The organism is Bifidobacterium catenulatum PV20-2 (assembly GCF_000800455.1).
Lineage (GTDB): Bacteria > Actinomycetota > Actinomycetes > Actinomycetales > Bifidobacteriaceae > Bifidobacterium > Bifidobacterium kashiwanohense_A.
On sequence record NZ_CP007456.1, the window covers coordinates 1,148,454 to 1,206,124 of the forward strand.

The 57,671-nt window shown below is 56.3% G+C and carries 54 protein-coding genes and 2 tRNA genes (1 of these 56 only partly in view); 31 read left to right on the forward strand and 25 right to left on the reverse strand.

Annotation, left to right across the window (positions count from 1 at the left end; translation table 11 throughout):
- From AH68_RS05075 to AH68_RS05095, 5 genes are all read left to right on the forward strand, one after another.
- Positions 1-183, forward strand: the 3' end of a protein-coding gene (locus AH68_RS05075) for a hypothetical protein (protein WP_039198209.1). It extends 309 nt beyond the left edge of the window; only the last 183 of its 492 coding nucleotides appear in the window; its start codon lies off the left edge, out of view; the stop codon is at positions 181-183.
- Between the two features lie 32 nt (positions 184-215).
- On the forward strand, positions 216-605 hold the full coding sequence (locus tag AH68_RS05080; protein WP_039198211.1) for a hypothetical protein: 390 nt from the start codon (positions 216-218) through the stop codon (positions 603-605).
- A 93-nt stretch (positions 606-698) separates the two neighbouring features.
- Complete coding sequence (locus AH68_RS05085) at positions 699-926, forward strand: histidine kinase (protein WP_236682462.1); 228 nt, start codon at positions 699-701, stop codon at positions 924-926.
- A gap of 25 nt (positions 927-951) precedes the next feature.
- Complete coding sequence (locus tag AH68_RS05090; RefSeq protein WP_039198215.1) at positions 952-1,752, forward strand: N-acetylmuramoyl-L-alanine amidase; 801 nt, start codon at positions 952-954, stop codon at positions 1,750-1,752.
- Positions 1,753-1,770: 18 nt separating this feature from the next.
- Positions 1,771-2,052 (forward strand): hypothetical protein, encoded by a 282-nt coding sequence (locus tag AH68_RS05095; protein ID WP_081995878.1) that lies wholly within the window; start codon positions 1,771-1,773, stop codon positions 2,050-2,052.
- Between the two features lie 141 nt (positions 2,053-2,193).
- Here the strand turns inward: AH68_RS05095 and AH68_RS05100 are convergent, their stop codons facing one another.
- The 3 genes from AH68_RS05100 to AH68_RS05110 all read right to left on the reverse strand — a co-directional run bounded on the left by AH68_RS05100 (position 2,194) and on the right by AH68_RS05110 (position 4,434).
- Complete coding sequence (locus AH68_RS05100) at positions 2,194-2,478, reverse strand: hypothetical protein (RefSeq protein WP_039198217.1); 285 nt, start codon at positions 2,476-2,478, stop codon at positions 2,194-2,196.
- Positions 2,468-3,826 (reverse strand): tyrosine-type recombinase/integrase, encoded by a 1,359-nt coding sequence (locus AH68_RS10285; protein WP_039198219.1) that lies wholly within the window; start codon positions 3,824-3,826, stop codon positions 2,468-2,470. Before AH68_RS10285 ends, AH68_RS05100 begins: the two co-directional genes overlap by 11 nt.
- Positions 3,827-4,056: 230 nt before the next feature.
- A complete protein-coding gene (locus AH68_RS05110; protein ID WP_173405846.1) occupies positions 4,057-4,434 on the reverse strand; it encodes a transcriptional regulator in 378 nt (125 codons plus the stop codon).
- 175 nt (positions 4,435-4,609) lie between these two features.
- On the opposite strand from AH68_RS05110, the gene AH68_RS05115 reads away from it, so the two are divergent.
- Positions 4,610-5,221 carry a M23 family metallopeptidase gene (locus AH68_RS05115; protein WP_039198224.1) on the forward strand — a complete coding sequence of 204 codons (612 nt, stop codon included), beginning with the start codon at positions 4,610-4,612 and terminating at the stop codon, positions 5,219-5,221.
- A gap of 113 nt (positions 5,222-5,334) precedes the next feature.
- Positions 5,335-7,146, forward strand: coding sequence for an AMP-dependent synthetase/ligase (locus AH68_RS05120; RefSeq protein WP_039198226.1), 1,812 nt, complete (start codon positions 5,335-5,337; stop codon positions 7,144-7,146).
- A 139-nt stretch (positions 7,147-7,285) separates the two neighbouring features.
- On the opposite strand, the gene AH68_RS05125 is transcribed toward AH68_RS05120, so the two are convergent.
- Both AH68_RS05125 and AH68_RS05130 read right to left on the reverse strand, forming a co-directional pair.
- The gene (locus AH68_RS05125) at positions 7,286-8,818 is read right to left on the reverse strand and encodes a type 1 periplasmic-binding domain-containing protein (RefSeq protein ID WP_039198228.1); all 1,533 of its coding nucleotides are present in this window, start codon (positions 8,816-8,818) and stop codon (positions 7,286-7,288) included.
- Between the two features lie 156 nt (positions 8,819-8,974).
- Positions 8,975-10,195 carry an NADP-dependent isocitrate dehydrogenase gene (locus AH68_RS05130; RefSeq protein WP_003834925.1) on the reverse strand — a complete coding sequence of 407 codons (1,221 nt, stop codon included), beginning with the start codon at positions 10,193-10,195 and terminating at the stop codon, positions 8,975-8,977.
- 146 nt (positions 10,196-10,341) lie between these two features.
- Between AH68_RS05130 and AH68_RS05135 the strand changes: the two genes are divergently transcribed.
- A complete protein-coding gene (locus AH68_RS05135; protein WP_033501244.1) occupies positions 10,342-11,460 on the forward strand; it encodes a GuaB3 family IMP dehydrogenase-related protein in 1,119 nt (372 codons plus the stop codon).
- 148 nt (positions 11,461-11,608) lie between these two features.
- Positions 11,609-12,199 (forward strand): 3'-5' exonuclease, encoded by a 591-nt coding sequence (locus tag AH68_RS05140; protein ID WP_039198231.1) that lies wholly within the window; start codon positions 11,609-11,611, stop codon positions 12,197-12,199.
- 68 nt (positions 12,200-12,267) lie between these two features.
- Here the strand turns inward: AH68_RS05140 and AH68_RS05145 are convergent, their stop codons facing one another.
- Complete coding sequence (locus AH68_RS05145; RefSeq protein WP_039198233.1) at positions 12,268-13,800, reverse strand: dicarboxylate/amino acid:cation symporter; 1,533 nt, start codon at positions 13,798-13,800, stop codon at positions 12,268-12,270.
- Between the two features lie 297 nt (positions 13,801-14,097).
- Here AH68_RS05145 and glmU point away from each other — a divergent pair, with 297 nt between their 5' ends.
- The 6 genes from glmU (at position 14,098) to AH68_RS05175 (ending at position 19,780) form a co-directional block, all read left to right on the forward strand.
- Positions 14,098-15,480 carry a bifunctional UDP-N-acetylglucosamine diphosphorylase/glucosamine-1-phosphate N-acetyltransferase GlmU gene (gene glmU / locus AH68_RS05150; RefSeq protein ID WP_039198235.1) on the forward strand — a complete coding sequence of 461 codons (1,383 nt, stop codon included), beginning with the start codon at positions 14,098-14,100 and terminating at the stop codon, positions 15,478-15,480.
- 2 nt (positions 15,481-15,482) lie between these two features.
- Entirely contained in the window at positions 15,483-15,890 is a 408-nt protein-coding gene (rsfS, locus tag AH68_RS05155; RefSeq protein WP_144245707.1) for a ribosome silencing factor, read from the forward strand.
- A gap of 106 nt (positions 15,891-15,996) precedes the next feature.
- Positions 15,997-16,728 (forward strand): histidine phosphatase family protein, encoded by a 732-nt coding sequence (locus AH68_RS05160; RefSeq protein ID WP_039198239.1) that lies wholly within the window; start codon positions 15,997-15,999, stop codon positions 16,726-16,728.
- 102 nt (positions 16,729-16,830) lie between these two features.
- On the forward strand, positions 16,831-17,946 hold the full coding sequence (locus tag AH68_RS05165; protein WP_039198241.1) for a hypothetical protein: 1,116 nt from the start codon (positions 16,831-16,833) through the stop codon (positions 17,944-17,946).
- Positions 17,947-18,083: 137 nt separating this feature from the next.
- Positions 18,084-18,156, forward strand: a tRNA-Ala gene (locus tag AH68_RS05170).
- A gap of 361 nt (positions 18,157-18,517) precedes the next feature.
- A complete protein-coding gene (locus AH68_RS05175; protein WP_052189164.1) occupies positions 18,518-19,780 on the forward strand; it encodes a Fic family protein in 1,263 nt (420 codons plus the stop codon).
- Positions 19,781-19,826: 46 nt separating this feature from the next.
- On the opposite strand, the gene AH68_RS05180 is transcribed toward AH68_RS05175, so the two are convergent.
- Positions 19,827-20,072, reverse strand: coding sequence for a hypothetical protein (locus AH68_RS05180; RefSeq protein ID WP_039198243.1), 246 nt, complete (start codon positions 20,070-20,072; stop codon positions 19,827-19,829).
- A gap of 197 nt (positions 20,073-20,269) precedes the next feature.
- Here AH68_RS05180 and AH68_RS05185 point away from each other — a divergent pair, with 197 nt between their 5' ends.
- The 15 genes from AH68_RS05185 (at position 20,270) to AH68_RS05255 (ending at position 36,575) form a co-directional block, all read left to right on the forward strand.
- Positions 20,270-20,674 carry a pyridoxamine 5'-phosphate oxidase family protein gene (locus AH68_RS05185; RefSeq protein ID WP_039198245.1) on the forward strand — a complete coding sequence of 135 codons (405 nt, stop codon included), beginning with the start codon at positions 20,270-20,272 and terminating at the stop codon, positions 20,672-20,674.
- A gap of 315 nt (positions 20,675-20,989) precedes the next feature.
- Positions 20,990-22,669, forward strand: coding sequence for an isopeptide-forming domain-containing fimbrial protein (locus tag AH68_RS05190; RefSeq protein ID WP_039198247.1), 1,680 nt, complete (start codon positions 20,990-20,992; stop codon positions 22,667-22,669).
- Between the two features lie 108 nt (positions 22,670-22,777).
- Positions 22,778-23,698, forward strand: a complete 921-nt coding sequence (locus AH68_RS10290; RefSeq protein WP_236682463.1) for a class C sortase — start codon at positions 22,778-22,780, stop codon at positions 23,696-23,698.
- Complete coding sequence (locus AH68_RS05200) at positions 23,586-24,413, forward strand: histidine phosphatase family protein (protein ID WP_081995943.1); 828 nt, start codon at positions 23,586-23,588, stop codon at positions 24,411-24,413. Before AH68_RS10290 ends, AH68_RS05200 begins: the two co-directional genes overlap by 113 nt.
- A gap of 243 nt (positions 24,414-24,656) precedes the next feature.
- A complete protein-coding gene (locus tag AH68_RS05205; RefSeq protein ID WP_039198252.1) occupies positions 24,657-25,607 on the forward strand; it encodes a magnesium transporter CorA family protein in 951 nt (316 codons plus the stop codon).
- A gap of 20 nt (positions 25,608-25,627) precedes the next feature.
- Positions 25,628-26,485, forward strand: coding sequence for a transporter substrate-binding domain-containing protein (locus AH68_RS05210; RefSeq protein WP_039198259.1), 858 nt, complete (start codon positions 25,628-25,630; stop codon positions 26,483-26,485).
- A gap of 94 nt (positions 26,486-26,579) precedes the next feature.
- Complete coding sequence (gene leuS, locus AH68_RS05215) at positions 26,580-29,552, forward strand: leucine--tRNA ligase (RefSeq protein WP_039198261.1); 2,973 nt, start codon at positions 26,580-26,582, stop codon at positions 29,550-29,552.
- Between the two features lie 166 nt (positions 29,553-29,718).
- Entirely contained in the window at positions 29,719-30,495 is a 777-nt protein-coding gene (locus AH68_RS10880; RefSeq protein WP_173405848.1) for a ComEA family DNA-binding protein, read from the forward strand.
- Positions 30,492-32,234 carry a ComEC/Rec2 family competence protein gene (locus tag AH68_RS05225; protein ID WP_039198263.1) on the forward strand — a complete coding sequence of 581 codons (1,743 nt, stop codon included), beginning with the start codon at positions 30,492-30,494 and terminating at the stop codon, positions 32,232-32,234. Before AH68_RS10880 ends, AH68_RS05225 begins: the two co-directional genes overlap by 4 nt.
- A gap of 33 nt (positions 32,235-32,267) precedes the next feature.
- Positions 32,268-33,242 (forward strand): DNA polymerase III subunit delta, encoded by a 975-nt coding sequence (gene holA, locus AH68_RS05230; RefSeq protein ID WP_039198265.1) that lies wholly within the window; start codon positions 32,268-32,270, stop codon positions 33,240-33,242.
- Position 33,243: 1 nt separating this feature from the next.
- A complete protein-coding gene (gene tsaE / locus AH68_RS05235) occupies positions 33,244-33,867 on the forward strand; it encodes a tRNA (adenosine(37)-N6)-threonylcarbamoyltransferase complex ATPase subunit type 1 TsaE (protein ID WP_039198268.1) in 624 nt (207 codons plus the stop codon).
- 74 nt (positions 33,868-33,941) lie between these two features.
- Positions 33,942-34,751: a tRNA (adenosine(37)-N6)-threonylcarbamoyltransferase complex dimerization subunit type 1 TsaB gene (gene tsaB / locus AH68_RS05240; protein WP_039198270.1), complete on the forward strand. Its 810-nt coding sequence runs from the start codon at positions 33,942-33,944 to the stop codon at positions 34,749-34,751.
- A 10-nt stretch (positions 34,752-34,761) separates the two neighbouring features.
- Positions 34,762-35,292: a ribosomal protein S18-alanine N-acetyltransferase gene (gene rimI, locus AH68_RS05245; RefSeq protein WP_039198273.1), complete on the forward strand. Its 531-nt coding sequence runs from the start codon at positions 34,762-34,764 to the stop codon at positions 35,290-35,292.
- Between the two features lie 49 nt (positions 35,293-35,341).
- The gene (gene tsaD, locus AH68_RS05250; protein WP_039198274.1) at positions 35,342-36,385 is read left to right on the forward strand and encodes a tRNA (adenosine(37)-N6)-threonylcarbamoyltransferase complex transferase subunit TsaD; all 1,044 of its coding nucleotides are present in this window, start codon (positions 35,342-35,344) and stop codon (positions 36,383-36,385) included.
- A gap of 117 nt (positions 36,386-36,502) precedes the next feature.
- Positions 36,503-36,575: transfer RNA gene (locus AH68_RS05255), tRNA-Asn, on the forward strand.
- Here the strand turns inward: AH68_RS05255 and AH68_RS10295 are convergent.
- The 10 genes from AH68_RS10295 to AH68_RS10985 all read right to left on the reverse strand — a co-directional run bounded on the left by AH68_RS10295 (position 36,549) and on the right by AH68_RS10985 (position 44,116).
- Complete coding sequence (locus AH68_RS10295) at positions 36,549-36,689, reverse strand: hypothetical protein (protein ID WP_236682464.1); 141 nt, start codon at positions 36,687-36,689, stop codon at positions 36,549-36,551. The genes AH68_RS05255 and AH68_RS10295 overlap by 27 nt on opposite strands.
- A gap of 319 nt (positions 36,690-37,008) precedes the next feature.
- Positions 37,009-37,692 carry a response regulator transcription factor gene (locus tag AH68_RS05260; protein WP_012577401.1) on the reverse strand — a complete coding sequence of 228 codons (684 nt, stop codon included), beginning with the start codon at positions 37,690-37,692 and terminating at the stop codon, positions 37,009-37,011.
- Positions 37,685-38,974: a sensor histidine kinase gene (locus AH68_RS05265; RefSeq protein WP_039198283.1), complete on the reverse strand. Its 1,290-nt coding sequence runs from the start codon at positions 38,972-38,974 to the stop codon at positions 37,685-37,687. The genes AH68_RS05260 and AH68_RS05265 overlap by 8 nt, the downstream gene beginning before the upstream one ends.
- Before the next feature lie 123 nt (positions 38,975-39,097).
- Positions 39,098-39,448 carry a hypothetical protein gene (locus AH68_RS05270; protein ID WP_012577399.1) on the reverse strand — a complete coding sequence of 117 codons (351 nt, stop codon included), beginning with the start codon at positions 39,446-39,448 and terminating at the stop codon, positions 39,098-39,100.
- Positions 39,449-39,450: 2 nt separating this feature from the next.
- Complete coding sequence (locus AH68_RS05275) at positions 39,451-39,927, reverse strand: hypothetical protein (RefSeq protein WP_039198306.1); 477 nt, start codon at positions 39,925-39,927, stop codon at positions 39,451-39,453.
- Between the two features lie 66 nt (positions 39,928-39,993).
- Positions 39,994-40,845, reverse strand: a complete 852-nt coding sequence (locus AH68_RS05280) for an ABC-2 family transporter permease (protein WP_039198307.1) — start codon at positions 40,843-40,845, stop codon at positions 39,994-39,996.
- On the reverse strand, positions 40,842-41,795 hold the full coding sequence (locus tag AH68_RS05285; protein WP_236682350.1) for an ABC transporter permease: 954 nt from the start codon (positions 41,793-41,795) through the stop codon (positions 40,842-40,844). Before AH68_RS05285 ends, AH68_RS05280 begins: the two co-directional genes overlap by 4 nt.
- Positions 41,677-42,771, reverse strand: a complete 1,095-nt coding sequence (locus AH68_RS05290) for an ABC transporter ATP-binding protein (protein ID WP_039198308.1) — start codon at positions 42,769-42,771, stop codon at positions 41,677-41,679. Before AH68_RS05290 ends, AH68_RS05285 begins: the two co-directional genes overlap by 119 nt.
- Before the next feature lie 221 nt (positions 42,772-42,992).
- The gene (locus AH68_RS10300; protein ID WP_236682351.1) at positions 42,993-43,826 is read right to left on the reverse strand and encodes an IS3 family transposase; all 834 of its coding nucleotides are present in this window, start codon (positions 43,824-43,826) and stop codon (positions 42,993-42,995) included.
- A gap of 2 nt (positions 43,827-43,828) precedes the next feature.
- The gene (locus AH68_RS10985) at positions 43,829-44,116 is read right to left on the reverse strand and encodes a transposase (RefSeq protein ID WP_039198310.1); all 288 of its coding nucleotides are present in this window, start codon (positions 44,114-44,116) and stop codon (positions 43,829-43,831) included.
- Positions 44,117-44,210: 94 nt separating this feature from the next.
- Here AH68_RS10985 and AH68_RS05305 point away from each other — a divergent pair, with 94 nt between their 5' ends.
- Positions 44,211-44,795 carry a hypothetical protein gene (locus AH68_RS05305; protein ID WP_081995880.1) on the forward strand — a complete coding sequence of 195 codons (585 nt, stop codon included), beginning with the start codon at positions 44,211-44,213 and terminating at the stop codon, positions 44,793-44,795.
- 94 nt (positions 44,796-44,889) lie between these two features.
- On the opposite strand, the gene AH68_RS05310 is transcribed toward AH68_RS05305, so the two are convergent.
- From AH68_RS05310 to AH68_RS05345, 8 genes are read right to left on the reverse strand one after another with little or no spacing between them, the layout of a single operon-like run.
- Positions 44,890-45,657 (reverse strand): 4'-phosphopantetheinyl transferase family protein, encoded by a 768-nt coding sequence (locus AH68_RS05310; protein WP_136500273.1) that lies wholly within the window; start codon positions 45,655-45,657, stop codon positions 44,890-44,892.
- Positions 45,654-46,598 carry an ACP S-malonyltransferase gene (locus AH68_RS05315; protein WP_039198314.1) on the reverse strand — a complete coding sequence of 315 codons (945 nt, stop codon included), beginning with the start codon at positions 46,596-46,598 and terminating at the stop codon, positions 45,654-45,656. Before AH68_RS05315 ends, AH68_RS05310 begins: the two co-directional genes overlap by 4 nt.
- On the reverse strand, positions 46,595-49,414 hold the full coding sequence (locus tag AH68_RS10095; protein WP_052189165.1) for a beta-ketoacyl synthase N-terminal-like domain-containing protein: 2,820 nt from the start codon (positions 49,412-49,414) through the stop codon (positions 46,595-46,597). The genes AH68_RS05315 and AH68_RS10095 overlap by 4 nt, the downstream gene beginning before the upstream one ends.
- Positions 49,411-52,491: an AMP-binding protein gene (locus tag AH68_RS05325; RefSeq protein ID WP_039198316.1), complete on the reverse strand. Its 3,081-nt coding sequence runs from the start codon at positions 52,489-52,491 to the stop codon at positions 49,411-49,413. Before AH68_RS05325 ends, AH68_RS10095 begins: the two co-directional genes overlap by 4 nt.
- 51 nt (positions 52,492-52,542) lie before the next feature.
- Positions 52,543-53,007 (reverse strand): Zn-ribbon domain-containing OB-fold protein, encoded by a 465-nt coding sequence (locus AH68_RS05330; protein WP_039198318.1) that lies wholly within the window; start codon positions 53,005-53,007, stop codon positions 52,543-52,545.
- A 10-nt stretch (positions 53,008-53,017) separates the two neighbouring features.
- Entirely contained in the window at positions 53,018-54,214 is a 1,197-nt protein-coding gene (locus AH68_RS05335; protein WP_039198320.1) for a thiolase family protein, read from the reverse strand.
- A 54-nt stretch (positions 54,215-54,268) separates the two neighbouring features.
- Entirely contained in the window at positions 54,269-55,357 is a 1,089-nt protein-coding gene (locus AH68_RS05340) for a thiolase family protein (protein WP_158332983.1), read from the reverse strand.
- A gap of 17 nt (positions 55,358-55,374) precedes the next feature.
- Positions 55,375-57,645, reverse strand: coding sequence for an ABC transporter permease (locus AH68_RS05345; RefSeq protein ID WP_236682352.1), 2,271 nt, complete (start codon positions 57,643-57,645; stop codon positions 55,375-55,377).
- Positions 57,646-57,671 lie beyond the last annotated feature (26 nt).

A 57,671-nucleotide genomic window follows, 5' to 3' on the forward strand; every position in this document is an offset into this window, starting at 1 on the left:
TCGAGCGACGAGTTCACCGTCCCGCCGCAAGGGTGGATAAAAGTCACCCTGAGAGCGGCAATGCATGTTGGCGAGAAGCGCACGGTCGTAAACCTGTTCATCGGCACCAAGGCCGACTACGAGGCTTTGATGCGGCTCACCGGCCATAGGTTCCTCGCTGGCGACTTAATGCCGATCGCATAGACCTTTCCTATTTTCCGATTGGAGGAAGTAATGTGTTACAAAATTTTCTAGCTGGTTTCGGGGGTGTGGGCGGCGCGTGCGCCCTCATCACCTTGCTGCTCAGGATATGGCCGGGCGCTTTGGATACGTTGGCGACCGGCCTGTACGCGCACGTCAGGCCGGAACGCCTGCCATACGATTCGCCGCTCTCGCAGCATTTCGCGAAAACGCGAATGCTCGGTGAGCGCACCGAAAAATTCGACGACCGTATGGACGAACTCTGCCGTGACACGATCAAAAACACGATCATCAGCCTGATCTACGGCGACCAGTCGCACGACCATTCGGAGGCCGTCCGATACGAGTTGGCGAAGCTCGAGAAATTGGACGCTCAGTGTTGGGTCGTCAACGCCGCCGAAAAATACTTGGAGGACCGGCAATGACGCATCTCACGATCGCGGGCGGCGCATACCTACTACTGCTCGCGTTAGTCCTCGTGTTCAATCATGGCGCACACATCGGCGGGGGTGACGGCGATGACGGCTAGCATGCTCGCGTTGACGTCCATGGCCGTCATGTTCGTCGCGCTGCTGCTTACGGTGGCGTGGCTGCTGTGGCATGGCCATGACGTGCCGGTATGGCTCGAATGCGTCGTGACGCTGCTTCTGGGCGCGTTCACGCTCGTCTGCGTCGTCCTGCTCATGCTGCCGCTCCTGCGACTGCTGGAGATGGCCGTCATGATGTGGACGCTCATCTGCTCGTAAAACCATCAAAAAAGGAGGAAAACATATGAAATCATGGGAGAATCTGGAGGCGGATGAGGATCTCATTCTCTCCACGCACATGACCAAGGGCCGTCAGGGATGCAAGGTCGACAAGATCGTTTTGCATCATAATGGCGGGAACCTGACCGGCAAGGGCTGCTACGACGTGTGGCAGACCCGTGAGGCTTCCGCGCACTATCAGGTAGCGGCGGACGGCAGGATCACGCAGCTCGTCTGGGATACCGATACAGCTTGGCATTCGGGTGACTGGGATGCGAATCTCACGTCCATCGGCGTGGAGCATGCGGATATCTCGTCCGACCCGTGGCGGATCTCCGACGCGACGTTGGACAATGGCGCGCATCTGGTGGCCGCGCTCTGCAAGCGTTACGGCCTCGGACGTCCGCAGTGGGGCGTCAACGTGTTCCCGCACAGCCATTTCTCCGCGACCGCCTGCCCGGCATCCATCGCAGGAGACCAGCGCGGCGCCTACGTGGCCAAGGCGCAGGAATGGTATGACAGGATGACCGGCACGACAGTGCCGACGCCCGCCGTACAGCCGACGCAGTCCGCCACGGAATCGTCCGCAAACGTGTTGCAGGGCACGTATCGTGTGGCCGTGGACGGGCTCAACGTGCGCGACCGTCCGAGTGTTTCCGGCAATGTGGTCGCCACCTATTCCAACGGACAGACCGTCAATCTGGATCATTGGGGCACCGTCGCGGACGGCTACATCTGGGGCCGTTACACGGCCTACAGCGGAGCCGTGCGCTACGTCGCGCTGGCTCCCGCGGACAAGTCAACCTGGTATCTCGTCAAAGCCTGAAAGGAAAGGTGGAATTAAATGGCTGAGCATGCAGAAAAGAACACTCTGGAGACAACCATCGCCAATCTCACCGACGAGCGCGGGGCCGGCACCGACACTGTGCAGTCCGACAGCGCATACACTCCCGTTTTCAGCAAGCAGGTGCGTACCGTCGTCTACGTGTTGGGCCTGATCGCATCGTGCGTCGGCCTCGGCTTCATGACCTTCGGAGACGCGGCTGTCGGCGGTTACATTTCGACCGTGGCCGGCTTCATCGCCAGCGGTCTCGGTGTCGCCTACAATCCGCTGCGCAACGCCTGACAGTGGAAACTCAACATCGCGCCGGAAACTCAACCTCGAGTGTGGAAAAATTTGCGGAATTATAGTGTCCGTGGAATTTTTTACACCCGTTTTTTAACATGTGCCCCTCTCTCAGCATTGCTGGGGGAGGGGCTTTTCTTGTTATTGGATTAGTGTATCGATGTTGTCAAGCGTAATGTACTTAACCAGTAATTCACCCCATTTGTCGGCTATCTCTTTCGTGTATACGGATGCCCGATAGATTATTTTGCCGTTTTTGGTGAGCGACACGTCACAAGTGGCATGGTTTTTCACCACTGCGAAGTTGCTGTTGTCGGAACTGTCAATCCACGAAAGTTTGCCTTCCCGCGCTAAACGCCACGCATATTTTTTCAGCTGGGCCACGATGTATTCGCAGAACTGGTCTTCGGTTATTTCAGCCTTCATTGTCGCCTAGCTTATACGAGTCGAGTTGCAGCGGCTTGTTCATCGTTTCCATCGCGGCCAACCGTTCCTTCAATCCGGCGTGACGGTAGTGTTCCACCATTAAGCGGCTGGAATGTCCAACAATCTCTTCCACTAATCCATAATCCACACCCATACTCATGAGTATGGTCACGACCGTATGGCGTGTTTCGTGGCGGCTACGATGTTCCGCATTGGGTACGCCCGCGTTCTCCAAGAGTTGACGGAAGTTTTCAAGGTCTTCCTCCGGTTCGATGGGCGTTCCGTCATCATGCCGGAACAACAATCCATACGGGTTCGGTATGTCATCGGTCGCTTCGAGATACGCTTCGAGCGTTTGAGCCAATGCCGGGATGATCGGCACTTTCCTGCCGCGCTTCGATTTCGGAGGGGTGAGACACCAGCGGCCTGTCAGTTCGATCATGTCGAAGCCGTCTGGAATGCGCCACCGCCATTGAGGACATGCTGCACCACGTCTGAACCCGCATGGGTAGACGCCATGCTTGTCTGGATTGCCGCATCCATGCTCTTTCTTCAGTTCTTCCAGTTTCCAGTTGACGGTGTATTCGCCGTATGGCACGCCGTTCATTTGGCCTAGTTCGAGGTCTTGGATGGATGCGCCGAGTATTTCGCCTGGACGCATACCCGTGCACAGTCTGAACCATTCCTTTGCGGCGTTTCTCACGCCTAGATCGTTGGCGGCTTTCAGGATGCGTTTCGCTTCATCCACGGTGAATGCGGTACGTTCGTTGGCTTCGTTCTTGCGACTGTCCACCAAACTGATGTCCTTGTCCTTCGGCGTGGGGACGCCGCCCATCGGGTTGGTTGGGAGGATGCGATCTGACACCGCTGATTTGCATATCTGGTTCAATGTGGTGTGGACTTGCTTGCGTAGGCTGAGGCTGGCTTTGATACGCTGTTCCTTGCCGTTGACTTTCTTGGTTATGCGTAGGCCGTTGACGATGCGGTCGCACGCTCCGCTGGTCAGGCTCGCCATTTTCTGCCGGTGGTATGGGAGCAGGTGTTTGCGGACGATGGTCCGGTAGTTGGCGAATGTTTTCGGGTCCGCGTCGCGTTGTCTGCGTTCGAGCCATTGTTCGGCGTATGCTCCGAGTGTGATGGAGCTGTTGTTGGCGCTGCCGAATCTGGCCCGTTCCTGTAGTAGTTCCGTCAGTCGCTTGTTGGCGTCAACGTATTTTTTGCAGCTGTATGTTTTGCCGTCAACCTTGAACTCGTAGCTGGTGTAGATTTTTACGGTTCCGTTGGCTAGTTTCTTCTGGCGTTCAACCCGATATGGGTAGACGATGCCGTTTCTTGCTTTGCGTACCATGATTACCTCCTTGCCTCTTTATATTCTCAGACATTCTCAGACTTCCATTTGACCCGCAAGTGATGGTCAAGTAACCCTCAAGTGAGGTTAAACCGTTGAAATAAAGCCGTTTTGCCCAATCGTTCCAAGGAGTATTCTATCAGACTTTCTAACTGTTAATCGGACGGTCACTGGTTCAAGCCCAGTCGCAGGAGCCATATGAAAGCCCTTGGAAATCAAGGGCTTTTTTGTTACTCCAACGAATCAAGCACGTCATCGATCAGCGTACGCTCGTGCGACCCATCGGCTTTGAGTCGAGGGAAACGTCGCAAGACGTTGGCGGGACTCGCGCCGGCCGCACGCGCCACATTCGATTTTGACTCGCCATGGGCCAAAGCCGTTTCCGCAAGACGATCCACCAGCGAGTCCGACACCTTGCGAATCTGCTCGGCAACCCACAGCTGCGCCAGCTCGGGGGAGAGCGCGTAATCGTCCTGCAATTCGCTTGACGCCTCCTGCACGGCCGCCCACAGCACCATAAAAGGCTTCTGATAGTACGTGATTCGATCGTGATCGGACTCGCCTTCCAGCTGCTGCAACGCTTTGCGCTGCGACGTGTTATCGCTCATGCGTTCCATCGTATGCCGCGACATGCCCGGAGCCTGTGGATAACTCATCCTCCGACCACAGGGCCGTTTCGGCTGGACAATCCCATCACCATACTGTCATGCTGGCAATTCACCGCCGCACCGCGCAACAGATCAACAAAGTGACACAGCAATGCAGCAACGCGAAGGAGCCATCATGAACGAACATGAATATCGTCGACGAATCCGACGGAGCAGAATAGTCCAGGAGGAAAAGAAACGCATTCGCCAGCAGTTGCGCCAAATCATGATCGTATGCGCGCTGGCGTGCGTCATACTGCTCTTGTGCTGCCTATGGTCGGCTGAACCGACATATGCGAAAACGAATTCGGGTGGTGTGTCCGGATCCTGCGTAGCCCTGATGCGATGGCCGTTGAACGGCGCGCAGATAGTTGGCAAGTATGACGCGCCGAAACAACAGTGGCTTCCAGGGCATCGGGGCGTTGACTTGCTCGCCGACCAACAGGAAGCCGTCGTCGCGCCTGCAGACGGCGTGATCGCCTTCAGTGGCAGCGTGGGAGGCAAAGCCGTGGTCACCATACGGCATGGAGGCAGCCTCTCCGGACTGACCTCGACGTTCGAGCCAGCCAAGGCGGAACGCGATGTCGGCGCACATGTTGCGCAAGGGGAGCGTTTCGCGCGTGTGGAGGGCGAATCAGACCATTGCGACGATCATTGTCTGCATTGGGGAATCAAATCGGAAGGACGACAATATACCGATCCGGAAAGCAAAACCCGTACGGTGCGAATCGGATTGAAAGTCTTGTGAAACAGGGGTTGGCAGAACCATCGATTTTGTCCATACGTCGTGGCCTCGCCGAAAAAGTGAAGCTCTCAGGCTATGATGCTGCATGTACGACGATTACGCAGGGGAGAAATGCCATGTACAAGGAATACACGCGGCCTTTGGAACAGCAGATTGACACAGACAAAAATATTTTCTCGGTGCTTGAGGAACGAGTGAACCGTACTCCGAACGATTCTTTGGTGGAATACAAGAATGAGCATGGCGAGTGGGCGTCCTTCAGCGCCACCGAGTTCCGAGACAAGGTCATCGCCATCGCCAAAGGCCTGATCGCCCAGGGCATCATGCCCGGCGACTCGGTGTCCATCATCTCTCACACCTGCTGGCAGTGGACTGCGCTTGACGTGGCGATCATGTCGATCGGCGCGCTCACCGTTCCCGTGTACGAGACGAATTCACCCGCGCAGGTTAAAATGATCTTCAACGACGCCAACGTCAAAATGGCGTTCGCGGAAGACGACGCGCAACGCGACAAGATTGAATCCATCAGAAGCGAATGTTCCAATCTTGGTGACGTCTATGTCATCGGACTTGGCGCGATTGACACGATGATCGAATACGGCCATGCCGTGTCCGACGCCGAATTCCAGGAGCGCGAACATGCGGTCAAAGGCTCGGACCTCGCCACCATCGTGTACACGTCCGGTTCCACCGGCACGCCGAAAGGCATTGAGCTCACCCATTCCAATTTCGTGTTCATCACCTATTCCGGCATCAACTCCATGCCTGATATCGCGATGAAGCCGAACCGTCGTCTGCTGCTGTTCCTTCCGCTGGCACATGTGTTCGCCCGCTACATGCAGTTCTTCTGCTTCGCCGGCAATGTTTCGCTTGGCCTGTCCGGCAACCTGAAGACGATCCTGGCTGATTTCAAGGCGTTCAAGCCGACATTCATCCTTGCCGTGCCGCGTATCTTCGAAAAGATCTACAATGCGGCGTCGCAGAAGGCCGGTGCCGGCCTCAAAGGACGTATTTTCGCAGGTGCCACGCAGACGGCGCGCGACTGGTCGCACGCACAGCAGTCGGGCGAAGGCATTCCGGTTGTCTTGAATCTCAAGCATGCGTTGTACAACAAGCTGGTGTACTCCTCGATCATGGACGTGTTCGGCGGTCATGTGGAATACGCGGTTTCCGGAGGCGCTCCGCTTGATTCATCCATCGCGCATTTCTTCAATGGCGTCGGACTGCCGCTGCTGGAAGGCTACGGCATGACCGAAACCTGCGCTCCGTCAAGCGTCAATCCGACCTCCGGATACAAGATTGGCACCATCGGGCTACCGCTGCAGGGCGTGACCATGGGCGTCGATGAGGAAGGCGAACTGTGCATCAAGAGCCCGGCCGTATGCGCCGGCTACCACAACAATCCCGACGTCACCAAGCAGCAGATCGTCGACGGCTGGCTACATACCGGTGATCTTGGTTCCATCGACGACGAAGGCTTCGTCTCCATCGTCGGACGCAAGAAGGACCTCATCATCACCGCCGGTGGTAAGAACGTCTCTCCAGGCGAAATGGAAGCGTCGATCATGACGTCGCCCGTGGTGAGCCAATGCGTGATGATCGGCGACCGCAAGCCATTCATAGCGGCCATCATTTCGTTGGATCTTGGCGAAACGAACGCATGGCTTGCGTCGAAGGGCGCGGAATGCGTGGCATCCCTCGAGGAGGCCTCCCGCAATCCGATCGTGCGCGCCGAAGTGGAACGTGTCGTCAACAAAGCCAACGAGCTCGCATCCCGTGCCGAATCGATCCGTAAGTTCGAAATCGTGCCGGACGAGTTCACCGAAGAAAACGGCTTGGTCACGCCGAGCATGAAGGCACGCCGTCAGGCGGTGGTTGATCACTACCGCACGTTGATCGACACCGTCATCTACGTTCCGAAGAAGTAGAATGCGATGACCGTCGGTAGGAATGTACCGGCCGCAACATAAAAGCTGGCTTCCGTCGCAGCGGTTCGACGGAAGCCAGCTTTTTCTATCTCTTGTCGGATTTCCTATGCCGGATAATCCGAATTACCTTGTTGCCGGTTTACAAGCCTGCTTCGGCGAGCGAGATATATCCCGGTTCGATCAGCGTTTTCTTCAGATTGCTGGCACTGACCGCAAGCGCCTCTTCTTGGATGGTCGGCACTTTCTTGTCTTCCATGGCGACGGATGAGATGAACGTCAGCTTCGCAAGTTTGCCCGACGTGTTGAGCTGCACGCAGGTCTGTGCGATGTCGGATGCCAAGGTCTTGCGCTTTTCCAAAGCGGTCATCCACTGTTTGCCGTTCACGATATTCGGTATGGAACTGACATAGGCCCCGTATCCGGTGATGATCGGCCATTGCGAGTTCTGCTCGTCAAGGGAATCGCTGGTATCCTCCGTATCGGAATCGCCGCCATCGGATTCAGGCGCCTGCGCAGGATCGGGAACGGACTGTTTTTTCAGGTCTTTCTTGCCGGTGATATTATCTACGATGCCGGAAATGGTGATGGATGGGTTGATGTCGGCCGCCGAACCGGTGTATCCAAGATCGTTGAGCTCTTCGGAAACATAGCCAGCCACATAATCATTGCAGGAGATGATGCCGTCGATGCGGGTATGACGCGATGTGTCCTTGTCCATGCCGAGACGTTCGGCGAGCGTGGATTTGACCCGCTCGCTTTTCGCCGAGTCGAACGCCACGGACACCCAATCGGATTCCGTGCTCGACGAGGTCAGCGTTCCGGATGGGGAAACGGCCTTCCCGTCTTTGAAATACGGTCCAAGCACCGACCAAATGCCTTTGAACACGTCTTGCGCGAAAGTCGCGTCCGCTGTGCTGCCGCTTTCATCGGTGGCATCGTAGGGGAGTAGCACTTCGATATGCTTCGGATTGTCGGAGCTGGTTTTGTCGAGTTCAAGCTTGCTGACCAACTGCTTGGCCTGCAGTTGGCCCACTTGCTCGGCCGTGGTCATCGGTGCGTACACATCCGGAGTGAAACCCTGCAGCGTGTTCGACACTAACACGACTTTCATGCCCTCGTTTTGAGCGAGCTGCAATGCGGAGACCAAACGTTCCGCGGATTGGGCGTAGTCCTGGGTGTCTTCGTCGGAGGAGTTCCCATTCCACGTGATGGCGTGCGACGCGTAGTCTCCATACTGGCGGTCGGATTCGGTGATGTCGGCCACCGGCGCCACTACCAGAGTGGTTTTGTCGGAGGAATCTTCATCGTCGCTGGTGTTGTTGACGTGGTCCACCACATAATCCTGCACGCTTTGGCTTTGCTTGTCGAGGCTCGACGCCGTTTTGACGGTGATGTTGGAGCCTTTGACGTCGTTGTCTTTCAAAGATGAGACTATTTCCGGCACTAATTTTTCCCATTTGCTCAAAGGCGTCTGCTGGGAGATGGTGATGCCATCCGAAGGGGTGAAGATCACCACGTTACCGGCATCGACGGTAGTGGTGGTGCCGGTGGAGCCCGCTTCATGCGATTGCGTTTCATTGTCGGATGAGCAGGCGCCCATGGCCATGATGAGTGAGGTCGATGCCAACAGTGCGAACAGACGTTTCGTCACGGTCGTGCGGTGCAGTGTCATGCCGTTTCCTTCATGAAAATCGAATGATGATTCCTATGCTGAGCTCCGATTGTAATATCTGGACGTCAAAAAGGGCTGGATATGCGTGTGAACCATACATATCCAGCCCTTTGAGCCTGCTGCTGGCCGTTCAGCCAAAGGTTATTCGGCTAAGAATCATTCGGCCAGAGCCTTGGCGAGATTCTCGTCCAAAGCGTTCATGAAGCCTTCGGTGTCAAGCCAAGCCTGATCCGGACCGACGAGCATGGCGAGATCCTTGGTCATCTGGCCGCCTTCAACGGTAGACACGATGACCTTCTCCAATGTTTCGGCGAAATACTTGACTTCCGGAGTGTTATCCAAGTCGGCGCGGTGCTTGAGACCGCCGGTCCAAGCGAAAATCGATGCGATCGGATTGGTGGAGGTCTTCTCGCCCTTCTGCCAGCGGCGGTAGTGGCGGGTCACAGTGCCGTGTGCGGCCTCGGCCTCGACGGTCTGGCCGTCAGGTGTCATGAGCACGGAGGTCATGAGGCCGAGAGAGCCGAAGCCTTGCGCCACGGAATCGGACTGCACATCGCCATCATAGTTCTTGCAGGCCCAAATGTAGCCGCCATGCCACTTGAGGGAGCTGGCCACCATGTCGTCAATCAAACGATGCTCATAGGTCAGGCCCGCTGCGGCGTACTTGTCTTTGTATTCGTTTTCGAACACTTCGGCGAACGTATCTTTGAATTGGCCGTCGTATGCCTTGAGAATCGTGTTCTTGGTGGAAAGATACACCGGATAGCCGCGCATCAGACCATAGTTAAAGCAGGCGCGGGCGAAACCACGGATGGAATCGTTCACGTTGTACTGCACCTGGGCCACGCCGCCGTCGGCACCATAGTTGTACACGACATGTTCGATCGGCTCGGAACCATCTTCCGGAGTGAAGGTGACGGTGAGCGTGCCTGCCCCCGGAACCTTGAAATCAGTGGCCTTATATTGGTCGCCGAAAGCATGGCGGGCCACTACGATCGGCTTGGTCCAGCCGGGAACCAGGCGCGGAACGTTGCTCATCACGATCGGCTCGCGGAAGATGGTTCCGCCGAGAATATTGCGGATGGTGCCATTGGGGGACTTCCACATCTTCTTTAGGCCGAATTCCTTGACACGCGCCTCGTCCGGTGTGATGGTGGCGCACTTCACGCCGACATGTTCACGCTGGATGGCCTTCGCCGCGTCGACGGTCACCTGATCGTCGGTGGCATCGCGGTTTTCGATGCCGAGATCGTAATATTCGAGATCCACGTCGAGGTATGGAAGGATCAGGCGATTCTTGATGTCTTTCCAGATGACGCGGGTCATTTCGTCGCCGTCGAGTTCGACGACCTTGCCTTCGACCTTGATTTTGGCCATGTGTTGCCCTCCTGTCGGGATTGAAGGTGATAAGTTCCTGTCTTATAACAAACGTGTTAACGACACCTGTTAATGTCCAAAAAACTGGGCGATGGCAGGTGACACGCTCTTGCGTACTGTCATTGCTGAGCATTAGCCTTGAGAACATGTCTCAGGAAATTGAAATCGGTTTGGGCAAGAAGGGCCGTCTGGCATACTCTCTGGACGACGTTTCCATCGTTCCCTCCCGTCGTACTCGTGATCCGCAGGATGTGTCTACCTCTTGGCAGGTTGACGCCTATGAATTTGATGTGCCGGTCATCGGTGCGCCGATGGATTCGGTGACCAGCCCGGCCACTGCCATCGCCATGGGCAAGATGGGCGCGCTCGGTGTGCTCGACCTTGAAGGCCTGTGGACCCGCTACGATGATCCGCAGCCGCTGCTCGACGAAATCGCAGAGCTGCCGGCTGAACGCGCGACCGAGCGCATTCAGCAGATCTACGCCGAGCCGATCAAGCCGGAGCTCATTGTCGAGCGACTGCATGAGATTCGCGATGCTGGCGTCACCGTTGCGGGCGCACTGTCCCCGCAACGCACGCAGGACTATTATTCGACCGTGCTCGAAGCGGGCGTCGACCTGTTCGTCATCCGTGGCACGGTCGTTTCCGCCGAGCATGTCTCTCAGGATCACGAGCCGTTGAACCTGAAGAAGTTCATCTACGATTTGGATGTGCCCGTCATCGTCGGAGGTGCCGCCAACTACACCGCGGCCCTGCATCTGATGCGTACCGGCGCGGCCGGTGTGCTTGTCGGCTTCGGCGGCGGCGCAGTATCCGCGAACCGCAACACCATCGGTGTCCACGCTCCGATGGCCACCGCCATCGCAGATGTGGCGGAAGCACGCCGTGACTACATGGACGAGTCCGGCGGCCGTTACGTCCAAGTGATTGCCGATGGCGGCATGGGCGACTCCGGCAGCTTCATCAAGGCGTTCGCGCTTGGTGCCGATGCCGTGATGCTTGGCTCCCCGCTGGCTCGTGCCGAGGAAGCTCCGGGCAAGGGCATGCATTGGGGTGCCGAGGCCCGTCATCAGACGCTTCCGCGCGGCTTCCGCACGAATGTCGGCACCGTCGGCACTCTGGAAGATATCATGTTCGGCCCCAGCCACAATGCGGACGGCACCACCAATTACATTGGCGCGCTCCGTCGTGCCATGGCAACCACCGGCTATGTCGATCTCAAGAGCTTCCAGCGTTGCCCGGTCACGGTCGCTCCGACCCGCTGAACGAGCTTTGCGGTAAAGCCTGAATAACGGTTCATTGATCCTGCAGTGTCATGCTGCAGGATCTTTTTTGTTGTGTTTCCCCGGTTAAGAAAGTCAGGTTGGAATGATTAAGTTATACATCGCAAATGAAGTAGCGGAGGTGAGATGAATGGCAGCGCGTAGAAGTGGCGATCCCCGACGTTTGGACCCGTTGTCCGGACGATTCACGGATTACATCGTGATCGATACGGAAACAACCGGATTGAGTGTGCGCAAAGGCGCCAGGCTCATTGAGATCGGCGCGGTCAAAATTCACAATGATGAGCTGGTCGACGAATTCGACCAGCTCATCAACCCGTTCGAACACGTCCCGTCAAGAATCACTGGTTTGACGGGAATCGACGATGGCATGCTGCTCGGCAAACCGGATGTGCGTGAAGCCATGGATGAGTTTGCACGCTGGTGTTCGGACACAGCCGTGGTCATGGCGCACAATGCGTCCTTCGACATGTCGTTCCTCGACAATGCTGTACAGCTCGCTTACTCGGAGCGTGACGCGCGCTTTGCGCACCATTTCGTCGACACGTTAGACCTCAGCCGTCGACTGCATCCGGAAAAACGAAGCCACAAGGTTTCCACCCTCATCGTCGACTACCACATCGCCGACATGGAGGAGCACCGCGCATTGTCCGACGCCAGGCAGGAGTGGATGCTGTATCGCGCCATGCGTGACGAGGCCGAGCTGCTCGGCATGCTCTGACAGCCTAACGTCGTTCGAACACTTCGATCCGGTATTCTCCCACAGGTGTCTGTTGATTTGTGGATGGATTATTTGTTTGGCTTCGTGCCGCAGCAGGCGTCATCTCCGCTGGCGGAGAGCACTGCATTGGGAGCGAAGTTCAGGGTGAAACCGCTCTGTTGTTGGGAGACGTTGGCTGAATCGGATTTGGCGTCATTCGTGATATTTGCCCTCTGCGAGGGCTCTGTCCCGGTTAGAGCCTGCGTGGCGGTTTGCCTGAATCGTTCGCCGTCGTTGAGGTCGTCGGAGTATTCTTTGCGCCCATAGTAGAGGTCGGCATCCAGCTGATGCTCGGTCTGCGCGACGATTACTGCGGTATTGGCTGCACCTGCGACATTCAGCGCGGTGCGCCCCATGTCGACGATCTGGCTGATCGGCTGGCTGATCGCGATGAATGGAATCGGCAGACCAGCTGCGGCGAACAATGAGGTGGCGGTGATGGTGGCAGTGCCGGGCACGCCCACGGTTCCTATTGAGACCAGCAGCGTAAGCACCACGAGGAACAGGTATTGTGCGGGGGAGTAGTTCAGCCCTTGCGCATGGACGGCGAACACCGCCAGCAGCATCGGCCATACGCCTGCGCATCCGGGCATGCCGAGGTTAGCTCCCAGTCCGGCAACGAACGAGGCGATATCTCCTGGAACGCCTGCGCTACGTAACTGACGCACGGTGACTGGAATCGTGCCGATGCTGCTTTCCGAGGTGAACGCGACCACTCCGGCAGGAAAGAACGCTTTGAAGAAGTGGATTGGATTCAACTTCGTTACGGCCGCGAGGACCAGCGGCTGCACGAGGAACAGCTGCAGAACGATTGCGATGTAAGCGACCACCAAGGCGAGGATCAGCGGTAGCAAGGTGGATACGTCGCTACCGCTCACCGCTTCGGCGATAAGGGAAAGCACCGCGTATGGAGTGAATCCGACGACGATTTGGGTTGCTTTGGAGAAGACCACATTGCCTGCGTCGATGAAAGTTTTGAACGGAGCGACTGCCGAACGTCCTTTGTCTGTAGATGCGGCTGCGTTGTATGCAAGGGCCGTCAGGATGGCGAACAGCACGATAGGGACGACTTGGTTGTTAGCCCAGCTGTCCGCGATGTTGTGTGGAAACAGGTTGATGATGGTGTCGAGAACGGCAGGAACGTCATGTTGTTTGTAGTCGCTCGGCAAGGTGTAGTGGAAACCACGCCCCAGCTGGAACGCTTGTGACAGGATTAGAGTAAGTAGTGAAGCCGTCGCGGTGTTAAGCAGCAGGAAGAATACGGTTTTCGCACCAATATTCTTTAAGCGTATGGATTCTCCAAGGTTCGTGATGCTGGAGATGATGCTGAACAGCAGCAGCGGAACCACCAGTGCGGTAATTGCGTTGGACCAGATGGAACCTACCGCGCCGACATAATCAGTGTGGCCTTTGAAAGCGATTCCCAAAATGATACCGAATACCGTTGCAAGCAGCACTCGTGTAGTGAATCCTGCGTTTTTCTTATGTTTGAGGAACGATAGGACGGCGAACAGGAACGCGGCTACGCCGAGCGCGATCCAATCGTATGCGATATCTGACATTATTGCTATTCCCTTCCCAAAAATGATGATGCGTTACGTGAGATACCCCCACGTTCATGTCGGACATCAATCTATCCGCTCGTTCTTCGGCGCAACGCCTTGTGGCTATTGCCGTTTTCTATAGTCGTTTATCACACGGCAGTCATTCCAAGGCGTACAGGCTGACATTCCAGTGTTCCGTAAGTCGTTCCAAGACGTGGTTGTTTTGCGTTTAGGGAGGGCTCGTTTTAATATGGAGCGTCGGATGACTGGCTTCGTGTCTGAATTTGTTAGGTCCTGAGGAATTGGAGATTAGACATGGCATTAAGCGCCGCGATTATTCTTGCGGCGGGTGAGGGTACCCGCATGCGTTCCAACAAGCCGAAAGTGCTGCACACTTTGGCTGGAAAGACGTTTTTGAACCGTGTGATGGATTCCGTGGCAGCGCTCGACCCTGAAACGTTGGCCGTGGTCGTGCACTACCAGGCGGAACGAGTCGCCGAAGCGGCCCGCTCCTACAATGAGCATGTCACCATTGTCAACCAGGATGACATTCCCGGCACCGGACGAGCCGTGCAGTGCGCCATGACGCAGTTGAAGGAGCAAGGCGGTCTTGACGGCTCGGTACTGATCGCAGCTTCGGATATGCCGTTGCTCGACGCCGACACGTTGAACCAGCTGCTTGCCTTCCATGAGCAGAGCGGCAATGGTGCCACTGTGCTCACCACCATTCTTGACGATCCTACTGGCTATGGCCGCATCATCCGCGACAGCGAAGGCAACGTGCTGCGCATTGTGGAACAGAAGGACGCCAACAGTAGCGAACTGGCCGTGCATGAAGTGAACACGTCCGTCTACGTGTTCGACGCCAAACTGCTGGCTGAAGCGATCGCCAACCTCAAATCCAACAATGCTCAGGGCGAGTTCTACCTGACCGACGCACTCGAAACCGCCAAAGCCAACGGTGCCGTCGGTGCGTTCGCCGCCCCCGACCCGTTGAGCGTCGAAGGTGTCAATGACCGCGTGCAGCTTGCGGCGCTTGCCAAAGCCCACAACAAGCGTGTCTGCGAGCGTTGGATGCGTGAAGGCGTGACTATTCTCGACCCTGAAACCACGTGGATCGAAGATGACGTGCGTATCGAACGTGATGCCGTGATCCTTCCCGGATGCTTCCTCGAAGGCAATACGGTGATTGGCGAGGGCGCGCAGGTCGGTCCATACACGACGCTTATTAGTGCGGTCATCGATGCCGATGCCCATGTGGAGCGTTCCCGCGTGCAGGAGAGCCACATTGGCCGCGCCGCCAACATCGGCCCGTGGACGTACTTGCGCCCGGGCAACGATCTTGGTGAAGAATCCAAGGCCGGTGCCTTCGTGGAAATGAAGAAGGCACACATCGGCAACGGCACCAAGGTGCCGCATCTGAGCTATGTGGGCGACGCCGACTTGGGCGAGCATACCAACATCGGCGGCGGTACCATCACTGCCAACTATGATGGCGTGCATAAGCACCACACCACCATCGGATCGAACGTGCACGTCGGTGCCGGCAACCTGTTCGTGGCTCCTGTCGAAGTCGGCAACGGCGTCACTACCGGCGCTGGTTCCGTGGTCCGCCACGATGTTCCGGACGATTCCATGGTTTATTCCGAAAATACACAACATGTAGTAGAGGGCTGGAAGCCCGAATGGGAGCGCTGAATATGCCGGCAGTACAAGATTCCATCGACGCCATCCGCATCGCCGCAGCCGCGGCTGACCGTATGAAGGCCACGGACCTTATAGCCTTCGACGTCACCGAACCATTGGCCATTACCGACGCGATGCTCGTCGCCACCGCTTCGAACGAACGTCAGGTGTTGGCCGTCGCCGAAGAAATCGAAAAGGACCTGTATCTCAAAAGCGGTAAGCGCCAGCCGCGTTCCCGCGAAGGCCTGACCGAAGGCCAGTGGGTGCTGCTCGACTACGGTGATTTCGTGATTCACGTCATGCATCAGGAATCTCGTGACTTCTACCGTCTCGAACGCCTGTGGAAGGATTGCCCAAGCATCGATCTGCAGCTCGAACATCCTGAAACCTCCGACGAAGAGACCACGGAAACCGCGGAATAACACGTACGAACATGCCTTCACGTTTGGATGCGGAAGGCATGTTTTCATATCAAGCGAAATAGTATTCGCAAATTCCATAATCGAGAAAGCAACGGAGAACAGCAGTATGCCTCGAAACGTTGAACTTGAGCATAACAGCGCAGTACCGGAACATGTGCACGCCATCACGCTGGTGCGTCACGGGCGCACTGCCTACAATGCGCAACATCGTCTGCAAGGCCAGATCGACATTCCCCTCGACGAAGTAGGCCAGTGGCAGGTTCGTCAAACAGCGGTCGCATTGCGTGAACTGTATGTTGACCGTCGCCCCGATATTCCGAACCGGCTGGTCGTATGCTCTGATCTGGGGCGTGCCTCTGCCACGGCGCATGCGTTTGCCGATCCGCTCGGGCTGGAGGTGCATCCGGACGCCCGCGTGCGCGAACGCAGCTTCGGAGACTGGGAAGGCATTCCCGTCGAGGAGCTTGCGCAGCGGTATCCGGAAGACTATCGCTCCTGGGCCGAGTTCCGCGGCGGTGAACTTAAATACGGTGCGGAACCCAAGGAAGAGGTGGGGCGTCGTGGCGTTGAAGCGTTGAACGATTGGGCGTTCCGTGCCGGATCCGACACGGATCTGTACGTGTTCTCGCATGGTGCATGGATTTCCCAAACGTTGCAGACGCTGCTGGGAATGGCGGATGTGCATAGCGATTTCGCCGACATTTTGTCGATGCGCAACGCTCACTGGGTACGGCTCATTCCATTGGAGATCGGTTCCACATTGCGTTGGCGTTTGATGGACTACAACCATGGTCCCGCCATTGCCGATTCCGAGGAATGGGAACATCCCAACCTGTAGCCAGTCTGCAAGCGTCGTCATGTAATAGCTGGTCGCTGTTTTTTCAAGCTTTTCACAGAATCGCCAGTACTTTCATAGCGAAATTAGCTATCGTCATGGCTTGTGAAAAACTTTTTTAAGGGAATCTCTTTTTCGTCGATTTGCGCGGGCGCGCTGGCGGCGGTCACGTCATTCCTACTTTCTGCGAAAATCGGTATCGCGGGATCGGTGATTGGCGTGGCTGCGGGCTCGGTTGTTTCCGCGGTTGCCACGCAGGTGTACAAGAACGTTTTGAAGGCGTCGGGGGAGAAGATCCAACAGGCCGTGCCGTTACCGTCAAGTAGTGATGCGGCTGCGGATGAAACGCAGGTGCTTGGCTCTTCTACGAAGGGTGACGAGACGAGGATTATCGGATCGTCTCCTGTTGCGTTGGATGCCACGATGGTATTGTCCAATGATGCGACTGCGGTAGCGCCGTCCCTCTCGCAGCGTGTCATTTCCTCCGAGCAGGAGGATGAGGATGCTACCCGCGCGCTTGGTGATATTGCCGGAGCGGGGGAAACTTCCGTATTCCCGAACGGGCAACGTGGTGTTGGTAGCGCTAGCATCGCCAACGAAAAATCCACTGCTCGTAACGCGCGTGATGTCCGAGTGCAGCATGCGGGACAGCGTTCCTCGAATTGGTTGCATAGCAAACACGCTCCGGCGATCATCGCATTCGTCAGCGCTTTGGTTGGTGTTGGAGTGAGCGCGGGATTGATTCTCGCTTTCACCGGCGGTCAGGGAACGGATACCGTGGTGCGTAATGTGGTACATGAAAAGGTTGTGCCTTCGCATGAAAACACTGGCGATTCCGGATTCGGTAATGAGCAGGCTCCTGCGCAGAAGCCCAAGTCCGATTCCACGGATTCGAATGATGAAACCACCACGGGAGGCAGCGACAAGACCACCAGCGGTTCCACCGACTCGTCCACTTCCAATGGCACGTCAAGCAATACCACCAATGGTTCCACGTCCGGAAACAGCGGATCGTCATCTGATAATTCCAGCAACGGTCCCAGCCAGACCGGGACGGACACGTCCAACGGTACCAGCTCGAACGGAGGCACGTCAGGCACCACTGGTGATGGTTCATCATCGGGAACTGGAAGTAGTGGCACTGACGGATCGACAGGTACTGGCACATCGGGATCCACCAACGGTACTACCGGTTCTACAGGAGACGCAAGCAGCAACTAGCATTACTGGTGTTGCACATTCCATGTCGCCCGCATAGTGTGATTGCATATGACGTTTTCCCCAAGCGGACGACACGCCGGAAGTTGCATGGCTCATGTCTGTGATGTACCTTATATGAGGTTTGCAGAGCAGACTTCGGGGCTATGGCGCAGCTGGTAGCGCATCTCCATGGCATGGAGAGGGTCAGGGGTTCGAATCCCCTTAGCTCCACCCATCATCGAGGGCCACTCCGTAAGGGGTGGCTTTTTTCATTGAGACGCTGTTTCGCGGAAGTGCTTGCCGAACCTCAAAAACGTCTTAAGGTGGTGGAAACCGGTTATAAGGTGGTACGAAGGTGGTAAAGAAGCGGGCCTTCCGCGACGATGCAGCGAACCTTCGGCAAGGATCGTATACAAGCCGAACAAGCAGACGCATGAACGACCCGCGTCGGCAGAGGCGTTAGTGACGGACGGTAGAGCCGACATGGGCTTATTGTTGATTTTCATTCATAGATGCTCTGTCTTGTCTTCTGAGTGCTTCTAATTTATAATTCTCATAAAATATAAATAACTTTTTGAAAGCAGTGACCGTCATGAGCATGGAATACAGGACTTTGGCGCGGCTGTTCCACGCCGACAGGAGTACGGACTCCTACGCCAACCACGACCGGCTCGTCAGACAACGCCTCGAAGCGGACTCCACATTCACAACCGGAATCGGCACACCCTTGGGCGAACTGTTCATCGCCACGCCGCGCTGCGTGTGCATGCTCACACAGAAGGTGCTCCTCGCCGAACGCCGGGTATCGGCCATGTGGCGGAGTATCCCAGGAGTCATGCGGTGGAACTACATCTACCACGCCATATCCGAGGAATTGCTCGCCACCAACGAGATGGAGGGGGTCAGGTCGACGCGGAAGGAGACGGAAGCCGCCGTGGCCGCAGCCCGGCAGGCCAGGACCGAGGGCGACATGGAGAAGGCCAGGTTCGGCGAGTTCGCGAAACTGTATCTCAACCTCACCAATCGCGACGTTGAACTGCCCAAGACTCTCGAAGACATCAGGGACATCTACGATAAGATAGCCCTCGACGAGATCGACGACAAGGACAGGCCCGACGGGGAGCTGTTCAGGAAAGGTGATGTCGAGGTCCAAGGACCGCACGGCACCGTCATCCACAGCGGCGTCAGCAGCGAGGCGCGGATATCAGCGCTGCTCGCACAGATGATGGACCTCGCCCGGTCGGATACCATACCATTCTTGCAGCGGGCGATAGCCAGCCACTTCCTGTTCGAATACATCCACCCGTTCTACGACGGCAACGGCAGGACAGGCAGGTATCTGCTCGCGCTCTATCTCAGCCACGACCTCACTCTGCCCACCGTGCTGTCCCTCTCCAGGACGATCGCGGAGAACAAGAACGAATACTACAAGGCGTTCACTGAGGCCGAGGGCAAACTCAACAGCGGGGAACTCACGTTCTTCGTATACACCATCCTCGGACTCATCGAACGGGCGCAGGAATCCCTGATTGAGGAGCTCGGCATCAAAATCGACCAGCTCGACAAGGCGACCGTCCTGCGTGATGAGCTACGGAGGGAACATGCGCTGTCCACGAACGCGACCCTGCTTCTCTACGCAGTCATGCAGGAGGAGCTGTTCGACACCACCAAGTCCATGATGCTCGAAGATGCAGGCGGCGACCTTATGCTGACGAAACAGACGATCCGCAAATACGTGGACGAGCTGGCGGGCGCGAGCCTCATCGAGTTCACAGGAAGACGCCCTCTCAGATTCAGGGCCTCCGAAGCGCTGCGCACGCGCATACAAGCAAAGCGAGAATGGGGGATGGAATGAAATGCCTTTGTACTTTCTCTGTCAGATACTGTCTGACATATCTAAGTCAGCAAACAAGAATTGCCACATCGCAAAAAGCCCAGGCTAAATCGGAAATGTCTGAATCTGCATAAATTCTTTTGAGAGAAAAACCATCAATGGAATAAAGAAATTCACACACAATATCTAAACCGAGTACGAATAGCGGCATGCCGTAGGCTTTGTCTTTGAACCCATTGCGAATCAACTTGACGTGCATATCGTCTGGCAGATACTGCTGATGCCAATCCAAAATCAATCCTTTCTTTTCCATGATTGATTGGATAGCGGATGATCGTGGTTTGACGCCTCAGCAAAGTGCGGAACAGGTGCTATCTCTCCTAAATGTGTTTTCAGATGAGGCACGTATGTGATGTTATTCACGTTGGGCGAACATGCGTTGTGGGGTTTCTTGCCGTAATCTGAAAGTATGTCCGCATTCCATGGGCATGCAAACGAAAGGACGGCATCATGGCAGATCTCACCGATGAGATGAAGGAATTTCTCAACAGCAACCTCGCATGGGTGGCCACCATCAGCAAAGAAGGCCAGGTTGATCTCGGACCGAAAATGAGCATGTTTATCATCGACAGCAACCATATCGGCTACCACGAGCGCACCGCGGGCCAAACATACCGTAACCTGCTTGACGGCAGCGATCTGGTCGTCGCGGTCGCCAATCTTGAACAGAAGAAAGGCTACCGCTTCCGTGGCAACGTCGTGCTTCATTCCGACGATGCGATCTATGACGAGCAGGTCAAGGTCGCTGAGGAACGCGGTACGAAAAAGCCGGTGACCATTCCGGTTCTGGAGATCACGGAAATTCAGGATCTCACCCCGGGCGCTACGGCAGGCAAAACCATCGTCAAGGACTGATCAGTTCCATACTGAACCAGTCGAAACGACAATATCGGAGAACCGCAGACGGGACTGTATGTCCGGTCTGCGGTTCGCTGTTATCGGAACGGAAGATCGCGAATCTGCAGCATATCGTTCGCGGCGGTTCGATCATGGATTCCTATACGGCAGCTGCATGCATGGGTTGTGGATAAGTGTGGATAAGTGTTCGCTCATCCACTTATCCACAGATTTTCTTAAGGAGGTGGCGGGCGAATATTGGTTTCTGCCATGCTGGCTGCACGCATAAGCGAAGACGCCTATGCGACAACCAACAACCAAAGAAGGTGAACCATGACACAACGCATCATACGCCGCCGATGTGCAGCATTCCTCGCCATTGGCGCGATGTTGGCTCTCGCTATGCCGAGCACGGCCCAAGCTGCTCCACAATTGGCCGATCTGGACGTCAAACAGTCCATGAGCGTGAAAGCAAGCAGCGGGGAAAGCCTTGAAGGCAAGGACCTCCGCGCCATCCAACTCGCCACATACACTGCGGCAAGCGTGGACGGCAACACGATCGTCGGCTATGATCTGACCACGAACACGGCATTGGCGTCAGATATCACCGCGGCGGCCAAAACAGCCGGAGCCACCGACGCGAATCTCACCGTCAACGGCAAAAACGATCCGATGGTGTGGGTGGTGAAAAATCTGACCGACTCACGCAGCGATCCGTGGAGCGGAAAGCTACGCAACTTCTGCAATAGTCTCGCCAAACAAACCAACTTCGCCAAACAGGAGGGAACGGCGGTCTCCACGCTCAGCCAAGACAAAACCACCATGTCGACCGGCAACGTGCTCGTGCCGGGAATCTACGCCATCGTGGACCGTACACCGGCAACAACCACGCCAAGCAGTGGAACCGCCGTCAAAACAACCGCGTCCATCATGATGATGAACGGCACCGCGGTCAACGGCATCAGCCAACTGCGCACGGCCAATGGCACGACCTTGACGCTCGGACAGGTGATCTACAAGGTATCCAGCGTGGAAACACCCGATAAAAAAGTCAATGTCGGCAGCACGTGGAAAGACAGCGCATCCGAAGCGATAGGCAAGAACCTGACCTACCGCGTGACGCAGAAAATACCCAACTGGACAGGCTACGACCACTACTATCTCGCGTTGAACGACAAGCTCGGCGCAGGCCTCGACTATGGTTCGCTCACTTCAATCACCGTCGGCGGCAAAACATTGGCAAGCACGTTCTACAAGGAAAACGTCAACGGCAAAACCGTCAGCTGGCTGTTCGGCGTCAACGGAGACATCCTCGCCTCGGACGCATCAAAGGCAGCCCTACCGGTCGGCGCGACGATCACCGTCACCTACACGGCCCGCCTCAACGGCAACGCGGTCATCGGAAGCCCCTGCAACGTCAACTCCATCGACCTGGAATACTCCCACAACCCCAACGCATGGCAGGACCACAACAACCAGCCCGGCAACGAGGTCAAAGTCTGCACCGGTGAAATCGCATTGCGCAAGGTCGACGCCAAAAACCAAAAGCTCACCGGCGCGAAATTCACCATCGCCCAGGGCACCAACGACAAAACACCTTTGAAACTCGTGTCACTCGGCGACGGCAGCTACCGCCTCGCCACCAATGGCGACACCACAACCACCACCACGTTCGAAGCCGGAGAAACCAAAATCCAAGGACTCAAAGGCACATACACCATCACCGAAACACAAGCGCCCCAAGACTACTCGTCGCTCATGCTGCCCAGCGCAGTCGTCACCGTCAACGTTGATGACGCCACCATGACGTGGAGCATCGACGTCAAATCCGATCCCAACAACCTCATCAAAAAAGATGACAGCCACACCGTGGCCGTCACCAACATCCGCACTATCACCGAAATACCGTTGACCGGCGCCGCAGGATTGACCATGCTTTTCAGCATCGCAGCGCTCCTCTTCATAGGAGGCATCGTAATGCTGCGCATGTGCAAATCAGCCGACGACCGCTAACCGGCATCCAACGATAGGAAACACATGACGGTTCCCACACACGGCAAACCCCGACACAAAAGCACGTCGGCAAAACACAACATCATCCGATGGTGCGTGGGAACCGTCATGCTCACCGCAACGGCACTCATCATCAGCATCCCCCTGATCATGCGCACCGAAGACAACATCCAACAAGCAGCCAACGTCAAAGCGTACGCAGCCACCGTCACCAACACCACAGACACGGCAATCCAAGAAAGCAAACGGCAGGCGAAACTCTACAACGCACGCCTCGCCAGCCGAACCGACAATCAAACCGACAACCAGACAAAACATGAAGCCCCAACACAAAACCCCATCGAATACAACCAACAACTCGTCATCCCGCCCAGCGACATCATGGCAACCATCAACTACCCAAAACTCGGCATCAACCTACCCATACGCCACGGAACAAGCGAACAAACGCTCGCCATCGGCGCCGGACACTGGGCGGGAACATCACTGCCGATCGGGGGAGTAGGAACCCACACCGTCATCACCGCACATCGAGGACTCGCCGACAAACTCATGTTCACCAAACTCGACCAAGCCCGCGAAGGCGATGAATTCACCATCACCACCCTCGGTGAAACCCTCACCTACCAAGTGCAAACCATCCGCACCATCACCCCAGACGATTTCACTTGGATAAACAAGCGCGACAACACCGCCGATCGGGCCACGCTCATGACCTGCACCCCATACGGCATCAACACACACCGACTCCTCGTCACAGGAACACGCATCCCAAACCACGACGAATGCCTGCCCGAAACAGGCTGCCTCACCGACGGAACACTCGCCATCACAGCGTTCGCGCTCACCACCGTATGGGCAATCATCATCGCGCTCGCACGCCACAGTTACAATGAGATGCATGATCGACGAAGTATTGTTCCTACGCCACGGACGCACCGCCTACAACCTCGCAAGACGGCTACAAGGCCAAATCGACATTCCCCTCGACATCGTCGGCAGGTGGCAGGCCGACCAAAGCGCTTATGAACTCGCCAAAACATACTATTGGGCGAAGGTCGCGCACCTCGCCGGCCATAATGACGAACTCGCCCAACCCGCATACGAGGGCGCGTATCTCGCTGATCTCAACGAAATCAACGAGGCGCCGGCCGCAAGACGACGCATGGTCGTCGTGTCGTCAGACCTTTTCCGCGCCCAACAGACCGCTCACGCCATCGCCGACCTTCTCGGACTTGACGTAGCCCTCGACCCACGCCTGCGCGAACGCAGCTTCGGCGAATGGGAGGGCATGACCCGTGAGGAGATTCTCGAACAGTACGCCGACGACTACCATTCATGGCGTGCCCACACCGGAGGCGAAACCAAGCATGGCGTCGAAAGCCGTCGGCATACCGGCCAGCGTGGCGTCCAAGCCATCCGAAGCATCATCGCCGAACATGTCGGCGATACCACGCCAACCACGCTGCTCGTCGTCGGCCACGGATCATGGATCGTGGCTACCGTCGCCGTGTTGCTCGACATGGATCCGGATGATCTCAACAATCTCGGCGCCATGCGCAACGCCTTCTGGACGCGGATGAGCGTCGATGCAAGCCGTGGCCCCGCCGAACCCGACACATGGCAGTGGAAGCTCGACACCTTCAACCAAGGTCCGGCCATCGCCGCGCTTACGGACTGGGAAAACGGGCCGAAGGAATTGCGCGGCCCGAACATGCCGTTATGGAAGCCCATCAGGCAGTGATATGCAGTGGCATGCGGTAACCCACGGTGGCCGTTACTCACCGTGGGCGCATGCAGCGAACATGAATTCTCGATGAAATCTCCGGCTCGTGGTCCGCTAGCTCTCAAGGTTGGACTATCCTAAATAAGGTTGTTTGCCCGAATGGTCCACGAACGGTCTCAAAAGACTGATTGCAGGAGACGTTGGATTCGGGCTGCCGTACAGCGATAGAACGTTGGAAAGCGCGAAAGGCGGGTGAGAGACATGTTGAGAATGTTCAGAACGATTAACGGTCAGGTGGAGCAGATTCAAAAACCCGAAAACGGATCCTGGTTATGCCTTTCGGATCCGACCGATGTGGAGCTCGCCAACGTTTCCATGGAAACCGGCGTCGATCTCGCCGACTTGCGCGCCCCGCTTGATGACGAGGAACGGTCCCGTGTGGACGTGGAAGACGATTACACGATGATCATCGTCGACATTCCAACCGTCGAGGAGCGTGGCGGGCGAGACTGGTACGAGACCATCCCGTTGTCGATCATCATCACGCAGTCGTCCATCATCACCGTCTGCATGCAGGACACTCCGGTGCTGCACCCGTTCATGGAAGGCACGATCCGCGGTTTCAACACGTATATGAAAACGCGTTTCATCCTGCAGATCCTGTACCGCAACGCCACCATGTATCTGCGGTATTTGCGCATCATTGACCGTGAAAGCGACAAGCTCGAACTCAAACTGCGCCATTCCATGCAGAATCGTGAGATTCTCATGCTGCTCGAATTGAGTAAGACGTTGGTCTACTTCACCACGTCGCTCAAGTCGAACGAAATCGTGATGGAAAAGCTGACCACGCTGCCGCGCATCAAGCAGTATCCGGAAGACGAGGATCTGCTCGACGACGTCATCACCGAAAACAAGCAGGCTATCGAGATGGCCAACATCTACAGCGGCGTTCTTGCCAACATGACCGACGCGTTCGCGTCGATCGTGTCGAACAATCTGAACAACGTGATGCGCATCTTCACGATCATCTCCATCACGCTGTCGATTCCGACATTGATCTTCTCGATGTACGGCATGAATTTCCAGGAGGGCATGCTGGGCATGCCGTTGACAGACAAGCCGTGGGGCTTCGCCGTGATCATCGGAATCTCGCTGGTCGTTTCGGCCATCGTCACCTGGTTCCTGACACGTTCACGCATGTTCAAGTAGAATCGCGTAGAATCACGCGTATGCTGCGTCTGTCACGAAACATTTCCGCGTTGGTATGTGCCGCTTCGGTCGTATTGGGTACGAGCGCGTGCGGCACTTCCATTTCCGTCGTCACCAATGGTCTTGCCCAAGGGCCGACCATTTCGATTGGCGTGGCCGCGGACCAGCCTGGTTTGGGTTTTCTGCATGGGGGAGAGTATTCGGGTTTCGATGTTTCCGTGGCGCAATACGTGGCGAACACGTTGGGATTCGCGCAAAAACAGATCGTGTTCAAACAGGTGCTGCCGTCAACGCGCGTTTCGTCGCTTGAAGACGGCACTGTGGACATGGTGGTCGATGCTTTCGCCGCTGATGACGTTCAGGATGGTGAGGTTGAGCTTGCAGGACCGTATCTGACCGTGCATGCGGCATTGCTGGTGCGTTCCGACAGTGCAGGAACCATCACAGGAACCGACGATCTTGCCGGAAAAACGGTATGCGTGGCCAAAGGCGGAATGCCCGCCGATGGCGTGCGAAATCTTGCGGAAGATGTGACCGTGAGCGAACGCGACACGTATCCGCAGTGCGAAACGGCATTGATGATCGGACAGGCGGACGCCATTGCAGCCGACGACGCCATAGCGGCGGGCCTCGCATCCAACAGGGGAGGCGGGTACCTTAAGGTCGTAGGCGAAACGTTCGGCGAACGCTCGTATGCGATCGCAGTCAAATCCGGCCAATCCACGCTTGCCGAACAGGTCGACGCCGCATTGCAGTCCATGATGGACGACGGCTCATGGAGGCAGACCATAGATGAGATGAAACAGTCGATTGGCTACGTTCCCGACATGTCGATCAACCCTCCCGCGATAACGCGCTCGGCGGCGTCGGAAGGCTGACGGTCCTCGCCTTGCATGACGCTTTGCCAAACGCTTCTTGCATAATGATTGACGCCTTGCGAAGTGTCCAGTTGCGCGGCTAGTTTCATGCATTATGAGTGACATTGAGAAAAGCGCGCAGGCGCAGTCGAACGAACCAGCCGAGCCGTCGTTCCGTTACAATGCGGATCTGGCTCAGGGCATTGAGGAAAAATGGCAGAAGATTTGGGATGACGAAGGCACTTTCTGGGCTGCCAACGTCAACGGCGATCTGAAGGACGGCAAGGGACGTAACGCCGAAGGGCGTCCGTCGTATTTCGCGATGGACATGTTCCCGTATCCATCGGGCAAGGGCCTGCATGTGGGCCACCCGTTGGGCTACCTTGCCACCGATGTGGTCAGCCGCTACCACCGCATGAAGGGCGAGAACGTGCTGCACGCCATGGGCTATGACGCCTTCGGTCTGCCGGCCGAGCAGTATGCGGTCCAGACCGGCCAGCATCCGCGCATCACCACCGAGCAGAACATCGCCAACATGCGCCGTCAGCTGCACCGCATGGGCCTGAGCTTCGACAACCGTCGTTCCTTCGCCACCATCGATCCTGGCTACGTGCGTTGGACCCAGTGGATCTTCTCCCGCATCTATGATTCCTGGTACGACGAGGATGCCACCAATCCGTCTGGTTCCAAGGGCTGCGCACGCCCGATCAGCACACTGGTGGAGCAGTTCGAATCCGGAGAGCGTGAGATTCCGGGATTCGCAGGCAAGCAGTGGGGAGACCTGAGCGAAGCCGAACAGGCCGACGTGCTCAACGACTTCCGTTTGGCCTACATCTCTAAGTCCCCGGTGAACTGGTGCCCGGGCCTGGGCACGGTGCTCGCCAACGAGGAGGTCACCGCCGAAGGCAAGTCCGAACGTGGCAACTTTCCGGTGTTCCAGCGTGAGCTGCGCCAGTGGTCCATGCGCATCACCGCATACGGCCACCGTCTGATCGAAGATCTTGATGGCATCGACTGGCCGGAGAAGGTCAAGCTCATGCAGCGCAATTGGATCGGCGAATCCCACGGTGCTTCCGTGCATTTCGAGGTCGAAACCCCGAACGGCGTCAAAGACATGGAGATCTACACTACCCGTCCCGATACCCTGTTCGGCACCACGTTCGCCGTAGTCTCCCCGGAGCATCACCTGCTCGAAGACGTTCCCGCCGAATGGCCGGCCGAGACTCCGGAAGACTGGAAGGGTGGCTATGCCACTCCGGTCGAGGCAGTGAAGGCCTACCGTTTGGCTGCGGAATCCAAGACTTCCAAGGACCGTGTTGACGAGGCTGGCGAGAAGACTGGCCTGTTCACCGGCCTGTACGCCAGCAACCCGATCACCGGAGCCAAGCTGCCGCTGTTCACTGCGGATTACGTGCTCATGGACTACGGCACCGGCGCCATCATGGCCGTGCCGGGCGGCGACCAGCGCGATTACGATTTCGCGCTCAAGTTCGGCCTGCCGGTCATCTACACCGTGCAGCCGCTGGCCGAATCCGGCGACGATCTGGCCAACTATGAAGGCAAGGCGCCGTTCGTCTCCCACGATGGCATCGTCATCAACTCCTCCGTGGACGCCACCCGCGCCAAGGGCGACGCGTTGAGCCTCAACGGCCTGCGCGTGGACGAGGCCATCGACAAGGTGAACGCATGGCTGGAAGAGGCCGGTGTCGGCAAGGGCACGGTCAGCTACCGTCTGCGCGACTGGCTGTTCAGCCGTCAGCGTTATTGGGGGGAACCGTTCCCGATCGTTTATGGCGAGGACGGCACTCCGCACCTGCTGCCGGACGACCAGCTGCCGATCAACCTGCCGGACGTGCCGGACTACAGTCCGAAGACCTTCGATCCGGAAGACGCCGAATCCAATCCTGAAGCTCCGCTGAGTCGCAACGAGGATTGGGTGAAGGTCGAACTCGACTTGGGCGACGGCAAGAAGACCTACTATCGCGACACTAACACCATGCCGAACTGGGCCGGCTCCTGCTGGTACTACATGCGCTACCTCGATCCGACCGACACCGAACACATGGTCGAGAAGAGCGAGTTCGACTATTGGATGGGTCCGAACCACAATGAGACCACCGGCAAGTCCGGCGGCGTGGATCTGTACATCGGTGGTGTGGAACATGCCGTGTTGCACTTGCTGTACTCCCGTTTCTGGCACAAGGTGCTGTTCGACCTCGGTTTCGTCGATTCCGCGGAACCATTCCACAAACTGTTCAACCAGGGCATGATCCAGGCGTACGCCTACACCGATGACCGTGGCCAGTACGTGCCGGCCGCCGAAGTGGTGGAAGGACCGGCCGATGCCAACGGCGAGCCGACCTTCACTTGGAACGGCGAACATGCCAACCGTGAGTTCGGCAAGATGGGCAAGAGCCTGAAGAACATCATCACGCCGGACGACATGTACTCGAACTACGGTGCCGACACTTTCCGCCTGTACGAGATGGGCATGGGCCCGCTGGCCGAATCCCGCCCGTGGAACACGCGCAACGTGGTCGGGTCCATGCGTTTCCTGCAGCGCCTGTGGCGTAACGTCGTCGACGAGAACACCGGCGAAGTGCACGTCACCGATGGCGAACTCGACACGAAGACGCTGAAGCTGCTGAACAACACGATCGCCGATGTGACCGTGGAAATGGAAGCGATGCGTCCGAACACGGCCATCGCCAAGCTCATCGTGCTCAACAATCACTTGACCAGCCTCAACGAGGTGCCGCGCGCAGCCGTCGAACCGCTGATTCTGATGCTTTCCCCGATCGCCCCGCACGTCTGCGAGGAACTGTGGAGCAAGCTCGGACACGGCGAATCGCTGGCGCACGCCGAATGGCCGAAGGCTGATGAACGCTATGTCGGACAGGACACCGTCACCGCGGTCGTGCAGATCAAGGGCAAGGTTCGTGCCAAGCTTGAGGTTTCGCCCGACATCGACCCGAAGGAACTTGAGAAGATGGCGTTGGAAGCCGTTGCCGACCGTCTGGACGGCAAGGAACCGCGTAAGGTCATCGTCAAAGCTCCGAAGATCGTGTCCATCGTTCCCGCGGAATGATATTTCGAAAAACTTTTGAAACCAACGGCCGCTGACGAGGTTTCCAACAGGATGTGAACCGTTCCTGCATAAGGCGACACGCCGAATATGTGGATAACTCGCATCCTCCGACCACAGGGGTCGTTTCGACTGGACAGTATGCCCGTGCATCCTCCAATTTGGATGCATGGGCATTACTATTACCCCGCCAAGCAGGCGGAACAGGCAGGTCGAGACCACATCGCCGGCTACGCGGCGGCTGCGTGGACTTGGCGTGCCCGAAATGCATGAAAGGAACGCGCGCGGGCAAAACGTTCGCAGCGAACATGCTCCTTCCGCAACCCCTGAAGCATCTGTGGCAATCGCGGTAACTGCAACGCCTGAAATATCCCGTGAACAAACGTCGGAACTTGCGAAACCTTCATTGCGGGATCTGGCCGGGGTCAAACCTGCCGACAAGCCGATGGAACAGGGCGGGCCCAAACGTGATCGTCCACGACTCGTCTTTCAGCCAATCCACGCGGTCATCGCCATACTCACCCTGTCGTGCGCGCTGTGCGCAAGTCTGACCATGCTTGTGCAACAAGCCATCCACTACAGCGCGCTCCAACAGACGCAGATCACGCAATCCGAACAATCTCAGGCGAACGGAACCACGAAAGACGGGACGTCATCTGCGGCGACAACACCAAACCAGCAGCCCTCCATGGAACAAAACGGCCAGAACAAGCAAACATCCGAACCAACGGAACCTTCCGATCCGGCTGACGATCTGCTGAACATCAACACCGCTGAATCCGACGAACTGCAAACCTTGAAAGGCGTAGGCCCGGTGACCGCGCAACGCATCATCGACTACCGCAATCAGATCGGCCGTTTCGACAATGTCGACCAATTGTTGGAAGTCAAAGGCATCGGCGAGAAAACGCTGGCGAAATTCCGAGACCAGGTGTGCGCACGATGAGAGGAAACACGTACGAATGGCGGGATAGGGAGCAGGGGAGCGGGGATTGGCGTCTGCTGCCAGCCACCCTATGCGGGTGGGCGGCAAGTCTGGCCACGCATGCTGTATTCGACTACTGCGTCGAACAGGAAGGCAGGCTCGGCGTGCTGCCGCTCGTTTTAGTGCTGACTGTGCCATTGCTGGCATTGTTAGGATTACCATTCATGCGGTCGCCTATCCTGCGATTGCCGGTTGGCATGCGGCGGGCGGTCGCGGCATGGCATTTCAGCATTATCGTATGCGTGGTCGCGGCGATGGCATGCGCGTCTTCCGCGTTGACCTACGACGTATTGCAATGGAGGGATGCGGCCTCGTACGCGGCCAGAAAGGGCGAAAGCGACGTTGTCGCGCTGATACGTACGACATCCCCTGCAGTGAATTCGAACAGACGTACGAACGATTGTCAGATCGATGCGACGATTTCGACGATCACGGCAAGCCGGGTCACGCAACCAAGCATGATGCGGGTGCGCGTTTATGCGGACCGGCCGGACTGCGGCACGCTCAAACAAGGCGGCGAATACCGGATGCGGGGCACGCTCGCCATATCGCAATACGGTGCCATGCCACTATGGCTGACGGACATCGCCTCCGTGGAATGCATACGGGCGTCCAATCCCGCATTGCGTGTGATCGATATGATGCAGCAGGCGTTCTTCGAACAGACGTCACGGCTTTCCGACCAAGGGAAAGTACTTGTTCCCGGACTGACATTAGGCATTCTCGGACAGGATTACATTCCTTCAGACAGCGGCAATGGCAAAACCGGCACCGGCATTGATTCCACATACGCCAATCTGCTTGAAAACGCCTTCCAACGTTCGGGCATACTGCATCTGATGGCAGTCAGCGGCGGGCATCTCGCGGTCGTTGCCACCATAGTGCGCGCCGCCTGCTCGTTCCTGCTACTGCCAAGGCGTGTCACGGCCATCGTCATCGGCATGTCATACATCATGCTGGCAATGTGCGTGTTCCCATCCGATTCAGTGTCACGCGCCCTGCTGATGGGGTTGGCCGGAGTGGGCTTCCTGCTCCTCGGGAGGAGAACACAGGCTTTGGCCGCCCTCAACTGGACCACTTTGGGCATGCTCATGGCCAATCCGCACATGTCACGCAGTTTCGGATTCGCATTATCATGCGCGGCCGTGCTCGGCATCGTACTGTTCGCAAATCCTTTGAGCGCATGGCTCACGCCGATCATGCCGTCGTTCATCGCGCAAACCATGGCCATGACCGTAGCCGCGCAACTGTTCACCCTTCCGATCCAAGTGCTCATCGAACCGGAACTGCCCGTCTACTCCATTCCGGCCAATCTGGTCGTCGCACCCTTCGTGGGCTTTTCCACACTTGCCGGACTCGCCAGCCTCGCCATCTCATGGATACTGCCAAACATGGGGTTCATGCTCGCCAACCTGGCGTCTTGGGGTACTGCCGTCATGGAACTCATGGCCCTCAACCTCGGATCGGGAGAACACGCCACCATTCCATGGGCCGGAGGCGCGGGCGGCGCACTGCTAATCATCATCGTCGAAATCGTCGGGTATATGACCGCACGACTTGCCGGCACACTCTTCACCCACATCACAACACCGGAACCAAACCTGCCAGGCCGACGTCTCATGCGCAATCCCGTCGAACGGGCGAAAGCATGGGGTGAACGAACCCACAACGCGCTCAAAACCATGAAATGGAACGAATAAATCTTGTCCACCGATACAGCGAGATTGAATACTATGCCGAAACCATCCGCAGCAACCTTCCACCTCATCTATGGAGGCGACCCGTACCTCAACGAGCAAACCGTACGCGACCTGCGCCACCAAGCGCAACGCAAACACCCCGACGCGGAAACCATCGAACTCGACGCAACCCACGCCGATCATTACGCCTTCGACGAAGCGGTAAGCCCATCACTCCTATCCGAACGATCAATCGTCATCGTATCCAACCTGCAAAACGCCGACGACAGACTCGGCGAAACCATGGTCGCCTACTGCAGGCAAGCCGTCAACAATCCAACCGAAGCCAGCATCGTCATCTGCCAGCATGAAGGCGGCATCAAAGGCAAACGACTCATCGACCAACTAACCAAAGCCGGAGCCGTCAAAGAAGCTGTGGCCGACCTCAAAAAAGCCGACGCAAAACTCAACTTCACCATACAATGCTTCGAACGACGCAACCGACGCATCGAACCCATGGCCGCACAACAACTCGTAGCCGTACTCGGCGACAAAACCGGCGAACTCGCAGCCATGGCAGGCCAACTCTGCTTCGACTTCGACGACAATCCCATAACATTGGAACGCGTCAACCAATACCTCACCGCCAACCCCCAAGTAGACGGCTTCCGCGTGGCAGACCTCGCACTCTCCGGGCGTGCCGCCGACGCCATCATCGCCATGCGCGCCTCAGTCGAACAAGGCACCGCGCCAATCGCACTCATTGGAGCGCTCGCCATGAAACTACGCACCATGGCCAAAGCCTCGGCCGTACGCTCCGGCACCATCAGCGAAGCGGAAGCGAAAACCAATTCATGGGTGCTGAAAAATGCCACCAGACAGCTCTCCGGATGGACCTCCGACGGCATGAGACGATGCATCCAAATGCTCGCATGGGCCGACGAACAAAGCAAAACCAACGGATCGGACCCTGTCTACGCGCTGGAACGATCCATCGAACTGATCAGCAGCAAAGGACGAACCAACTAACATGAGCGAGACCAACACCAACAACAGCGCGGCCAGCGGCACCGTCAAAACCGTCACCGTCGAAGCGACAACCGGCGAAGCCATGCGCGAACTCGGTAAACACGTCGCACACCTCACCCACGGCGGAGACGTCATACTCCTCTCAGGGCCACTCGGAGCAGGAAAAACCACCTTCGCACAAGGCTTCGGCGCAGGGCTCAACATCAGCGAACCCATCGTCTCGCCAACCTTCACCATCGCACGCGAGCTTAAAGGCCAATTCCTCAGCGGCAACTCCGCCCACCTCATACACGTCGACGCCTACCGACTCGGCGGCAACGCCTACGCCCCAGGCCAAAACGCCGTCGAACACCTACTCGACGAACTCGAATCCCTCGGACTTGACGAAGAACTCGAAGACCCCAGCGACAACACCATCATCCTCATGGAATGGGGCGAACAGATGGCTGCCGCGCTCGCACCGGAACGCCTCGAAATCCACATCGACCGGCCACTCAACACCGTTAGCGCAGACGAAACAAGCAGGGCAGACAACGAGCTCACCAGCAACGGCACCCGCACCGTAACCTTCATTCCCGTCGGCGAATCCTGGCAAACCTTCGACATCGCACGCAACAAACGCTAAAACACAGTCAACAACCACGATTCCAGCATCGGTTGTACAGTAGTTCCCAGCTTGGCATAAGGAGTTTCCACAAAATGCAGACACTGGTGATCGACACTTCATACGGCTCAACCGTCGGCATGGTCGGACACGACCCCATCGTCGAAACCGACTCGCGTACCCACGTCGAAAAACTACAGGTGAACATCGCCACAACCGTGGAACAAGCCGGCCTCAAATCGGAAAACATCGACCGCATCATCGTAGGTATCGGACCCGCACCCTTCACCGGACTACGCGCAGGAATCGTCGCAGCCAAAGCGCTCGCCTTCGCCACCGGTGCGCAGCTTATCGGGCAGAATGTGCTTTCCCCGCAGGTGCTTGTGCGCAACGCGGAGCATGACGGCCGCCATCATCTGACGCTCGCTGTGAACGATGCACGACGCAAGCAGCTGTATTTCACATTGTTGGATGGCAGCGGCTATGAGGTAGGTGGCAGCGCAGGCGAAGACCATGACGCAAACGTTGAAAACGGCTGTGCGAAAACCCTGATCGACATGGATATCGACTATCCCGAATCGATCGTGAACCGTGTTAACGCAGTGCTGGAACAGCTTCGTCAGTCAGATGCGAACGTGGAATATGTGGTCGATGTCATCGGCCATGGAGCGGCGAAATACGCGCAATCGTGGGCAAGCCTTCCCGAAGGCGGCATGGTGAGCGACCATGCGCTGCTTGACGAGGGAGCGTCCGGGCTGGAGCGTTTCGCGGCCTTCGCCACTTCGCAACAGGCTTTGGCGAATCCGGAGCCGATCGAACCATTGTATCTGCGCAGGCCGGACGTGTCGGTGCCGAACCCGTTGAAGCATGTGCTCAACCATGCCGGTGCAGAACGTACGGAGTGACGGTACGGGCATGATCGTTGACTATATGAACCTCGACGAGGAGACCGTTGTGCCGCAGATGGCCGCGTTGGAAGCGGATCTGTTCGGCAGGGGAGCGTGGAGCGAGCAGTCGATTCGCCAGGAATTCCATGCGCCGGCGCGCACGTATCTGTTCGATATTGATGGTTGCGGGATTGCGGATTGCATTGCCGCAGATGGTTCCGCTGCAAAACAGCCTGTCGTGCGCGGCTATGCCGGTTTCTGGTATGACGGTGATGATGCGGAAATTATGACGATCGGCGTCGGCAGGCAGTTCCAGCGGCGGGGAATCGCGGCTTCATTGATGGAAGCGTTGATTGCACGGGCACGCGAGCAGGGGGCGCAACGCATGTTGCTTGAAGTGCGCGTCGACAATATTCCGGCCTTGGCATTGTATGAACGGTTCGGTTTTGCCAGAATGGGCTTGCGCAAACGCTACTACCAGCCCGAAGGCATCGACGCATACACCATGAGCCTTGATCTTGAGCCGAGGATCGTCGGCTTCGCAGCAGCGGAACAATAAAACAGAACAACCAAACGGAACAGCAAGCAAAGCAGCAAACGGAGCAGCAATGAGCGAACCAATCGTACTCGGCATCGAATCCACCTGCGACGAGACCGCGGCCGCGGTAGTGCAGGGGCGCACCCTGATTTCCAACGTCGTCGCATCCTCCATGGATGAGCACGCACGTTACGGGGGTGTGATTCCGGAAATTGCGTCACGCGCCCACGCCGAAGCGTTCGTGCCATGCGTTTCCAAGGCGTTGGCCGACGCGAACATGACGTTGTCTGACGTCGACGCGATCGCCGTGTCCGCGGGTCCTGGACTTGCTGGTTGCCTCGCCGTTGGCGTGTCCGGCGCGAAATCGCTTGCCTGGGCGGCGAATAAGCCGATTTACGGCATCAACCATGTGATCGGGCATATTGCGGTCACGCAATTGCAGTTCGGCCCGTTCCCCGAAGACACGCTCGCCTTGATCGTGTCCGGCGGACACACGTCCTTGCTGCATGTTGAGGATGTCGCACGTCATATCGACGTGGTCGGCACCACGCTTGATGATGCGGCCGGCGAATGCTTCGACAAGGTCGCCCGCCTGCTGGGCTTCCCATATCCGGGCGGTCCGCATATCGACCGTCATGCGCAATTGGGAGACCCGCATGCCATCAAAGTTCCGCAAGGGCTCACCCAAGGCAAAGCGGGCCAGCAGCATCCGTACGATTTCAGTTTCTCCGGCGTAAAAACGGCCGTCGCGCGTTGGATCGAGGAACAGCAGGCGCAAGGCAATGAGATTCCCGTTGATGACGTGTGCGCGTCGCTGGCGGATTCCGTGGCGACCGTACTCGCCAAGAAGGCGATGCGCGGCTGCGAGCAGTACGATTCGAAGACGTTGATTGTAGGAGGTGGCTTCTCCGCGAATTCGCAGCTTCGCGCCAAACTGTTGGAAGTCGGAGCGAAACATGGTGTCAAGGTGCGCGTGCCACAGCTCAAACTGTGCACCGACAACGGCGCCATGGTGGCCATGCTGGGCGTCAACCTGGTCGAAGCGGGAGTGGCTCCGTCAAACCCAGATTTCGCCATCGATTCAGCCATGCCGTTGACGAAGATCTCCATGTGAGATTAGGCCGAAAGCATTGTATGGAAACGTTTTGCAAGCCGAAACACACATGTGACACGCTGAAGATTTGAAATCCACAAGTTTTGGTGTAATATCTTTGTTTTGTGCACAGCGCATTCCTGCGTAGCTCAGTTGGCAGAGCATCCGACTGTTAATCGGACGGTCACTGGTTCAAGCCCAGTCGCAGGAGCTCACCTGAAGCCACCGGTGTGTCGCCGGTGGCATTCTTGTTTCCCGTCATCTGATTTATTTGATCCAGTTGAACGCGCAGTGCGACCGCTTGGCGTTCGATTTCCATCTTCATGGCACTGTCATCAAGTAGTTTTTCAATACTTGTATCGAGGCCCTGGGCAACATTGACCGCGTTAATCAGAGACCAATGAGTAATGCCTTTGAGTCGTTGAGATACAGCCCCTTCGCATCAGACCTCAGAAAGCATTGAATGCTAGGCCGCATCTGTCAGGTGAGACAAGCGGCACTATATTCACGTGAGAAAATACCGGTCGGCGGTACCACGATGCGCGCCGATCGCCATTCAAACGAGGACAGTCGTGGACCGTCACGGGTTCGCCTGCTACGAGCCCTTCACGATTCAGAAACCCTACATTATTCTACGGAATCTGTCACTTCTGCAGATTCGGCATTCCGGCCTTATACCAGAGCACCGCGATACCAACACGTTCTTTGACATCGAGCTTGGCAAGAGACCTACTAACCGCCTTTTTGACTGCCTCCAGTTGCATTCCGAGACGCTGAGCAATTTCAGCGTTAGTCATTCCTTCGCTGACCAGTGCTGAGACTTCGAATTCGCGAGGTCCCAATGAATCGAATTTACTTCTGATGGCCAGAGTGTCAGCATTGATGCTGACGTTGGGAACCCCTCGGCGAATCACTTCCTTTGTAATCCGTGGTGTGAGTATGGCGTCTCCATCGTACACCGAGTGAATGGCCCGACACAGGTCCTTAGTCTTAACGTCCTTAAGCAAGAATCCCGAAGCTCCGGCGCTCAATCCCCCAAACGCATAGCTATCCTGATCGTATGTGGTTAAAATCAGGATACGTATTGAAGGATATAACTGTTTGATTCTTGCCGTGGCATCGAGCCCATCCATAACAGGCATGCGAACATCCATAAGAATGACGTCAGGGAGGCTCTGCCCATGTAATTGCAGTGCCGCAAGAATATCAAGGGCATCCTGTCCATTCCCCGCCTGCAACGTCATGCGAAGCGCAGGATCTTTCATGACCATGAGCGAAAAACCCATTCTGGTCGGCTGCTGATCGTCCACGATCATTACGTTAATCATCGTTTCCCTCCTGCACAGGAATATATGGACGTTTTTGCTGTGGAATAATGGCTGAAACAGTCCACCCCTGCCCTGATGATGAGCCATAGTGAAGGTGCCCGCCGACCCGCGTAACTTCAGTCACTAGGCCAGCAAGCCCGAAACCGGTCCCCTTAGCGCGGTTATCTTTGTTCAGCGTTGGCTTACCATCATCACGCACTGTTATATGGAGTTCCCCATTATCCAGATGATCCCATGAAACCACAATTCGCGTTATATTTTTCCCATGGCGCATTGTGTTTGTGACAGCCTCACGACTCACTCGGAAGCATAAATCAGCTTGGGCTAGATCGTCTGGACGCCTTCCTGTCTCGGTCAGAATGGCGGCGATTCCAATATCACGAGCATGTTGAAGAATCGGGTTTATATCATTCCAGCTGCACAGTTCCACCGTTCCTGTTTTTGTTTTCCGTAACGTCACCGGAGATGAAAGTTTCCGTACCGCCTCGCGTGTATCACCTAGACTTTGCCGAGCTAAGTTATTGATACTCTTTATAGCGCCTTCCACCGGCTCCTGTGTCAATCCCTCCAAGCCTTCAGTAAGTGCAATGATAGCGGTGAGATTATGGCCCACGCTGTCATGCAGTTCGGCTGCGACGTCCGCCCGCCGACGTTCTTCATCGCGTTCCTGTTCCAATTCCAGGCTTCGTTGCTGTTGAGCTTCCACCAAGGCCGCTCCCTTCCGCCGCTGACTGATGTTGCGCGACCAAAGAGCTAAAATAGCGGTCATCGACGCAAGGAGGGACTCGGGCAGAAGTATATCAGTCTGCAAGGCGGGGAAGGTCGCAATCCAGAGGCCGCAAACGATTGACAATCCCGACAAAACCATTCCCGCAATGGCACGTTCAGTGGTCGCGGCCAAGGCTGTAGACGTGTAGACGGCAAACAAGAGAGGCAACATCAGATATGGCTCCGCTTGAAGCAAGCAAGCGCATAGATACAATCCGCATATGGCACACAAAATAGCGAACGGCATTCTGATACGGAACAACAGCGCCACAACAGATAAGGCACATAGGATGGCGAGTACGGGGATTCCCCATTGATGCTCCAACAGTTTCATGGCTACCGAATCGCCCCCGCCATGGGTGAATACGATTCTGGTGAGCATCATCACGTCGTAGCATAGGCACAGTATCGGCGCGACCATGCGCGCGACCGGGCTGGACCGCCAGAACGCGGCCACGTGGCCGATCAGGCCGGTAACCGCGTGGCGCTTGTCGTTTCCGGTTTTTGCGGTCATGCGATTCTCCTTCCCTGGGTGCTGCCCCATCCGTGTTGAAGCGTATCGCATGTGGCCTGTGCTGTATGGCGTGTATGCGGTTAGATGAACTTCCAAAGAAGTTTTCCGTTGTCAGTCGGATTCCTACTGGTTGATGAACATGAGGAAGATGAGCATGCCGCCGGCGGCAGTCAGGCCTGCGGATAGGAGTATCGCGATTGTACTGACGATTCTGTGTCCTCCCGCCTGTTCGGGATAGGTGACGATCGCGATGACGAGCGAAGCGATGAGGCATACGAAGTCGATGATGACGAGGATGTTCCTGACCCAGCCCGTCGTGTAGAGGTGGATGCCGAGCAGCTGGGGCACGAGCGTGCACAGAAGGGGAAGGACGGCCAATGCGAGGCTGGCGCAGCCGCCCCATGTCCGCCCGCCGTCCGGCGGTGCCGGCGTATATGCCGGTTGCTGGTTTGGGTATTGGGATGTGTTTGCCATGGTCATTGCTCCTTGGATGTGAGGTTCACGGTGCCGGTGAATTGGTCGCCGGTGACGTAGATGTAGAAGCTGGTGCCTGTGACGTTGTAGGTCTGGTCGATTTTGCCGTTCGTGGCGGGCACGGGTCGTTTCGTGTCGCTGCCGTTGGTCACGAGGATTCTGCCGGTGCCGGATGTGCCTGTGATGGTGCCGTTCAGATGGATGCTGGCCTTCTTGCCGGTGCCGCCGAATACGGCCTCCTCGCCGGTGAACTTGCTGTAGTCGGCCTTGTAGCCGCCCGTGTAGGAGTCGCCGTCTTGGGTGCGTATGCCTTGGAGGTTCCTGTCTCCGGCCACGCCGATGCCGGTCGAGCAGCCGGTGAGGATGATCGCGGCGAGGGCGGCGATCAGCACGGCGATGACGCGGCGCGGCAGGCGTATGGACTGTTCGCTGTTGTGTGGCGCGTTGTGTTGTTCGTTGTGTTGGCTGGTGGTGTGCATGATGAAGCCTTTCCATGGTGTTGGGTGGCGGGCTCCCGCAGGTGAGGGGAGCCCGTGGACGGTTGCTCAGACGGCTTGTTTGGCGAGCCGGTGGAAGATCAGGGCGCTGATGGCGGTCCAGATGGCGGCGGCGGTCGTGGAGGCGAGCATGGATGCCGGGCTGGCGATGTTCGCGAGGTCGCGGGCGGCGGAGGCGCTGGTGATCAGGGCGAGCGGATACGGCCCGGCGATGGCCGGGGCGGCCAGGCTCAGCGCGCATCCGCCGATGGTCAGGACCATCATCACGCTCATCGTGCCCGCGAACGATTCGGCCTTCGCGCTCACGGCCTGCGTGAGCGTCATGATCGCCCATACCGACAGGGTCAGCGGGATACCGCGCAGCAGGAACGGGCCGAGCTGCGCGAGGTCGAATCCAGCGGCGAAGCGTCCGACGAGGATGAACTCTGCCTCGAACACGAGGATGGTCAGCGCCGAAGCCGCGAGCCCGTGCAGCATCTTGCCGGCGATCGCCGCGTTCACGGTGCCGGCGGCGTTCAGCCGCTGCCAGTTGCGGCCTCGATGCTCGTTGGCTTCGACCTGCGCGGCGAACGCGGCCACAAGCACCGGCATGAACACCATGCTCGGCAGGAGGATCGCCTGACCCCAGATCGCGGCCCAGGTCACGCCCTGCCTGGCGAACTCCGCCTGGTAGCCGGTGTACTGGCTCCACCCGTTGAACATGCCGATCGCGTCGAACAAGACGGTCACGATCCAGTACCACAGGTTGCCGGCCTTGCGCGTCTCCCAGCGGAACGCCGCCCACACGGACGGCCTGCGGCGTCCCGCCGCATGCGCGCGGGGCATCGCGGCATGGCTCGGGCCGGCAGCTGGATTGGCGGCCGGGTTGATTGCCGGGTTCACTGCGTTTGCGTGTGTCATCGTCTTGACTCCTTCACCTTGACCACGACCATGCTGACCAGCGTCCAGCCGAGGAACGCCATGGCCGCGGAGGCCACGGCCATCCACGGGCGCGCGGCGAGCAGCATCGTGGCGTTGCCGCCCGCATCCACGGATCTGACGAACGGGCTCGCGGCCGAACTCAGGCCGGCCGGGAACAGCCAGCCAAGCGCGGGTCTGTTCATCGCACCCAGGCCGGAGCCCAGCACGCCGGCGATGACGCCCAGACCCAGGCCGATGGCCTGCTTGTCGATCATCATCGAGAACATCAGCTGGACCGCGCTCGTGGCCGTCGCGGACAGGAAGCCGGTCAGGGCCGGCACCCACACCAGCGCGGCGAACGAGCCGGCCACCGTGAAGCCAAGGGCCTTCGCCGCGATCGGCACCCACAGCAACGGGATCAGGAAGCAAAGCCCCACGCCGGTGCCGGCGACGATGAGCTTGCCCACGAACCGGGCCGCGTCCGACTGGCCGAACGACAGCCATGTGAGGTTCATGCGCTCCGAGGTCTCCAGCACGGCGATGCGGCTGGTCAACAGGGCCGCCAGAATCGGGGCCAGCAGGCTCACGACCTGATAGACCTCGCCATCGGCCAACGCGGCCGACCTCAACGCCGGGACGGGACTGCCGGCGCGTTTCATGAACGCCATGCCCGCCCACGCCGAAACCAGCAGCATCATGCCCAGCAGCATCCACCAGAACGACGAGCCCCGCACCTTCAACAACTCCAGACGCGCCAGCGTGAACGGGCTGCCGGTCTTCGCGCGGGGCGCGGCGGACGGCGGCCCGTCGCCGCGAACACTGCCGCGCCGCTCATCGTGCGCCTCCGTCCGCCGCCGCGAACGCCGCCCGACCCGCAGCCTGCCGGATCGGCAACGGACGACGCGGGGATGCGTGCGCGGATGCGCGTGCGGCGTCGGAATCCATGTCATTTTGCGCCTGATGAGGCGTGGGCTCGCGGCTCTGCGGGCTTTCGATCAGTTCGAGGAACGCCTGCTCCAGCGTCTTGCGCTCGGAGGCGACGCGATAGACCGCGACGCCCTGGCCGACGAGCTGCGTGATCAGGGTGCCGATCCGCTGGTCCGGCAGTTCCGGCAGGCGCAGCACGCCGCCATCCCTGCCCGGCAGCCACCGGTAGTCGATCCGGTCCGAGCCCAGCATCGCCGCCGCGAGCTTCGGGTCGGAGACACGCAAATCGATGTGCCCCTCCTCGCGCAGACTGTCGAGCGAACCCTGATACAACAGGCGGCCGGCCGCGATGACGCCCACGACCGGCGCCACCTTCTCGATCTCGGAAAGGATATGCGAGCTGATGATCACCGTGATGCCCCGTTCGCGGCTCAGACCCATGATCATCTCGCGCACCTCGACCACGGCCTCCGCATCCAGCCCGTTCGTCGGCTCGTCCAGCAACAGGAGCTCCGGCTGCGAGATCAACGCCATCGCGATGCCCAGCCGCTGCTTCATCCCCAGCGAGTAGTCCCTCGCCTTCTTGCCCTCATGGCCGGCCAGACCGACCTGCCGCAAAATCGCGGGCGCGGCCGAACCCGGCAGATTCAGGTAATCGGCCACCATACGGCAATTATCCAGACCGCTCAACCCCGGGTAGAAGCTCGGCCCCTCGATCATCGAACCGACCCGGCCCGCCTGCAACCTGTGCCGGCCACCCACCTTCTCCCCCAACATCCACATATCGCCGCTCGTGGCCGAGGCCAACCCAAGCAACAGCTTCATCGTCGTGGACTTGCCCGCACCATTCGGCCCCAGCAAACCATACACGCCATGCGCCGGCACGTTCAGATTCAACCCGTTCACCGCGAGAAAATCCCCATACCGCTTCACCAGCCCGCGCGTCAGCACCGCACTCGACGCCGGATCAGCCGGCTGCGCTGTATATTGTATTGTCATTATCGTCCTCCAAAATCCGTCACCATACCGTGGCATTTACAATGAAAACTCGTTACGCGCGATACCTCAATGAATGAGAGCGGATGTGTACTCTCGGGAGGACATTCCTTCTGAGTTTGCACCGACATGCGACGGAGGTAGGGATTCGAGGCTGCTGTCAAATTTTTCCTACGTGCGCTGGTATAGGGCTTTGGATTGGCAACAGCGTGTTGGACAATTCTTTAGAGGACGAGTCCTTGTTGTGTGAATTCGTTGGGGCTCCGGTATCCGAGGGTGGGGTGGAGTCTTTGGTTGTCGGACCACCACACATAGTCGTTGAGGTCGGAGCGTAGTTGTTCCAGGCCGGTGTAGTGGTTCCGGTATATGAGCTCCTTCTTCAGGAGCCTGTTGGTGGATTCGACCACGGCGTTGCCGTACGGGTTGCCCTTCCCTGACGGCGATCTTCCGATGTCGAACACGTCGAGCAGCCCGTCGATTTTCGCGTTGTCGAACCCGCTGCCCCGGTCCGTGTGGAACACCTCCACCTCGGTCGGAGGGAAGTCGAGCGTGGCGAACGCGGCCATGACCAGGTCGGCAGTGCGGCCCGTGTCGGCGCTGTGGCCGGCGATGCTCCTGTTCGCCAGGTCGATGAGCAGGCACACGTACGCCCACTTGCCGCCGACGCGCACGCACGTCAGGCCACCGGCCAGGTGGGTGCGCGGCTCGTAGCCGTCGAACTCGCGGCCGAGGATGTTCGCGAGCCTGGCCTCGTCGGCCCGCGTCCTGTGTGGTTTGAACGTTCTGCGCGCGTACGCGCCCGCATGCCCCGCCGTTTCATGATGTTGACGATGCGCCTCCTGGAGGCGGTGACGCCCCTCCGCTCCAGGCGCGGCCTTGATCTTCCTGGCGCCGTAACGCTCATGGCCGTCGCGCCGGACCGCGCGCACGTCGCCGGCGATCGGGTCCACCCGCCCGGCTTCGGGATGTTCGATCATCCAGTAGTAGGTGGAGCGGGGAACGCCCAGTATCCTGCACTGCGCCGATATCGGATAACGGGAGGCGTTGGCCCGTATCACTGCTACTTTCGTGCGAATACCGGCGCCGCTTGTTCTGAAACGTCCACCTCCATCTCCAACTGTCTGTTGCGCTTGCGCAGCTCGACCGGCTCGTTCTGCTCAGGGGTGCGGTTGTCGGCGGCTTTCGTGGAGCCGCTGTCGCGGATGCCCTGGACCCAACGGTGCAGCGTGGAATGCGAGATGTCGTACTCGTCCTTGATCTCGCGCGCCGGCTTGCCGTTCTCGTAAAGCCGCACGATCTGCCGTTTGAACGACTCCTCGTAGTGGCGAGGATGCTTCGGGTCGGCCACCGTCGGCCTCCAACCTCATGTCAATCGTCCCTCATCGGACCGTCTAATACATTGTAGCCAATCCACGGCCGGCGTGCCCGTGGACCTGCAACGGATGGAGGACGCGCAGGCGTTCCAGGCCGCGCACGGCGACGACGCCACGTTCTTCGTGGACTCGCGGCTCACCGGCCAATGGACGGGCTACGACCACGACAGGATCGTTGACGCCGTGATGTGCGCGCCGGTCAACGGCGTGGACGACGCCGCCTCCCGGATCAGCTTCCTCAAGGACCAGGGCCTGCCGGAATCCTCGCACGCGGACAACAAGGCCACGGGCGAGGAACCCAGCACACTGAGCGAGACCGAACGCACCGAGAACGCGGACGCCGCGCCAATCGTCGAAATCCCCGCGCCCGTGGAGGAACACGCGAGACCCGCCGGCCAGGAACGGCCTCCGGCACCCGAGCCCGAGACCGCAGGAGGCAGCGACCTGACGACCGGAGAGCCCGACGGGCACGAGGAGACGCCGCTCGACCTGAACGAACCCGAGTCCTGGTCCGGGCCCGACCCGTTCGGCGAATTCTCTCCCGCCATAGAATCCTCCATGAACCCCGCAGGCCAGTACATGCCCGACTCGGCCAACGTCTCGCTGCCGGAGGCCCCGGCCCTGCGGCCCAAGACGAACGGGAACGCACGCTGATGTCTCTACCCGAAGACCGAAAGGCCGTATCGCGGCCATCGTTGTTATGATTATCGCGTTACGGCCTTTCCCGTTCATTGCACTGATGCACTTTCTACGAGAAGGATGCTTTGTTTATAACCTCAATCGCCCTTGAATCAACAAAATGATAAGCCAGACATACGTCATGATGGTAGGACGCTAGGGCTCCGATATACTCACCGTCGGTACGGTCGAAATTATAAACGAAAATTTCCGGACTCAAAGCCTCACCGACCCATGATTGCCCATGGAGTGCTCCACCACCGAAACGAATTGGATTCCTTGAGCAATCTAAGAAACGCAACGGCATGGACAGGCCAGTCCCGACAAGCTTCGCCACAGATTCTTTGCGCACCCACATATAGAGGAACGCGTCATAATCAGAACCGACCAAAACTTGTTCTGATGCGGTCAGCACTGTATAGGGAATATACGGCACAGCTTTATGACATTGTTCAATATCGACACCGATGGGGTAGTCGGATTTCGCAACAATGACACGGGTGCCGGAATGCGATATGGAAAACCAACCTTTGGAAGTGTCTGAAAACTTGGGTTTGCCGTAAGCCGAAAGCGTAATCATATCACCGCAAAGCAATTCTTCCAACGGAATACCGAAGGCATGAGCTACAAGCCATCGCCCGGTAAGGGTCTGCGCTTGCGACATTCGATTGGTCATGCCAATGACACGGCAGGAAAATGAATTTTCTGATTCACGCAATATAGATTCGCAATCATGGTAGATGGAAGGAATCACCGATGTTTCATAGCAGTCCACGACTAGTCCTGTGCCAGAACGATGGCTTTCACTGTCGAGAATCGAGGATAGCGTTTTAATCATGACGTAAGTAAGGTATTCGGAATATCATCCAATTGAGTTATAGCAAGGGGACTATGACGCGGTGCCATTTCGTTGACGTATCGGCACAACGTGGTATTGGGACCAATCTCGATGATTGAATTACCATCCGGGTTCGGCCTAACCCCGCCAGCAGTGAGAAGAGACGGCAACGTTGACACAAAATCCGTGGGACGCACAATCTGCTCCGTTAATCGCGAAGTCCATGACGGTATGTCTTTGATTGACTGATCCACATACACATATTCCGCTGCATGACTGTCAAAGTGTTTGCACTCAGGGTTGAAAGCGGCAGCGGCCGATTTCAACAACTTGGTATGAAACGCTCCACAAACCTGCACGTCAACAGATCGTATGTTCATCATGTTAAACAACTCTTTCGCTTGCGCCAACGCACTGGTGGTTCCCCCGATAACGGTCTCGCCGAATGAATTATAATTGGCTGGATATATATGACCACCGAGACGAGTGACGATTTCGCATACATACGCTATGGCCTCTGTATCATAGGTCATCACTGCCATCATGCCAGAATCAACCGCTTCACTGCAATGCTGCATACATAATCCACGGGAAATGACCATATGCAATAGCTCCTCATAGGGGCTCACTGCCGCAGCATACAATGCTGTATACAATCCCAGACTATGCCCATAATAGAGATTCCCCGTTGGAGTCATTGCATGGCCTGATCGCCGATCAAGTTCGTCGAAAAGCAATGACTCATAAACAAAAATAATCGGCTGCATGTACCACGTCTCCGTCGCATGTCCGTATGCGAACATGGAAGGGATGTCAGAGAACCCTAATAGTTCAGACAACTCTTGGAACCTTTGGATTCCTGCGGTATTGGATAAGATGCTTCGCAAAGCTGACGAGGAAGGCATGGCCCCTTGTCCGTCAAACAGGATGATGTGTGTCATGCACAGTTCTCCTTATGCAGCATTCGCGCGGATATGATCTGTAACTCATCGTGCAGCACGCGTCGTAATGTTGCACTGTTGTCCGGATCACTAAATATCGAATAATGATCACCAGGAATAGGCACCACGTGGAGGGCCTTGCAGTACCGCGTCCATTGTTCGGCACGATACGGCTGCATTCGGACGAACTTGTATGCCGCGTCGCTCAACGGCTGACGTGCATACAGCAGAGTTATGCCAACGTCCATATCTGGCAGAAGATGCTGGTCACACAGCGCTTGATGGTTGGCCACCCATACATGAAACATGCGTTTGATCACTGAGTCAGTGAATGTCTCGGGGATGCTTCCACGTGTACGTAGCTCACGTATAGCATGATCAAGTGTCTGGAAATTATGTGTATCGAAGATATCTCCTCTGCCGTTTCCGGTGATGAACCCCCATATTTCCGGGAAGTGATTGACATAATCACGCATAGACAACTGCGATTGTGCGTAAGCCTCGGGAACGATACTGTCGATGAATATCAGCTCCTTCACCTGCACGCCATTCCGGCGAAGCTCGGAGGCCACGGCAAGAGCTAGATTGCCACCGAGGGAATAACCACCCAACGCTAACGGTTGCTGGAGGTCATGGTGATCCATGATGTAGCACGCGTATCGCTTCGCCATATCTTGAACCGAACTGACCGGCTCCATATCTTGGGGGAACGCGATACCGAAAACATTGAACGGCACGTCCAGATTGTCGAATAGCTTACGGTAACAGAATATACTGCCGCCGGCTGGGTGAATCATATATAAGGAAGAAGCCTGCCCTCCTGTACTAATGGGTATGATAGAGGGTACCGTCTGCCCAGGGACACGTAGATGTTTGGCAAGCCTAGCGGGGGTATCCATGATCTGCAACAATGTCGGATCCACATCAAGGTTGAGCGTTGCGCCGATTTGCGCAGCGATGGAAACCGCAGTAAGCGAGTCACTGCACAGGTCGGAGAACCTGTCGTCAGAATGCACCTGCACACCGATAAATTCTGACCATATGCGGATAATCTCATCCAGTATGCTGGTGCCTGACGATTTTGTCGGCACAGGATTGTTGGAGGTCTTGCTATAAATCTTGCATGACGGTTTCACCCAGAACTCTTTACCTTGGAACATAAGGTAAGGGAGAGGCACTACTTTCCCCTCCGGTATCAAAGGCTTTAATATGTCATTACGCCCATTCTCTAGCCATTGCCGCGCCAGCTCGTTGTGGCAGGCCGGCACAACATGGCATGCAGCATAATCCTCCAAACTTAGAGCCAAATCATCGACATCCCCGACAGAGAAACAGATACGATTAGGCAATTCCCCTAATCTTCGGTAACACGTATAGGCTATATCCTCCAACGATGGAGTGTGCGCGCGGATATACTGTGCCACACTGAGGCATAGTTGGCGCAGATACCGGTCATTGACCGCATTCAACACTATGACAACTGGTGCGGTTGATGCGGTTATACAATGGTCCGTTATTTTTGCAGTAGACGCATCGTCGAATTTTGAGAGGATACAATGCACATTTGTGCCGCCAAGACCCAACGCTGTCACAGCCATATGGGACTGAGCATTCGTCAGAGGAACATTATGCGCGGGAATGCCGATATGCGAAGCATCGATTGCAAGATGAGGGTTTGGCGTATGATAGTTGATTTGTCGAGGAAGAATACCGTTGCTGAGACTCATAACAACTTTAATCACACCGGTGATTCCAGCTGCCGCGTCAAGATGTCCAATGTTAGCTTTGACAGATCCAATCAGCAGATTGTCCGTCCGATGCTTAGTCTCGTATCCGTCTTGGATACCTCGGAATTCAATCGGATCGCCCAATGCGGTACCCGTGCCATGAGTCTCAACATAGCAGATGTCGTTCATGGTCAGATGTGTCTTGGAAAGCGCTTTTCGTATGACATCGACCTGTCCTTGCACAGAAGGCGCAGTGAACCCAATTTTACGGTTACCGTCATTGTTAATGCCTATGCCTTCGACGATGGCATGCACATGGTTATGATCACGTAGTGCATCATCCAGTTTTTGTATGACAATGACAGAACATCCACTGCTGCGGACCATACCGTCCGCGCTTCTGTCGAACGGCGATACCGTTCCGGAAGCGGAGAACGTCGAACCGTTTAAGTGTGTATAGCCAGCCATATGGGGTAACACCAGTCCAACGCCGCCGACTACAGCTATATCGCATTCATTGGATTCCAAGCTGTGGATGGCGTAATTGAGACATGTAAGCGAAGAGGAGCATGCGGTTTGCATTGCAAGGCTCGGGCCGGTGAGATTCAACTTGTAGGACACGCGTGTAGCCAAGAAATCTGCGCTGTTGCCAATGAGCGTCGCATAATCGTAGCCATCAGGAGTAATGCGCCCACTGGTCGTCAGATTATTCCTGACATAAGTGCTGTCCGACAAACATGCGAATACTCCTACCTGGTCAACGATGTGAAACGGATCGTATCCAGCGTGTTGTAAGGCTTGGTAAGAACATTGCAGAAATATCCGGTGCTGCGGGTCTGTAATTTGTGCTTCCGCAGGGGTCATGCCGAAGAATTCGTTATCGAAATACTTGTAACGACGCAATCGTGTACCAAACGGCTTGTATGACGGATCATGGATGGTCGCCTCGTCGATTCCAGATCTGCGAAGTTCCGAGTCGCTGAATCGTACGATTGAATTGCGGCCATCCAATAGATTGCGATAGAGCTGTTGCGGCGAATCCGCATCAGGGTATAAACCGGAAAAGCCAATGATGGCGATGCTGCTCATAAGCTCGAATCTCCTTGATTCAAATCGGTGTCCGTCATTTTTTGCAAGGCTAGTCCATCAATGAATTCCGCCATCGCCTGAGGAGTGGTATACGTAAATAAATCAATCATGCCCACATCTTTTTCGGTTAGTTTGAATGTCTGCAATATAAGCGCGTAGGTTTTCGCCAATAATAGTGATGACCCTCCCACCTCAAAGAACCGATCATCAGGTTGCACGTTCGGAATACCGAGAACTTTCCGCCAGATGTCCATCATCCGTTTGAGAGTCGTTTGTGAACTGGACTGCTCAGCCAAGTCAGTAACACTGGAAATGTCAGGAGTCGGAAGCTCGTCGATGTCAACCTTGCCGTTCACGGTCAAGGGGATATGGTCAATAGGCACCAGAAACGCGGGGATCATATATGGCTGAAGGTGTTGCTTGAGAAAGGTGCGCAATGATTGTGAATCTATATCCAGGTATCTATCACTTACGTAATAGCCGATGATGCGTTTGTCGCCATCAGCGAATTGACGCACCGTCACTACGCAATCGGCGCAACCGTGATACTTGTTTATCGCGGTCTTTATTTCGCCAATTTCAATGCGGTGCCCACTAATTTTAACCTGAGAGTCATTCCTTGCAACATAAATCAAGTCACCTTTACTGTTGAGATACGTCATGTCATGGCTGTGGAACACCGGGCCAGGTATGTTGGCATCGCCGCAGAATGCATCAGAATGCCGGCGGAAATACCCATCACTGACAGCGACGCCGCCGAGGACCAGTTCGCCGAGGAACCCCTCTGGTGCCACATGGCCGCTTATAGTGCGCACATAGCAATATGTGTTGGGAAATGGGCGACCAATGACGCCATTGACTTTCCGCTTGCGGTCGTCTAATACTGCATGGGTTGAAAGCACAGTAGCCTCAGTTACGCCATACAAAGAGACGATGACTGTACCGTATTGTCGGTATTTCGCAATCCAAGCATCACACATGTGTGCATGGATGTACTCACCACCGAGAAAGAGGTAACGGATACATGATAGCGAATGATTTTCAACAGTCTCTTCATGTGTCTGCATATTTGAGAAGCTGGAAGGAGTCTGACTAAACATAGTCACTTGATGCTCCACCAACAGTTTGCGTACCTCATCGGGATACATTTTGATGTTCGGAGGAACGATGACAACTCTCCCCCCGGATGTGAGTGGCGCGAACATCTCCCATATGGAGTAATCGAAACTATATGAATGGAACATGGTCCAAACATCCATTTCGTCATACTCGAATCGCGACGAGGCCGCGTCGAATAATGAGACCATACTCGCATGGCGGACCGGCACACCTTTGGGAACACCGGTGGATCCCGAAGTGAACAGGATATACGCCAAATCCTCAGCATGGCACCGTGGCGTATAAGGACCGTCATCGTATTGGGCCGCAAAAGACAGACATGAGGCAATTGTCCCCATGTAATTGTGACCGGAACAGGAATCGCCAATGATAGCGTAATCAGTTAACTGATCCATGATGAGGCGTTTACGACTGTCCGGCATAACGCTGTCCACCGGCACATACACTTTGCCTGCTTTAAATATGCCTAAAATCAAAGGCGCCAGATAAGCACTCACCGGTTCGGACACGATGACATATCGTGCTTCGACGTGCCGGCAAAGAAAACGTGCCAGCCGATTGCTGATGTGCTCAACATCGGCGTAGGTAAGCTGTGTCTGTTTATAGATAACGGCAACGGCTTCAGGGCGAATGGCGGCATGGGCTGCGACCATTGAGCACACAGTGGCGGCGGAACAACGGAATTCCATTCCATCGCCGTTAATACTGGACAACATGGCGCGTTCTTCTTCGTCGTTGAGCAGGCTGATATCCCCGAGGCGTATCCGTCCGTTACATGATACTTCTTCGCAGAATCGCGCGATGTAACGTCCGAACGGGATATCGCGGTACATTCCGTTACTCTCGTTCAATACAATTAATTCGTTGCCGTCGCGTTCAATACGAATTGAAACAGGGAACATACTCGACTCATTCGGGAGGTCGATCCGATTAATAGTCACATCGGGTAGATTGAGCGTCTGGAAATGAGTGTAATATGTTATAGCGCATTGTGGAGCAATGACACCGGGCAAACTTAGCACATCGGCATTCTGATGTTCCGATAGTATGCGTAAATCATGCTGGATGCGTTCAAGATAATAGTCAAACGATTCATCTGGATCTATCGTGATGTGTAATGGCAGTGTATTGACATATAGTCCAATGTCGTCCAGTCGCTTTTTAGGCCTATTAGCATAGGGAATCGCAACGCCGACAGAATCAACATGAGTTAGCTGCCCGATAAGGAATGCATATGCGGACAGTAGGACCGCAAATGTCGTTGCACCGTGAATTTCGGCAATTTCAGAAGCGACCTTCCCGCATATACATTCGCGGTGCCCGATAAGTGGTTTAAGCGCGTGCTCATTGCCGTCACATACTATATTGTCATTGCCGAAATCGATATTCGAGTCTAGAGCATTCAGTACAAGACTAGCCTGGTCCGTCGCCGTTTTCCGGGACCAAGCGTCTACGTAATCGAGATATGTGTCGTTGCGCACACGCCTATCCAAAGGCTTCACATAGGCATGTTCCACCTTAAGAAGAAACGCATCAAGGCTGAACGCATCGAAGATTGCATGACTTATGTGCATGAAAAACAGCACGCGGTGTTCGACTTCGATGATGGATAATTCAGCGAGAGCCTCTCCAGTAAACGAGAATGGGATCCGTGCCTGCCTTTTCAGCTGATCAAGTACGTGTTCGTAACTGTTATGCGCAATTATATGTCGAACTAGGATGTGCTCTTTGGCAAAGAATTGCTTCCACTGTCCGCTTGTGGTGTCGATGCGAATGGTGAACGCCGGACATTGATCAACTGCTGACTGGATTGCATCGCGCATATATACGACATCAATGTCACCGCACAGTGAGAACAGATAGTTGAGATTATAGGCATCACTGTCTTGATGAATGCGTTGAAAGCTGATGATCTGCTTTTGCAGCGGAGTAAACGTAGATGTCTGATCATGAATCATTTTCGTGCACCTCGGGTTGCAACGTTGGATGAGAGCATACAACGCTATGGGTCATAGGGCCGGTTCTGATAGTTGACGACTCAGTTTAAATTTATATCCGTATTTGTAATCTCCATTGGCCGAGCGGGCCAATTTTCTGATGACATGGTGAACGGGCTTGCCGATGAGCTTGTCCACATCATCGAGACAATCCACCAGTTCAGACATGACGACTGGCCCTTCTTCCAGCTTAACTCCAACCATGATGCGGATGGCGTCTTCTCGGAATCCCATAATTCTAGTCGGAGGAAGGAGTTGTCGGCTAACGTTGATGAGGGTGCCTTTGCCGCTGAACGTGAACGGTTGGACGTCAAGAGAATGACACTGCGTGCAGACGAATCTCTTGGGGAAGAACATGCGCTTGCAATGCGGGCAGACGGTGCCAACCATACGATGAAGCCCATCGTATTCGTGCCATTGCCTGAGTGATGATTCGACGGTGGGATTGCTGAGTTGTTCGGAATACTGATTTGCCATGATATTTCACTTACTCGTTGGTCATAACGACAGATACGCAATGGGCGAATCCTCCGCCCACATAGGTGGACACGCCCCATCTGGGCTGATGCAGACGATATCCTCGTGCGGTGCCGTTGAGCTGCTGCACGATTTCGATGATTGGATAGAGGCCAGCGGTTCCTCCGGCAAATCCGCGACCGATATTACCACCGTCTGTATTGACTGCAACACGACCGTCAGGGCCGCATTCCCCGGACAGAACAAAGTCAACGGCTTGTCCTTCTGGACAAATTCCTGCGGCTTCCAATGAAACGAATTCAGACGCAACTTGGTCGTAGATACCGATGGTATCGACATCGGACGGGGCAATTCCAGCCTCTCGGTATGCTTTGTCGCACGCGATGGATAAGGGGAATCCGTTACCTGCACTGCTGAGGGCCGGGTCGTCATATCCGTTAAGTAATGTGGCATCATAGCGATGCCCGACATAATGCGAAGTGGTGATATAGGCGCGACCTTGTACAAATACAGGATTGGCGCAAATGCGTTTGGCTACTTCTTCCGAGGCAAGAATCAATGCCGCTGATCCTTCACCAGGTTTCATGAAGCTACCAAACATAGGCATGCCGGCAAGTTCTTTATCAGTGGGAACCGGCTTGCCATACCACCACGCGGCAGGATGTTTACTTCCCATAGTCCGGGCAAACTTGCCATACGCCATTAGGCCCGCTGCTCTTTTTTCAGCTGGGATGTTGTATCGGGCGAAGTACTCGCGTTGCATCAGCACTGCATCTATGTGAGAGTATCCAAGATTGTAGTCATACATCGAGTCAGAACTAATTAGAGCATAATCAAAAAAGGGCAATACATCACTGGATTTTTCAAATCCGGCGACCAATGCTATGTCGCATTCCTTGCTGGCGATGAGTTGACATCCTTGCATAAACGCTGTATGTCCGCTGGCACAATTTGATGCGTTGATGAACCCGGGAATGGGCGAGAGCGCTAATGCATCGTTGAGCGTAGCAGAAACGCCACCGTATCCGATTTCGCATTCTCCTGTGTAGGAGAACGAACTTCCCTTGATGTCGGTTGCTTCGATCTTCGCATCCCGGATCGCCTTATAAACGGATTCCACAAGCAACTGCTTGAAACTTTTATCCGGATGGCTTATCCCAGGATTATCGACCATACCTGTTCCGATAATCGCAACACGATTTGTCATGAATATTCCTTGTCTGTATATGAGGATCAGTTCGTGTCCTCTCTGGTGAGCTGATTAGTTGAATGTCCCGATGGTAATGTTCGGCGAAGAGAGTTTGTACTCATTTTTGAGCGCGATGGGATATTTGACGTTTATGGTTTCGTCAAGTATGCCGGTCACGGTGCTGACCAAGTTGCGCTGGTATTCAGTGACGTGCTCCGTGGCAGTCAATCCCAACACATCGGCACCAGCGTTGTGACCGTAAGCACACAGCAAGATGTTGCTGCCCGGTTCACAGATCTCCAGTACCTTGGCCAATGCGATGAGAGGGACCGCCGATCCTAAATCACCTGTAGTCGAAGCGAACAATGTGGGCAGGATGCGCTCTTTGTCGATGTGCAGGTGACGTGCCAATTGCAATGACTGTCCAACATGTTCTTGGGGTAGGATGACGTAGTTAAAATCGTTGACTGTCATGGCTTGTTCGGCCATGAATCGTTGCAGCGCTGTTGTGATGTGACGCATCATACCGATATGCGTGGTGCCTGAATCCATCGGCATCAGGCCGCGAATATAACGTTCGTCCTCGGGACGGCCGAATTCCGGGAAATTGGAATTACAGCTGGAGACTTTGAAGATTTCAGCGATGACGTTCTGATCACTTATCAAAAGGGCACCTGCTCCCGCTCCTTCATATGATTCACGCAGGTCGCCGGGAGCAGTATGACGGCATAAGCTATCGGATCCCACAGCCAAGGCCTGATGCGCCAGTCCACTAGATATATACGCATAGGCATTGGTCAAAGCCATGATGCCAGAACGCTCGGCGGCGGACACGTCTTGGGATGTGTACGCATTGGATGCGGTGAGCATGTCCATCAGGGCGTTGGCACACCCCCTATACAGTTCCGGAGCCGTAACAGTGCCGAAGAACACTGCATCGACATCTGACGGGTCAGCTCTTGCGTTATCCATGCAATTATGAGAGGCTTCATGTGCCAACGTCAGGGTGTCTTCGTCGCTTCCTAAAGAAGTTCGGCATTCCGTTCCGAATTGTTTGACGATTAGATCAGCCGATGTGTTATTCCACTGTGATACGGTGTCGATCACCGGCAATCTTCGGATTGGCACGGAGATTCCTGCAGAGCTGATTCCTATAGTCATAGATTCCTCTTTTCTTACTATTCGACGCTTTTCAGCGCGGACGAGAGATCGATGTTGGCGATTCGTTTCGCGATGACGAGTTCGATAATCAGCATGTTGCATAACACGAACAGGGCCGACAACGCGATGTATGGTGTGGGAAGATATGCGAAAAATTGCGCGTCCTTGGAATCGGCGACGGACACATATGCGTTCAGGAAGCCTATGCCCAGGGGGATGCCGAGGGTTGTGCCCAGAATCCAAGTGACGAAGCTGTCTTTGAGCATGATGGACCGGATTTCCTTGATGTGGAAGCCGAGCACTCGCATGGTTGCGTATTCCCGGTATCGTTCGATGTAGTTCAGTGTGCCGATGCTGTACAGGATGAACCATTCCAGCAGTACCGCGAAAACCATCAGCAATGTCAGGATGCTTTGGAAGGTGTCCAGCACTTTGTTGGCCTGCGCCTTGTCCCATGCGAGGGAGTCCACCCGCTGCACCGCCGGATGGTTATCAACGGAACTGGGCACGCGGCCATTGACCATGATGCTGGTGGGGTGGAACGTTTCGCCGAGGTTCTTCCAATATGCTGAACTGAGGTATATGCCTTGCGGGCTGCTGACGCGCACGATGTCGATAACGGTCATGATGACCGGTTCTGACATGCTGGCCGAGTCGACGCTAATAGTGTCGCCACTGGTGACTCCGAGAGCTTTCGACAGTCCTTCAGAAATGTACGCACCATCGGTTTGCGTAGTGATTGGCATAGATTCGCGCTTGTCGTCACGTGCCGTGAGGAATATGCCGGGTGTGGCGATGGACATGACGGATGACTGTTCGTGATGCGCCGTTGTAACAGTGATGGGCAGTTGTTCGAGGCTTTGCGCGTTATCCGGCAAGCCGCTCATGATTGTGTCGTAATCTGTGTCGGTATATCCGTTGGCAAGCTGGATTTGCCGACCGTAGCGGAATACGTCGCCATATGTCATATCGTTGGTGGCGGTGAGCGAGAGACGCACACCGAAGCTTGCCATCACCAGAACGGTCGCGCCGATAATCGCCACGACGGAGATGCCTTCTTTGACCATGGAACGTGATTTATCCCGCATGATCCAGTGCCATTGCCAGTGTTGTTGGCTGTCGCGGCGCGGGTTGCGCGGTGTTGATCGCATGGTGCCGACGCCGCGCATGGTGTTCGTGTCTAGGATCATGGCGGGCGTCAGGCGGGTGATGCGGAATGCTGGAATGATGGAGGCGATGCTGCTGGCGATGATGATGCCTAGTATCATGAGCCAGCTGGCGTTGTCGATGCGGACCTGCCAATGGGGAAGATTGAACAGGAACCGTTGTTTGTCCAGAAACAGCCGTCCCAGAAGCGCAGGTCCGAGGAACAGGCCGAGGAGGGCGCTGGGAAGCGTTGCGATAATCGCATATATCTGATATCCGAAGATCAGGGCGCTGCGAGATATGCCCAGCGCTCTCATCAGTCCCAATGAGCTGCGCTGGCTGTTGACCAGTCGGCTGATAGTGGTGATGGTGGTCAGCGTCACCAATACAATCATCAACGTGGAGAACATGTACGACATGCGATACATGCTCGCGGTTTTGGCTTGGAACTTCGAAATCTCGGTTTTGGCGTCGCGGCCTTGCACGCTGACGGCTGCGTTGCCTAGCGTGTCTCGAACGGAACTGGCGATGCAGCCGGTATCGCAGCCAGGTTCGGCTTTGACCGCTATGCTGTTGATGCGGTCCAAAGTCACGGGCAGCGATGCACGATTAGTGTATGCGTACCCGTAGCGGTCGTGATTCGCCACCATGTCGTTCATTGGGCTGGTGTAGCCGATGTACTCCGGACTGGCGATGAGGCCCCGTACAGTCAATGCGATCGGGGACTTGTTTACATTGATGGTGACTGTATCCCCGGTGCTGATGTGATTGGCGTCGGCGAAGTTCTTGTCAATCCAGATGGAGTTCTTTTTCTTAGTGTCGAATTGTTCGCCGTCATTGACGAGTGGGCGGGACACTTCGTTGGAGTCTTTGAGGTTGACGGTGAGCAGCTTGTTCGCTCCGCTACGTTTCATCGAGGCGGTGACGATCAGCGATCCGTCGGCATGCGACACGTGCTTGGCATTGTTGACTTCATCGGTGAGCGTCGCACCTGCGGATCGCACGCTCACCCACGCATCGGCCAAGTTGGTTTGCATAGACCATCGTTCGAATTCGTAGCTCATGCCGTGGGCCGCAGACAACAGTCCTGAGAAAACGAATAGGGTAAGGAACACGAGCACTGCTATGGCGCTTAGGGACATTGCGTTGGTTCTGCAATCCCTCAGTA

Excerpts from the sequence above, each read along its gene's own strand:
- AH68_RS05305 (WP_081995880.1), top strand. The coding sequence starts at position 44,211 with ATGGAGGACGCGCAGGCGTTCCAGGCCGCGCACGGCGACGACGCCACG.
- AH68_RS05145 (WP_039198233.1), bottom strand. The coding sequence starts at position 13,800 with ATGTCAGATATCGCATACGATTGGATCGCGCTCGGCGTAGCCGCGTTC.
- AH68_RS10880 (WP_173405848.1), top strand. The coding sequence starts at position 29,719 with ATGGGCATTACTATTACCCCGCCAAGCAGGCGGAACAGGCAGGTCGAG.
- AH68_RS05085 (WP_236682462.1), top strand. The coding sequence starts at position 699 with ATGACGGCTAGCATGCTCGCGTTGACGTCCATGGCCGTCATGTTCGTC.
- AH68_RS05315 (WP_039198314.1), bottom strand. The coding sequence starts at position 46,598 with ATGACACACATCATCCTGTTTGACGGACAAGGGGCCATGCCTTCCTCG.
- AH68_RS05175 (WP_052189164.1), top strand. The coding sequence starts at position 18,518 with ATGAGCATGGAATACAGGACTTTGGCGCGGCTGTTCCACGCCGACAGG.
- AH68_RS05115 (WP_039198224.1), top strand. The coding sequence starts at position 4,610 with ATGAACGAACATGAATATCGTCGACGAATCCGACGGAGCAGAATAGTC.
- AH68_RS05100 (WP_039198217.1), bottom strand. The coding sequence starts at position 2,478 with ATGAAGGCTGAAATAACCGAAGACCAGTTCTGCGAATACATCGTGGCC.
- AH68_RS05135 (WP_033501244.1), top strand. The coding sequence starts at position 10,342 with ATGTCTCAGGAAATTGAAATCGGTTTGGGCAAGAAGGGCCGTCTGGCA.
- AH68_RS05260 (WP_012577401.1), bottom strand. The coding sequence starts at position 37,692 with ATGATTAACGTAATGATCGTGGACGATCAGCAGCCGACCAGAATGGGT.
- rimI (WP_039198273.1), top strand. The coding sequence starts at position 34,762 with ATGATCGTTGACTATATGAACCTCGACGAGGAGACCGTTGTGCCGCAG.
- AH68_RS10285 (WP_039198219.1), bottom strand. The coding sequence starts at position 3,826 with ATGGTACGCAAAGCAAGAAACGGCATCGTCTACCCATATCGGGTTGAA.
- glmU (WP_039198235.1), top strand. The coding sequence starts at position 14,098 with ATGGCATTAAGCGCCGCGATTATTCTTGCGGCGGGTGAGGGTACCCGC.
- AH68_RS05180 (WP_039198243.1), bottom strand. The coding sequence starts at position 20,072 with ATGGAAAAGAAAGGATTGATTTTGGATTGGCATCAGCAGTATCTGCCA.
- holA (WP_039198265.1), top strand. The coding sequence starts at position 32,268 with ATGCCGAAACCATCCGCAGCAACCTTCCACCTCATCTATGGAGGCGAC.
- tsaB (WP_039198270.1), top strand. The coding sequence starts at position 33,942 with ATGCAGACACTGGTGATCGACACTTCATACGGCTCAACCGTCGGCATG.
- AH68_RS05140 (WP_039198231.1), top strand. The coding sequence starts at position 11,609 with ATGGCAGCGCGTAGAAGTGGCGATCCCCGACGTTTGGACCCGTTGTCC.
- AH68_RS05270 (WP_012577399.1), bottom strand. The coding sequence starts at position 39,448 with ATGGCAAACACATCCCAATACCCAAACCAGCAACCGGCATATACGCCG.
- AH68_RS05160 (WP_039198239.1), top strand. The coding sequence starts at position 15,997 with ATGCCTCGAAACGTTGAACTTGAGCATAACAGCGCAGTACCGGAACAT.
- AH68_RS05125 (WP_039198228.1), bottom strand. The coding sequence starts at position 8,818 with ATGACACTGCACCGCACGACCGTGACGAAACGTCTGTTCGCACTGTTG.
- AH68_RS05325 (WP_039198316.1), bottom strand. The coding sequence starts at position 52,491 with ATGATTCATGATCAGACATCTACGTTTACTCCGCTGCAAAAGCAGATC.
- AH68_RS05335 (WP_039198320.1), bottom strand. The coding sequence starts at position 54,214 with ATGACAAATCGTGTTGCGATTATCGGAACAGGTATGGTCGATAATCCT.
- AH68_RS05275 (WP_039198306.1), bottom strand. The coding sequence starts at position 39,927 with ATGCACACCACCAGCCAACACAACGAACAACACAACGCGCCACACAAC.
- AH68_RS05290 (WP_039198308.1), bottom strand. The coding sequence starts at position 42,771 with ATGACAATACAATATACAGCGCAGCCGGCTGATCCGGCGTCGAGTGCG.
- AH68_RS05185 (WP_039198245.1), top strand. The coding sequence starts at position 20,270 with ATGGCAGATCTCACCGATGAGATGAAGGAATTTCTCAACAGCAACCTC.
- rsfS (WP_144245707.1), top strand. The coding sequence starts at position 15,483 with ATGCCGGCAGTACAAGATTCCATCGACGCCATCCGCATCGCCGCAGCC.
- AH68_RS05205 (WP_039198252.1), top strand. The coding sequence starts at position 24,657 with ATGTTGAGAATGTTCAGAACGATTAACGGTCAGGTGGAGCAGATTCAA.
- AH68_RS05265 (WP_039198283.1), bottom strand. The coding sequence starts at position 38,974 with ATGACCGCAAAAACCGGAAACGACAAGCGCCACGCGGTTACCGGCCTG.
- AH68_RS05110 (WP_173405846.1), bottom strand. The coding sequence starts at position 4,434 with ATGAGCGATAACACGTCGCAGCGCAAAGCGTTGCAGCAGCTGGAAGGC.
- AH68_RS05345 (WP_236682352.1), bottom strand. The coding sequence starts at position 57,645 with ATGTCCCTAAGCGCCATAGCAGTGCTCGTGTTCCTTACCCTATTCGTT.
- AH68_RS05190 (WP_039198247.1), top strand. The coding sequence starts at position 20,990 with ATGACACAACGCATCATACGCCGCCGATGTGCAGCATTCCTCGCCATT.
- AH68_RS05310 (WP_136500273.1), bottom strand. The coding sequence starts at position 45,657 with ATGATTAAAACGCTATCCTCGATTCTCGACAGTGAAAGCCATCGTTCT.
- AH68_RS05285 (WP_236682350.1), bottom strand. The coding sequence starts at position 41,795 with ATGACATGGATTCCGACGCCGCACGCGCATCCGCGCACGCATCCCCGC.
- tsaD (WP_039198274.1), top strand. The coding sequence starts at position 35,342 with ATGAGCGAACCAATCGTACTCGGCATCGAATCCACCTGCGACGAGACC.
- AH68_RS05280 (WP_039198307.1), bottom strand. The coding sequence starts at position 40,845 with ATGACACACGCAAACGCAGTGAACCCGGCAATCAACCCGGCCGCCAAT.
- AH68_RS05340 (WP_158332983.1), bottom strand. The coding sequence starts at position 55,357 with ATGACTATAGGAATCAGCTCTGCAGGAATCTCCGTGCCAATCCGAAGA.
- AH68_RS10290 (WP_236682463.1), top strand. The coding sequence starts at position 22,778 with ATGCTCACCGCAACGGCACTCATCATCAGCATCCCCCTGATCATGCGC.
- AH68_RS10095 (WP_052189165.1), bottom strand. The coding sequence starts at position 49,414 with ATGAGCAGCATCGCCATCATTGGCTTTTCCGGTTTATACCCTGATGCG.
- AH68_RS05090 (WP_039198215.1), top strand. The coding sequence starts at position 952 with ATGAAATCATGGGAGAATCTGGAGGCGGATGAGGATCTCATTCTCTCC.
- leuS (WP_039198261.1), top strand. The coding sequence starts at position 26,580 with ATGAGTGACATTGAGAAAAGCGCGCAGGCGCAGTCGAACGAACCAGCC.
- AH68_RS05330 (WP_039198318.1), bottom strand. The coding sequence starts at position 53,007 with ATGGCAAATCAGTATTCCGAACAACTCAGCAATCCCACCGTCGAATCA.
- AH68_RS05120 (WP_039198226.1), top strand. The coding sequence starts at position 5,335 with ATGTACAAGGAATACACGCGGCCTTTGGAACAGCAGATTGACACAGAC.
- tsaE (WP_039198268.1), top strand. The coding sequence starts at position 33,244 with ATGAGCGAGACCAACACCAACAACAGCGCGGCCAGCGGCACCGTCAAA.
- AH68_RS05130 (WP_003834925.1), bottom strand. The coding sequence starts at position 10,195 with ATGGCCAAAATCAAGGTCGAAGGCAAGGTCGTCGAACTCGACGGCGAC.
- AH68_RS05210 (WP_039198259.1), top strand. The coding sequence starts at position 25,628 with ATGCTGCGTCTGTCACGAAACATTTCCGCGTTGGTATGTGCCGCTTCG.
- AH68_RS05225 (WP_039198263.1), top strand. The coding sequence starts at position 30,492 with ATGAGAGGAAACACGTACGAATGGCGGGATAGGGAGCAGGGGAGCGGG.
- AH68_RS05095 (WP_081995878.1), top strand. The coding sequence starts at position 1,771 with ATGGCTGAGCATGCAGAAAAGAACACTCTGGAGACAACCATCGCCAAT.
- AH68_RS10295 (WP_236682464.1), bottom strand. The coding sequence starts at position 36,689 with ATGAAGATGGAAATCGAACGCCAAGCGGTCGCACTGCGCGTTCAACTG.